Annotated in this window: 45 protein-coding genes and 2 pseudogenes; 15 read left to right on the forward strand and 32 right to left on the reverse strand. The window is 72.1% G+C overall.

Annotated elements, in window-relative coordinates:
• Window positions 1-234 precede the first annotated feature (234 nt).
• Both EDF40_RS00010 and EDF40_RS00015 read left to right on the forward strand, forming a co-directional pair.
• A complete protein-coding gene (locus tag EDF40_RS00010) occupies window positions 235-1,068 on the forward strand; it encodes a sugar phosphate isomerase/epimerase (RefSeq protein ID WP_123341194.1) in 834 nt (277 codons plus the stop codon).
• Window positions 1,065-2,216, forward strand: a complete 1,152-nt coding sequence (locus EDF40_RS00015; RefSeq protein WP_123341259.1) for a Gfo/Idh/MocA family protein — start codon at window positions 1,065-1,067, stop codon at window positions 2,214-2,216. Before EDF40_RS00010 ends, EDF40_RS00015 begins: the two co-directional genes overlap by 4 nt.
• Before the next feature lie 89 nt (window positions 2,217-2,305).
• Here the strand turns inward: EDF40_RS00015 and EDF40_RS19410 are convergent.
• The 4 genes and pseudogenes from EDF40_RS19410 to EDF40_RS00030 form a co-directional block, all read right to left on the reverse strand.
• Window positions 2,306-2,428, reverse strand: a pseudogene (locus EDF40_RS19410) (DivIVA domain-containing protein); the annotation flags it as partial.
• A gap of 48 nt (window positions 2,429-2,476) precedes the next feature.
• Window positions 2,477-2,587 (reverse strand): annotated as a pseudogene (locus EDF40_RS19415) (DivIVA domain-containing protein); the annotation flags it as partial.
• Between the two features lie 48 nt (window positions 2,588-2,635).
• Entirely contained in the window at window positions 2,636-2,980 is a 345-nt protein-coding gene (locus EDF40_RS00025; protein ID WP_123341193.1) for a hypothetical protein, read from the reverse strand.
• A 146-nt stretch (window positions 2,981-3,126) separates the two neighbouring features.
• The gene (locus tag EDF40_RS00030; RefSeq protein WP_123341192.1) at window positions 3,127-3,948 is read right to left on the reverse strand and encodes an alpha/beta hydrolase; all 822 of its coding nucleotides are present in this window, start codon (window positions 3,946-3,948) and stop codon (window positions 3,127-3,129) included.
• Window positions 3,949-4,012: 64 nt separating this feature from the next.
• Between EDF40_RS00030 and EDF40_RS00035 the strand changes: the two genes are divergently transcribed.
• The gene (locus EDF40_RS00035; RefSeq protein ID WP_148053911.1) at window positions 4,013-4,618 is read left to right on the forward strand and encodes an LppP/LprE family lipoprotein; all 606 of its coding nucleotides are present in this window, start codon (window positions 4,013-4,015) and stop codon (window positions 4,616-4,618) included.
• 15 nt (window positions 4,619-4,633) lie between these two features.
• Here EDF40_RS00035 and EDF40_RS00040 read toward each other — a convergent pair whose 3' ends face one another.
• The gene (locus tag EDF40_RS00040; RefSeq protein ID WP_123341190.1) at window positions 4,634-5,299 is read right to left on the reverse strand and encodes a hypothetical protein; all 666 of its coding nucleotides are present in this window, start codon (window positions 5,297-5,299) and stop codon (window positions 4,634-4,636) included.
• Window positions 5,300-5,356: 57 nt separating this feature from the next.
• Between EDF40_RS00040 and EDF40_RS00045 the strand changes: the two genes are divergently transcribed.
• The 3 genes from EDF40_RS00045 to EDF40_RS00055 all read left to right on the forward strand — a co-directional run bounded on the left by EDF40_RS00045 (window position 5,357) and on the right by EDF40_RS00055 (window position 7,323).
• Window positions 5,357-6,388 (forward strand): YeiH family protein, encoded by a 1,032-nt coding sequence (locus tag EDF40_RS00045; protein WP_123341189.1) that lies wholly within the window; start codon window positions 5,357-5,359, stop codon window positions 6,386-6,388.
• A 93-nt stretch (window positions 6,389-6,481) separates the two neighbouring features.
• Window positions 6,482-7,093 (forward strand): hypothetical protein, encoded by a 612-nt coding sequence (locus EDF40_RS00050; protein ID WP_123341188.1) that lies wholly within the window; start codon window positions 6,482-6,484, stop codon window positions 7,091-7,093.
• Entirely contained in the window at window positions 7,093-7,323 is a 231-nt protein-coding gene (locus EDF40_RS00055; protein ID WP_123341187.1) for a helix-turn-helix transcriptional regulator, read from the forward strand. Before EDF40_RS00050 ends, EDF40_RS00055 begins: the two co-directional genes overlap by 1 nt.
• A 15-nt stretch (window positions 7,324-7,338) precedes the next feature.
• Here the strand turns inward: EDF40_RS00055 and EDF40_RS00060 are convergent, their stop codons facing one another.
• The 10 genes from EDF40_RS00060 to EDF40_RS00105 are packed head-to-tail and all read right to left on the reverse strand — an operon-like array spanning window position 7,339 to window position 18,555.
• The gene (locus EDF40_RS00060) at window positions 7,339-8,157 is read right to left on the reverse strand and encodes a GntR family transcriptional regulator (protein ID WP_123341186.1); all 819 of its coding nucleotides are present in this window, start codon (window positions 8,155-8,157) and stop codon (window positions 7,339-7,341) included.
• Window positions 8,154-8,798, reverse strand: coding sequence for a TetR-like C-terminal domain-containing protein (locus tag EDF40_RS00065; RefSeq protein WP_123341185.1), 645 nt, complete (start codon window positions 8,796-8,798; stop codon window positions 8,154-8,156). Before EDF40_RS00065 ends, EDF40_RS00060 begins: the two co-directional genes overlap by 4 nt.
• Window positions 8,795-9,418, reverse strand: a complete 624-nt coding sequence (locus tag EDF40_RS00070) for an isochorismatase family protein (RefSeq protein ID WP_123341184.1) — start codon at window positions 9,416-9,418, stop codon at window positions 8,795-8,797. Before EDF40_RS00070 ends, EDF40_RS00065 begins: the two co-directional genes overlap by 4 nt.
• A gap of 46 nt (window positions 9,419-9,464) precedes the next feature.
• A complete protein-coding gene (locus EDF40_RS00075; RefSeq protein ID WP_185002567.1) occupies window positions 9,465-10,922 on the reverse strand; it encodes an MFS transporter in 1,458 nt (485 codons plus the stop codon).
• A 43-nt stretch (window positions 10,923-10,965) separates the two neighbouring features.
• A complete protein-coding gene (locus tag EDF40_RS00080) occupies window positions 10,966-12,666 on the reverse strand; it encodes an amidase (protein WP_123341182.1) in 1,701 nt (566 codons plus the stop codon).
• Window positions 12,663-13,574 (reverse strand): carbon-nitrogen hydrolase family protein, encoded by a 912-nt coding sequence (locus EDF40_RS00085; protein ID WP_123341181.1) that lies wholly within the window; start codon window positions 13,572-13,574, stop codon window positions 12,663-12,665. The genes EDF40_RS00080 and EDF40_RS00085 overlap by 4 nt, the downstream gene beginning before the upstream one ends.
• Complete coding sequence (gene rutA / locus EDF40_RS00090) at window positions 13,571-14,671, reverse strand: pyrimidine utilization protein A (RefSeq protein ID WP_123341180.1); 1,101 nt, start codon at window positions 14,669-14,671, stop codon at window positions 13,571-13,573. The genes EDF40_RS00085 and rutA overlap by 4 nt, the downstream gene beginning before the upstream one ends.
• Before the next feature lie 55 nt (window positions 14,672-14,726).
• Complete coding sequence (locus tag EDF40_RS00095) at window positions 14,727-15,764, reverse strand: ABC transporter permease (protein WP_123341179.1); 1,038 nt, start codon at window positions 15,762-15,764, stop codon at window positions 14,727-14,729.
• Window positions 15,764-17,377 carry a sugar ABC transporter ATP-binding protein gene (locus tag EDF40_RS00100; protein ID WP_260213585.1) on the reverse strand — a complete coding sequence of 538 codons (1,614 nt, stop codon included), beginning with the start codon at window positions 17,375-17,377 and terminating at the stop codon, window positions 15,764-15,766. The genes EDF40_RS00095 and EDF40_RS00100 overlap by 1 nt, the downstream gene beginning before the upstream one ends.
• Complete coding sequence (locus EDF40_RS00105; protein WP_123341177.1) at window positions 17,374-18,555, reverse strand: sugar ABC transporter substrate-binding protein; 1,182 nt, start codon at window positions 18,553-18,555, stop codon at window positions 17,374-17,376. The genes EDF40_RS00100 and EDF40_RS00105 overlap by 4 nt, the downstream gene beginning before the upstream one ends.
• Window positions 18,556-19,170: 615 nt before the next feature.
• Between EDF40_RS00105 and EDF40_RS00110 the strand changes: the two genes are divergently transcribed.
• Complete coding sequence (locus EDF40_RS00110) at window positions 19,171-19,686, forward strand: NADPH-dependent FMN reductase (protein WP_123341258.1); 516 nt, start codon at window positions 19,171-19,173, stop codon at window positions 19,684-19,686.
• A complete protein-coding gene (locus EDF40_RS00115; protein WP_123341176.1) occupies window positions 19,683-20,186 on the forward strand; it encodes a flavin reductase family protein in 504 nt (167 codons plus the stop codon). The genes EDF40_RS00110 and EDF40_RS00115 overlap by 4 nt, the downstream gene beginning before the upstream one ends.
• Window positions 20,187-20,305: 119 nt before the next feature.
• On the opposite strand, the gene EDF40_RS00120 is transcribed toward EDF40_RS00115, so the two are convergent.
• The 5 genes from EDF40_RS00120 to EDF40_RS00140 form a co-directional block, all read right to left on the reverse strand.
• Complete coding sequence (locus tag EDF40_RS00120; RefSeq protein ID WP_123341175.1) at window positions 20,306-21,382, reverse strand: ABC transporter permease; 1,077 nt, start codon at window positions 21,380-21,382, stop codon at window positions 20,306-20,308.
• Window positions 21,379-22,260, reverse strand: a complete 882-nt coding sequence (locus tag EDF40_RS00125; RefSeq protein ID WP_123341174.1) for an ABC transporter ATP-binding protein — start codon at window positions 22,258-22,260, stop codon at window positions 21,379-21,381. Before EDF40_RS00125 ends, EDF40_RS00120 begins: the two co-directional genes overlap by 4 nt.
• Window positions 22,261-22,700: 440 nt before the next feature.
• The gene (locus tag EDF40_RS00130) at window positions 22,701-23,405 is read right to left on the reverse strand and encodes a response regulator transcription factor (protein ID WP_123341173.1); all 705 of its coding nucleotides are present in this window, start codon (window positions 23,403-23,405) and stop codon (window positions 22,701-22,703) included.
• Window positions 23,387-24,661: a sensor histidine kinase gene (locus EDF40_RS00135; protein ID WP_260213580.1), complete on the reverse strand. Its 1,275-nt coding sequence runs from the start codon at window positions 24,659-24,661 to the stop codon at window positions 23,387-23,389. Before EDF40_RS00135 ends, EDF40_RS00130 begins: the two co-directional genes overlap by 19 nt.
• A 10-nt stretch (window positions 24,662-24,671) precedes the next feature.
• Window positions 24,672-25,346 (reverse strand): peroxiredoxin-like family protein, encoded by a 675-nt coding sequence (locus EDF40_RS00140; RefSeq protein WP_123341172.1) that lies wholly within the window; start codon window positions 25,344-25,346, stop codon window positions 24,672-24,674.
• 147 nt (window positions 25,347-25,493) lie between these two features.
• Between EDF40_RS00140 and EDF40_RS00145 the strand changes: the two genes are divergently transcribed.
• On the forward strand, window positions 25,494-25,832 hold the full coding sequence (locus tag EDF40_RS00145; protein WP_123341171.1) for a YciI family protein: 339 nt from the start codon (window positions 25,494-25,496) through the stop codon (window positions 25,830-25,832).
• On the opposite strand, the gene EDF40_RS00150 is transcribed toward EDF40_RS00145, so the two are convergent.
• The gene (locus tag EDF40_RS00150; protein WP_185002570.1) at window positions 25,738-26,991 is read right to left on the reverse strand and encodes an MFS transporter; all 1,254 of its coding nucleotides are present in this window, start codon (window positions 26,989-26,991) and stop codon (window positions 25,738-25,740) included. The genes EDF40_RS00145 and EDF40_RS00150 overlap by 95 nt on opposite strands.
• 23 nt (window positions 26,992-27,014) lie before the next feature.
• On the opposite strand from EDF40_RS00150, the gene EDF40_RS00155 reads away from it, so the two are divergent.
• Both EDF40_RS00155 and EDF40_RS00160 read left to right on the forward strand, forming a co-directional pair.
• A complete protein-coding gene (locus EDF40_RS00155) occupies window positions 27,015-27,575 on the forward strand; it encodes a TetR/AcrR family transcriptional regulator (protein ID WP_123341169.1) in 561 nt (186 codons plus the stop codon).
• Between the two features lie 118 nt (window positions 27,576-27,693).
• On the forward strand, window positions 27,694-28,587 hold the full coding sequence (locus tag EDF40_RS00160) for an alpha/beta hydrolase family protein (RefSeq protein ID WP_221180500.1): 894 nt from the start codon (window positions 27,694-27,696) through the stop codon (window positions 28,585-28,587).
• 118 nt (window positions 28,588-28,705) lie between these two features.
• On the opposite strand, the gene EDF40_RS00165 is transcribed toward EDF40_RS00160, so the two are convergent.
• Genes EDF40_RS00165 through EDF40_RS00175 form a run of 3 tightly spaced genes read right to left on the reverse strand, consistent with a single transcriptional unit; the run spans window position 28,706 to window position 30,327 of the window.
• Entirely contained in the window at window positions 28,706-29,188 is a 483-nt protein-coding gene (locus EDF40_RS00165) for a RimK/LysX family protein (protein WP_123341168.1), read from the reverse strand.
• Between the two features lie 33 nt (window positions 29,189-29,221).
• Entirely contained in the window at window positions 29,222-29,854 is a 633-nt protein-coding gene (locus tag EDF40_RS00170) for an RES family NAD+ phosphorylase (protein WP_123341167.1), read from the reverse strand.
• The gene (locus EDF40_RS00175; protein ID WP_148053910.1) at window positions 29,851-30,327 is read right to left on the reverse strand and encodes a hypothetical protein; all 477 of its coding nucleotides are present in this window, start codon (window positions 30,325-30,327) and stop codon (window positions 29,851-29,853) included. The genes EDF40_RS00170 and EDF40_RS00175 overlap by 4 nt, the downstream gene beginning before the upstream one ends.
• Before the next feature lie 347 nt (window positions 30,328-30,674).
• On the opposite strand from EDF40_RS00175, the gene rimK reads away from it, so the two are divergent.
• From rimK to EDF40_RS00195, 4 genes are read left to right on the forward strand one after another with little or no spacing between them, the layout of a single operon-like run.
• Window positions 30,675-31,853 (forward strand): 30S ribosomal protein S6--L-glutamate ligase, encoded by a 1,179-nt coding sequence (gene rimK / locus EDF40_RS00180; RefSeq protein WP_111084765.1) that lies wholly within the window; start codon window positions 30,675-30,677, stop codon window positions 31,851-31,853.
• 53 nt (window positions 31,854-31,906) lie between these two features.
• Complete coding sequence (locus EDF40_RS00185) at window positions 31,907-33,013, forward strand: 3-oxoacyl-ACP synthase III (RefSeq protein ID WP_111084764.1); 1,107 nt, start codon at window positions 31,907-31,909, stop codon at window positions 33,011-33,013.
• Window positions 33,010-35,724, forward strand: a complete 2,715-nt coding sequence (locus EDF40_RS00190) for an alpha/beta fold hydrolase (protein WP_260213574.1) — start codon at window positions 33,010-33,012, stop codon at window positions 35,722-35,724. Before EDF40_RS00185 ends, EDF40_RS00190 begins: the two co-directional genes overlap by 4 nt.
• A complete protein-coding gene (locus EDF40_RS00195) occupies window positions 35,721-36,707 on the forward strand; it encodes an NAD(P)-dependent oxidoreductase (protein ID WP_123341165.1) in 987 nt (328 codons plus the stop codon). Before EDF40_RS00190 ends, EDF40_RS00195 begins: the two co-directional genes overlap by 4 nt.
• On the opposite strand, the gene EDF40_RS19420 is transcribed toward EDF40_RS00195, so the two are convergent.
• The 8 genes from EDF40_RS19420 to EDF40_RS19010 form a co-directional block, all read right to left on the reverse strand.
• Window positions 36,683-37,258, reverse strand: coding sequence for a gamma-glutamylcyclotransferase family protein (locus EDF40_RS19420; RefSeq protein ID WP_260213573.1), 576 nt, complete (start codon window positions 37,256-37,258; stop codon window positions 36,683-36,685). The two genes, EDF40_RS00195 and EDF40_RS19420, sit on opposite strands and share 25 nt — an antisense overlap.
• Window positions 37,259-37,340: 82 nt before the next feature.
• Window positions 37,341-38,174, reverse strand: coding sequence for a hypothetical protein (locus tag EDF40_RS00205; RefSeq protein ID WP_148053909.1), 834 nt, complete (start codon window positions 38,172-38,174; stop codon window positions 37,341-37,343).
• On the reverse strand, window positions 38,164-38,703 hold the full coding sequence (locus EDF40_RS00210; RefSeq protein ID WP_123341163.1) for an RNA polymerase sigma factor: 540 nt from the start codon (window positions 38,701-38,703) through the stop codon (window positions 38,164-38,166). Before EDF40_RS00210 ends, EDF40_RS00205 begins: the two co-directional genes overlap by 11 nt.
• A 100-nt stretch (window positions 38,704-38,803) precedes the next feature.
• Window positions 38,804-38,995: a hypothetical protein gene (locus tag EDF40_RS00215; RefSeq protein ID WP_123341162.1), complete on the reverse strand. Its 192-nt coding sequence runs from the start codon at window positions 38,993-38,995 to the stop codon at window positions 38,804-38,806.
• A gap of 38 nt (window positions 38,996-39,033) precedes the next feature.
• The gene (locus tag EDF40_RS00220) at window positions 39,034-39,450 is read right to left on the reverse strand and encodes an MFS transporter permease (protein WP_123341161.1); all 417 of its coding nucleotides are present in this window, start codon (window positions 39,448-39,450) and stop codon (window positions 39,034-39,036) included.
• A complete protein-coding gene (locus EDF40_RS00225) occupies window positions 39,447-40,532 on the reverse strand; it encodes an Asp23/Gls24 family envelope stress response protein (RefSeq protein ID WP_123341160.1) in 1,086 nt (361 codons plus the stop codon). Before EDF40_RS00225 ends, EDF40_RS00220 begins: the two co-directional genes overlap by 4 nt.
• Before the next feature lie 76 nt (window positions 40,533-40,608).
• Window positions 40,609-40,782, reverse strand: coding sequence for a CsbD family protein (locus tag EDF40_RS00230; protein WP_123341159.1), 174 nt, complete (start codon window positions 40,780-40,782; stop codon window positions 40,609-40,611).
• Window positions 40,783-40,880: 98 nt separating this feature from the next.
• Window positions 40,881-41,206: hypothetical protein (locus EDF40_RS19010; protein WP_395863302.1), on the reverse strand; the 326-nt coding region annotated here is incomplete at its 5' end.

Below are 41,206 nucleotides of genomic sequence, written 5' to 3' on the forward strand. Positions count from 1 at the left end.
GGGGGGGCGGGGGGGGGGGGGGGGGCTGGGGGCGGGCGTGTTCGGTTGTGTTCATCGCCCACCCCCGTTCAGGCGCTGGTGTCCCCCCCCTCCTCCCCCCCCCCCCCCCCCCCCCCCCCCGCGGGGCCGCGCCCCCCCCCCCCCCCCCCCCGGCGGCGGCGCCCCCCCCCCCCCCCCCCCCCCCCCCCCCCGCCTCCAGGCAGTCACCTGTACCACCCCCGGAAAGGACCCGACATGGCTCCCGCCATCTCCCTGCAGCTCTACACGGTGAACGCCGCGCTGGAGCCCGACCTCGACGGCGGCGTCCGCCGCCTGGCCGAGATCGGCTTCGACACCGTCGAGGCGTTCGCGTTCGTGGACCGAGCACCGCAGCTCAAGTCCGCGTTCGACGCCCACGGCATCACCGCGAAGACCGGCCACGCGTTCCTGGTCGAGGAGACCATCCCGCTGCCCGACGGCACCGTGATGACCGCTCCGTCGCACGCCGACACCTTCGCCGCGGCGAAGGAACTCGGCCTCGAGATCGTCATCGACCCGTTCGTCGGACCCGACGCGTGGACGACCCGCGAGGGCGTCGAGCGCGTCGCCGCACGACTGAACGCCGCCGCCGTCGAGGCCGCCGAGCACGGTCTGCGCGTCGGCTACCACAACCACGACCACGAGCTCCGGCCGCAGATCGACGGACAGCCCGCGCTGCAGGTGCTCGCGTCGCTGCTCGACCCGGCCGTGGTGCTCGAGCTCGACCTGTACTGGGCATCGGCCGCGGGCATCGACGTCGTCGCGTTCATCGAGGAGCTCGGCGACCGCATCGTCGCCGTGCACGTCAAGGACGGTCCGATGCGCGACGACATCTCCACCGCGACGATCCCCACCGACCAGACCCCGGCCGGCCAGGGCGACGTCCGGCTCGCCGAGGCGCTCCGTGCGGCGACGGCGCTCGAGTACGCCGTGATCGAGTTCGACGGGTTCGACGGGGACGTCTTCGACGGTGTGCAGCAGTCGTACGAGTGGCTCGCGGCGCACCTCGCGCCGGCCGGTTCGTCGTCCGCATCGGAGGTGTCCGCATGACCCGCACCGGACGCGTCGGCATCGGCTTCATCGGCGCCGGCATGATCAGCGAGCAGTACCTGGCCAACCTCACGACGTTCCCCGACGTCGAGGTCGTCCGGATCGGCGACATCGACACCGAGCGCGCCGCGGCGTCGGCTTCGAAGTGGGGTGTCGCGACCTCGGGCGACGGCGCATCCGTGCTCGCCGATCCCGACGTCGAGATCGTCATCAACCTGACGCTCCCCGCCACGCACGTCGCCGTCTCGATGGACGCCCTGCGTGCCGGCAAGCACGTGTGGAGCGAGAAGCCGATCGGCGTGGACCGTGCCTCGGCCGCGTCGCTCGTCGAACTCGCCGACTCCCTCGGCCTGAAGCTCGGCATCGCGCCCGACACCGTGCTCGGTCCGGGCTGGCAGACCGCCAAGCGTGCGATCGAGGCCGGTGCGATCGGCACCCCGCTCACCGCGGTCACGAGCATGCAGTGGCAGGGGCCGGACGTGTTCCACCCGAACGCGTCGTTCCTCTACGCCACGGGCGCGGGCCCGCTGTTCGACATCGGCCCGTACTACTTCACGGCGCTGGTGCACCTGCTCGGACCGATCGACTCGGTCGTCGCGACGGGTTCTCAGTCGCGGTCGACGCGGCAGTTGGTCGTCGGACCGAACGCGGGCGACTCGTTCCCCGTCGAGGTGCCGACCCACGTCTCCGTCCTGACCTCGTTCGAGCAGGGTGGCAACGCACAGTCGCTGCTGTCGTTCGACACCCCGCTGTTCCGGCACGGCGTGTTCGAGGTCAACGGGACCGAGGGCACGATCGTCCTGCCCGACCCGAACACGTTCGGTGGCGGGCACCCGATCCGGATCGCGCGACCGTTGACCGCGGACGCGACGTTCCCCTTCTCGCAGGAGTGGGACGTGCTGCTCGACGAGGAGCCCACCGTCGGCCGTGGGCTCGGCGTGCTCGACATGGCGCGGGCCATCCGTGGCGGCGGCTCGCACATCGCGACCGGCGAGGTCGGCTACCACGTGCTCGACACCATGGTCGCGGTCGAGGAGTCGATCGCCGCCCGCTCGTTCATCGAGGTCGAGTCGACCGTCGCACCGATCGCGTCGCTGCCCGAGGACTTCGACCCGCTCGCGGCGACGCTGGAGGGCGCGCAGGTCTGAGGTCACGATCGACCCGGAACGACATCCCCGTTGTCGCACGACGACGGGGATGTCGTTCTGCGTCGGTGTCGGTCTCAGCGCACCGCGTGCTGGCGGAGCGCGACGACGACCTCGTCGAGGAAGTCGTCGACCTGGTCCTGGTCGTAGCCCTCGCGGAACTTCGTGGGCTGGAATCGGGCAGCGGTCACCTGCTCCGGTGTGAGCGGATCCACCGGCCGCCCCTGCTCGTACCCGGCGAAGGTGCTCTGGATCCGGTCGAGGAACGCATCGACCTCACCCTGGTCGTAGCCCTCCCGCCACTTGGTCGGTCGGAACCGCTTGTCGGACACGTCCTTCGCGAGCATCTGCTCCCCCTTCTGCATGCCCGTCATGCTCTCACGGGCGTGCGAACGGGCCGGGACAGCGGCGGTACCGGCAGTTCAGCGCAGTGGGAGCCGGCGGCCGAACACGGCGTCGAGGAACCGCGCGAAGCGGGACTCCGTCGGCGGCGCGGTCTGGACCGCGCGCGTCGGCGACCGGAACGCCAGGTCGTGCAGCATGTTCCGCTTCGAGCCGTCCCAGTTCGCGAACAGGTAGGTGCCGCCGATGAACGACATGCTCCTGACCGGCGTGCGCTTCCAGGAGTCGGCAGCCACGTAGTAGCCGGTGTGTCCGGAGCGGATGTGCTGGATCACGGTGTCGACGTCGATGACGCTGGTGGTCGTCACGACGGCGGTGATGCCCGTGCGGTCACGGGCGACGTACTCGATGAGGTGTTCGGTCACGGTAGGACTCTTCGTCACAGAGGCGGGACGCCACGACGGTGAACGTGGCGAAGGGTGTTCGGAACCGCCGTTGCTTCCGACAGCAGAATACGTCCGGTTCGTCGTGGCGTCACCGGAATGTCCGACGGTCGCACACGCTCGAACGGTCAGACGGGCCGACGGACCACCCACGAAGCGATCAGGTCGACGGCAGCCGTGAAGTCGGTGCTGCCCGGTCGGTTGAGGAACGCGTGCCGGCTGTCGGGCAGGACGTGCCGTTCGAGATCGACCCCCGCGGCACCGAGCCGCCGTGCGAACCGGTCGCCGGATGCGCGCATCGTGTCCCGCTCGGCGTCGAGCACCAGGGTGCGCGGGAACGTGCTGAGGTCCTCCGGTGCCGGGAACGCTCCGGCGCCGAGCGGCCCGGCGTAGGTGCGGTTCGCGGCGTCGAGCAACAGTGGAGCGTGCGTGATCCGCCGGTGCCCGCGCACGAGACGCTGCACCGCTGGGTCGCGGGGGATCCGCGCGTCGAAGAACCCGTACGCGAGCACGGTGCCGGCCAGCGCGGGTCCGTGAGGGACCGCGGTGGCGGCGAGGCAGGCTCCAGCGCTCGCGCCACCCAGCACCAGACCGGCCGGACATTCCTCTGCGAGCGAGCGGAGCACGGCCACGACTTCGTCCCGAGCGTGCGGTGCGCGTCGGCGTGCTCGTGGACCCGTCCGCCCGATCCAGGGCAGACCCGGCAGCGGGCCGAGGCGGTAGTCGACGGTGACCACCGGGATGCCGCGGGCGCTGAGCACCCGGGCCACGGCGTCCGACTCGGGCAGGTCCAGGTCGCCCCGGAAGAACCCGCCGCCGTGCAGCCAGACCAGGGTCGGAGCGGCTGCGGGGTCCTGCGGTCCGTAGCGCCGGATGAGGACCGGTCCGTGCGGACCCACGACGTGGTCGTCCGCGACGTCCGCCGATGCCCCGATGCCCTCTCCCCGCATGCCAGCAGACTACGGGCCGGTAACGATGCGAGCGCCGACACCGCGGTCGGTGCACCGTGGAGTGGTGCGCACCTCGAAGACTGCTCTGTTCCTGACCGGCGCGGCCGTGGTCGCCCTGCTGACCGGCTGCTCCGGCGGCGGGGACGGCGGCGACGCGACCCCGACCGTCACCGAGACCGTGACCGCAGCGCCGACGGACACGGCAGCGACCCCGACGCCGACGAGCACGCCGAGCCAGACACCGACGCCCACCCCGACCTGTGGTCCCGCGGCCGGCTCCGAGGCAGCCGCCGCCGGGATCGCCGCGCTGCCGTCGCCCGCCGGCCTCGAGGGCACCAAGTGGGACGCCGCGAACGCCGACTACACCGGCTACGACGCCTGCGCCTCCCTGTCCTGGTCTGTCGTCTCGCCCGAGCTCGCCACGGCCGGCTCCCCGTACGCGATCCTGCTCTTCCACCAGGGCCGGTACCTCGGCACCGCGACCTCCGAGCAGTACGCGTTCGAGCCGACGGTCGAGCGGCTGGCCGACGCCTCGATCAAGGTCACCTACACGTACGCGAAGGCCAACGAGGCGAACGCTGACGCCTCCGGTCGCACCACCGCGACGTACATCTGGAACGACGGCACCGAGCGCGTCGACATGACCGGCGAGGTACCGCCCGTCGGCTGATCCGGCGTCGGCGGCTCAGCGGCGCTCGCGCGCTCCGTGGTGCGGATCGAACTCCCGCCGCAGCGACCGGAGCACCTGCATCAGGATGTGGATCTTCGTCACGCTCGCGCCGAACGGCCGCCCGATGACTGCGCGCGGCAGCAGCACGAACCGGCCCACCGCCTCGGTGACGATCCAGATCCCGGTGTCGGTGCGTTGTCCGCGGACGTCCGTCGAGGCCAGCTCGATCGTCCTGACGTCGTCCCACACCAGGTCGAACACGGGATCGTCGCGCTCGGGTGACCACGCGTGGAGACCCGCCGCGTCGACCGTCCACAGCTCCGGCCTCGGGTCCGGGAAGTCGTCGGCGGCGTACGGGCCCGTGCGGAGGACGGGCAGGTGGAAGCGTGTCGTGGTCCCGTTCCGGCGGATCCGGTCCAGCACCACGCGGTCGCGCCGCCCGCGCAACCAGGACAGCACCGCGGCCACGGGCCCGAACCCGAGCAGCAGCACCGAGAACAACGGCACGGCGAACGGGCGTCGGGCGTCCGAGTGCAGGATGCCGTCGAGGTGGGTCGCCGAGAAGTACACCCCGATCCCGCCGGCCACCGTGACGATCGCGAGGCCGACGAGGAACGGCCACCGCTTCGGTGTCTCCCCGTCGCGCAGCCGCTGCACCCACCGCTCGCCCGAGTACTCCACCACACCATCCTGCCCGGCTGGACCGCACGACGGCCGCGAGCACGAGATGCTGTTCCCATGCAGTTCGCCCGCACCGCCGCACCCGGAGTCGCCGTCGCCGTCGCGATCGGCCTCGTCGCGACCCTGATCGGATCGGTCGTCCCGGTCGTGGGCGGACCCGTCCCCGCCGTCCTGATCGGCGCGGTGCTCGGTTGGCTCGTCCGTCGGCGCACCGGTGGCACCCTCGCCGTGCTCGCTCCCGGCGTGAAGTTCTCGTCGAGCCGTGTGCTGCAGTTCGCGGTGGTGCTGCTCGGCGCGCAGCTGTCGATCGGTGAGGTCCTGCGCATCGGCGGCGAGACCCTGCCGGTCATGGTGACGACCCTCGTGGTGTGCCTCGGTGCCGCCTGGGGGATCGGCCGGCTGCTGCGGGTGTCGAGCGCCCTCCGCACCCTGATCGGCGTGGGGACCGGCATCTGCGGTGCGTCCGCGATCGCGGCCGTCACGCCCGTCATCGGTGCGGTCAGCGCGGACGTCGCCTACGCGATGTCGACGATCTTCCTGTGCAACATCGCCGCGGTGTTCGCCTTCCCCCTGCTCGGCCACGCCCTCGGTCTCAGCCAGCACGCCTTCGGCGTCTTCGCGGGGACGGCGGTGAACGACACGTCGTCCGTCGTCGCCACCGCGACGGTCTACGGTCGCCAGGCGACCGACACGGCGGTCGTCGTGAAGCTGGTGCGGACCCTGATGATCATCCCGATCGTCATCGGGCTGGCCGGACTGGAGGCCCGACGCGCCTCCCGCGAGCAGCTCGCGCCCGACGCGGGGTCGCGCAGCGGCTTCCGTGTGTTCCGGTTGGTCCCGTGGTTCCTGATCGGGTTCCTCGTGGTGGTGCTGCTCCGGACCGTCGGGGTACTGCCGGCTGACGCTGCCCCGGGGTTCTCGACCGCGGCGTCGTTCCTCATCACGGTGGCGCTCGCGGCGATCGGCTGCTCGACGGACTTCGCGGCGCTGCGACGTGCCGGGTTCCGTCCGATGCTGCTCGGCATCGCGCTCTGGGTGTTGGTGGCGGGCACGAGCCTCGGGGCGCAGGCGGTGTTCGGCCTGCTGTAGGTCGGAGCCGGGCGGGGTCTTGCACAAGTCCGACCCATCGTTTATCGTTGTATCGAAATTCGATGGTATCGATGATCGACAGGGGAAGACGCCATGACCGCACCCGTGTACGAACCACCCCGCGGGCGGAACTCCTACCTCGCCTACGTCGCCTGCTGCGTGATCGGCATCGCGCTCGTCGTCTGGCGGTACGTCGACCTGCTCGTCCGCTCGGTCAGCTCCGGGACGGTGTCGGTGCCCGTCCGGATGACCGCGACGAGCGACGTCCCACAGCCGCCCGGCGGGGCGACCGTCACCGCCGACCACCTCGTGCTCCGGGCCCCGATCGCGGACGTGCCGGCGGGGGCGATCGGGTACATCCGGGTCGGTGACGCGCTCGAGGTCCTGCTCGTCAGCGCCCTCATCGCCCTGGTGGCGGCGGTCGCGTGGAAGATCTCGCGCGGCGGGCTGTTCGACCGGTCGACGACCCGCATCCTCGACTGGCTCGCCGCCGCGGTGCTGGTGGCGGGGTTCGTGCCCCAGTTCGTCCGCCGGATGGGGTGGAACTGGGTGGTGTCGGGGCTCGGCTGGGACGGGCGCCTGCCGACGCCCGACGTCGACCACCAGTTCGTGCCCGTGTACCTCGGTCTGCTCGTCGTCATCTGCTTCCGGTTCGCCCTGACCGCCTCGCAGCGGATGGTACGCGACCAGTCCGGGCTGGTCTGATGCCCCCGGAACAGGAGGACGGCCACGCGGTCGTCTGCCACCTCGACGAGCTGCTCGCCGCTCGGGGCATGACGCTGACCGAGCTCGCGGACCGGGTCGGGGTGACCGTGGTGAACCTGTCGGTGCTGAAGAACAACCGGGCGCGCGCGATCCGGTTCTCCACCCTCACCCGGCTCTGCCAGGAGCTCGGGTGCCAGCCGGGCGACGTCTTCTCGGTGCGGACCGACTGAGCCCGGACGCACGGGTCAGATGATCCGCGAGTCGATCACCGCCCGGTCGCCGCGGTACCGCGAGAAGCCGTACTCGACGGGCGTCCCGTCCGCCAGGCACATCAGCCGCTCGATGTGGAAGATCGCCTGCCCGGGGTCGATGTCGAGCAGGTCGGCCGTCCACTGGTCGGCGTTCACGGTGCTCAGCAGCAAGCGTCGAGCCTCCGGACGCGCACCGGCCTTCCGGACCAGCACGTCCGGCACGTACTCGGTGAGCGGCTCGGCGACCAGGTCGGGGAAGCGCTCGTGCGGCACCCAACTCGTCCGGACCCGGCTCGGTTCGCCGTCGAACGAGATGAGGCTCTCGACGAAGAACGCGCTGCTGCCGGTCATCTGCAGGTTGCGTCGGACGGTCTCCGGCGCGGTCACCTGCTGCACGCACAGGTGCACGATGCTGAGCCGGGGTGACTCGAACACGCTGCCGCCAGCCGTCTCGCCGTAGATCGTGACCTCGTCGGACGTGCGGGCCAGGCTCACCGAGGCGACGGGCCGGACACCGAACGTGCCGGATCGCGGTGCACGGGTGAGCAGCCGCTGTTCCTTGAGCAACGTCAGCGCAGCCCGCAGGACGTTCCGCGTCGTGCCGTACAGGTCGAGCAGCTCCCACTCGTAGGGCAGCGGCCCGGTGAACCGGCCCGCGACGATGTCGGCCCGGATCAGGTCGGACACCTGGCGCGCCGCGTCGGAGCGTCGGTTGAACCCGATCCAGTGCCCCGGCGCCGACGGGGTCGTCCCGACGCCCATGTCGGTCCAGGCCGCGGTCGGGGCGAACTCCTCCGGCGCGATCCCGGTCACGAGGCCACCCCCACCGTCGAGACGTCGCCGGTCCAGCCGGCCCAGCGCAGGAACTCCCGCGCCAGGCGCACCGGGTAGTCGGGCGCCTGGATGTCGAGTGAGACGAACACGCGTCGGTAGAACGTCGGTCCGCCGAGCAGGTCGACGGCGATGCCGAGGTCGACGTCCGGACGCAGGTCGCCGGCGTCCATCGCCCGCTGCAGCATCGCGTTCACCCGCAGCCGCCGGTCCAGGTGCCACTCGGTGACGGCCTCGGCGACGCGCGGCTCGTGCGACGCGGTCTCCACGATGAGCGGGAGTGCGCGGCCGACCGGCGTCGCGACGAGGGCGTGCACCCACCCCCGGGTGAGCCCGAGGACCCCCTCGGCGATCGGGGCGTCCTGGATCGTGGGGATGTGCTCCTCCATCAACCGGATGACGGTCTCGGTGAGCAGGACCTCCTTGCTCGACCACCGCCGGTAGATCGTCGCGGCGCCGACCCCGGCCGCATCGGCGACGGCCCGGATCGTGAACGCGCGCGGGTCGCCCTCGGCCAGGATCTCGACGCACGCCGTGTAGACGGACTCGCCGACGGCGGCACTCCGAGGCCGACCGCGGACCGATGCCGCGGTGCTCGTCACGGTGCTCGTCGCGGGGCTCATGCCACGTTCCAGTGCTCGAGGACCCGGCCCATGCTCCAGACCTCGCCGATCTTGGCGGCGATGTCGAACAGGTTCGCCTCGTGCACGCTCGGCAACCGGTCGCCCACCGCCTCGCGCACGACGATCGGCACGAACCCGTGCTGCATGGCGTCCGTGGCGGTCGCGCGGATGCACCCGCTCGTCGACAGCCCCGCGATGAACAGGGTGTCCACACCGCGGGCGACGAGGTCGGCAGCCAGCGAGGTGCCGAAGAACGCACTCGGGTACTGCTTGGGCACCAGGGTGTCCCCGTCCTGGGGCTCGAGCCCGTCGACGAACGCCCCCGTGGACGCCCCCGGCAGGTACGCGGCGAGCGCCGGCACCTTGCGGAAGAACACCCCGGCGTTCGACCCGTCGGCGGACAGCGCCATGGTGGTGATCGCCACGTGCACCCCGGCGGCGCGGGCAGCGATCGTGAGCTCCCGCATCCGCTCGACGGGTTCCTCGACCCCGGCGTAGAGCCCGCAGTCGGGGTCGACGTAGGCGCGGACCGGGTCGACGACGACGAGCGCAGCGCGTCGTCCTGGCTGCAGCGCGCCGGTGAACCCGGCCGCCGCGTAGTCCTGGTGGTCGTCGGTCATGGGGTCCTGCTTCCGTCGTGGGTGGTCGTTGCCAGGGCGGGGACGGTCACGTGGACGCCCCCGGCTCGGGGACCGGACCCGACCTGTCGGGCCGGAGTGGTGCCTCCCGGTCGGGTGGTCCGAACGGACCGAACGCGACGATGAGCGCACCGAGGGCCGCGCAGCCGGCGAAGGTGAGCGCTGCGGCGCGGACGCCGTCGACGAACACCTGGACGTCGCCGGCCGGCAGGCCGAGCAGGCTGCCGTCGTAGGCGGCTGCCGCCTGGGAGGCGGACAGGCCGCCCGTCGCGATCGCGAGTCCGAGGGCCGTCGAGAACAGGAAGCCAGCGTTCTGCAGGGCGGAGCGGATGGCGTTGGCGATGCCACGTCGGTGTTCCGGGACCCGGGTCATCAGTGCGGACGTGCTCGGCGTCATGAACACGCCCGTCCCGACCCCGACCGCGCCGAGGCCGGTGGCGGTGACGACGTAGGCGCTGCCGTCGGCGAGCGAGACCGCGAGCACCGCGGCGCCGAGGGCGATGAGGAGCATCCCGATGGTCGACAGGGTCCTGGCGGCCACGCGACGGGCGAGGAACCCCGCGGTCACGGCGGCGACGGTCGTGCCGATCGGGGTCGGGAGCACCCAGAGGGCGGCCTCGACGGCGTCCTTGCCGTCGACGGCCTGGAACGACAGGGACGCCAGCAGCACCAGTGCGTAGCTGGACAGGGCGCAGAGCCCAGCGGCGGAGAACAGGGTGATGGTGGCGCGGTCGCGGAAGATCGCCGGGTCGACCAGGGGGTGCGCGACCCGGCGCTGGGTCCACACGAACACGCCGCCGAGGACGACCGCGCCCGAGGCCATCGCCACGACGGGCACGGCCGACCAGCCGACCGAGCCGCCCATCGAGACGGCACCGACGAGCAGGCCGACGGCCGCGACCGAAAGGATCGACCCCGGCACGTCGAGGCGCTCGCCGGAACGGGGGCGGGTGCTGTGCGGGATCAACCGGAGCGACCAGACGAGTCCGGCGAGCGAGATCGGCACACCGGCGAGGAAGATCCAGCGCCACCCGAAGGACTCGGCGACCAGCCCGCCCACGACCGGGCCGATGACCTGCCCCACCGCGGCGACGGTGGCGTTCAGGCCGAGGCCGAGCGACAGGATCGACTCCGGGAAGACGTCGGTGAGCAGTGCGGTCGTGTTCGTGACGATGGCCGCCGCACCCACGCCCTGCACGAGTCGGGCGCCGAGCAGGACGGCGGCGTCCGGTGCGAACCCGCACGCGAGCGAGGCGAGCAGGAAGACGAGGATGCCGGCGATGTACAGGCGCCGCCGACCGACGAGGTCGGCGATCCGTCCGAAGACCAGGATCAGGGTGGTGGTGGTGAGCATGTAACTCAGGAGCACCCAGCTGGACTGCACTGCGCTGGCGTCGAGGTCGCGGCTGACGTCGGGGAGCGCGACGAGCAGGGCGCTCGAGGAGATGAAGACGAGGATGACGCTCAGGCTCGAGGCGCAGAGCACCTGCCAGGCGCGTCGTCGGGCGGCGCCCTCGTCGATGGTGCGGCTACTGATCGGTCGGCCCTCGCACGGCGGACGACGGCGGCACCAGGCGGTGGTGCGTCGTGACCCGTTGGAAGGCGGCGGCCGCGGACAGCACCAGGCGGTCGTCCCACGGCCGCGCGACGAGCTGCACGCCGACGGGCAGACCGTCGGTCGCGGTACCCGCCGGCATCATCAGCGCCGGGAACCCCACGTAGTCGAACAGGCGGGTGTTCCGGGGGATGACGTCGTGCAGGTTGAACCGCTCGCCGTCGACGGACATGGTCAGGTCGTCGAGTCGCGGGGCGGTGGCCCCGATGCCGGGGGTGAGCACCACGTCCACGCCGGCCTCGTCCATCCGGGCGACCATCGCGGCCTGCACGAGCGGGCGGCGGCGGAGCGCCCGGAGGTAGTCCGCCGCGGTCGGCAGGAACGACACGTCGAAGCGCGCTCGGGTCCCGGCGTCGAACAGGTCGGCCGTGGCGGTGTTGGCCTCCTGGTTCGCGGCGAGCTCGCCGTAGAAGACGGTCCAGCACTCCGCGTCGATCGATTCGAGGTCGTCGAACTCGATCGGCACGAGGGTCGCCCCGAGGTCGCGGAACTGCTCGGTCGCGGCGGCGTGGGCGTCGAGCACCGCGGTGTCGATGCGTTCGGTGAACCAGCCGCGCGGCACCCCGATGCGGAGCCCCTCGACCCGTTCCGGTGCTGCTTCGATGAGCGGGACGGCGGTGAACGTCGTCGGGTCCTCGCCGTCGGACCCGGCGATGACCGCCAGGACGAGCGCGAGGTCCTCGGCGGAGCGGGCCATCGGTCCGACGTGGTCGAGGGTCCACGACAGGCTCGCGACCCCGGTGCGCGGCACGAGGCCGTAGGTCGGCTTGATCCCGGTGGTGCCGCAGAGCGCGGACGGCACGCGGATCGACCCGCCGGTGTCCGATCCGAGCGCCAACGGGACGATCCGGGCGGCGAGCGCCGAACCCGACCCCGTGGACGAGCCACCGGTCCACCGCTCGGGGTCCCAGGGGTTCCGCACGGCACCGTAGCGGGCGTTGTGCGGCCCACCGCAGGCGAACTCCGTCGTGGCCGCCGTGAACACGGGGATCGCGCCGGCTGCACGGAGTCGGGCCACGACGGTCGCGTCGGCCGGGGCCACACGGTCGCCGGTCTGGAGCGAGCCGCTCGTGACGATCGTCCCCGCGACGTCGATGATGTCCTTCACGGCGAACGGGATGCCCTCGAGCGGCCGGGCCTCGTCGTCCGCCCAGCGGCGGGTGGACTCGGCGGCGGCTGCCTCGGCTCCGTCGACCAGGCGCAGGACCGCGTCCGACCAGACGTCGTCGCTCGTCCAGTGCGGGGCGAGTGCGGTCAGGACGGCGGACGGGGTGGTGGTGCCGGAACGGTAGGCGTCCAGGAGCTCGACGACCGTGGCTGCGGCGGGGTCGGCGGCGGGCCGGGACGCCGACGGCGCGTCTGCGGGCCGGGACGCCGACGGCGCGTCTGCGGGCCGGGCCGGGGCCGTGTCGGCGCCCGTGCCCGGTGTCGCCGCCACGGCCGGGGCCGCCTCGATCGCTGCGCCCAGGAGCCGACCGAACAGCTGCGCACTGTGTGCCGGTTCCGCGCGCAGCGCCGACGGGGCTGCCGGCAACGGGTTCGCGCGGCTGGCGGCCAGCGCCCGGTCGAGCTGCGGGGCGATGGTGCCGCGGACCACGGCGGCGACGTCCGTCACGCGGGGACCGCCGCCGGTGCGTGGGCGTCGGCGAGGTACCGGAACACCCCGGGCTGGCGGTCGCGTCCGAGCGGGAAGTCGTGGCGTGCCGCGGCGACCTCGCCGACGTCGATGGTGGCCCGGATGATCGGCCCCGCCTGGTGGGCCGGTGCCGAGACGACCAGGTCGCCCCGTGGTGAGACGACCGACGACCGGCCGAAGTAGCTCACGGTCTTGCCGTCGACGGTCTCCTCGCCACCGCGGTTCGGGGCGACGATCCACGTCTGCGTCTCGAGCGCGCGGACCTGCAGTTCCTGGGTGAACAGGGTCTCGCGGAAGCCCATCGACGACACGAGCACGAGCATCACCTCGGCACCGGCGGCCCGCGATGCGAGCCAGTACTCCGGGAAGCTCCGGTCGTAGCAGATGAGCATCCCGAAGCGGGTGCCGAGCGCGTCGAACACGACCGGTCCGGAGCCGGCGGCGAAGTAGTGCTTCTCGTCGACGTCGGAGATCGCGTTGGTCGGGATCGAGGTCTTGCGGTACGACGCCACCTGCTCGCCGTGCACGTCGGTGCCGTGCACGAGCGTGCCGTCGGCGTCGATGAGCACGGCGCTGTTGTACTGCGCGTCGCCGGCGTCCTCGTACAGGCCGAAGGCGACGGCGGTGCCCAGACGCTTCGCCGCGGCGGCGAACCGGGCGGTCGCGGGGCCGGGGACGGGCTGCGCCCAGGCCTTGCGGCTGTCGTTGACCACGCCGCAGAAGTAGGGCGTGGTGCAGAGCTCGGGGAACACGACGAGGTCGGCGCCCTCGGCCGCCCGTTCGAACAGGGCGATGAGTTCGTCGAGCGCGGCGTCGCCGTCGGCCGGGGTCTGTCCGGCCTGCACGACCGCGACCTGGATGACCGGTCGGCTCGCTGCGGCGCTCATGCGGTGACCGCGCTCGGGGCAACGGACTCCACGCCCTCGCGGGTGCGCATGAGCGGCTGGATGCGGGTGCCGAAGTCGTCCATGCCCTGCAGGAAGTCGTCGAACACGACCATGATGCCCTTCGTGCCCTCGACGACGGCGGCCTCGTCGAGCATGGCCGCGACCTGCTCGTACGAGCCGACGAGCGTGCCCATGTTCATGTTCACGGCGCCTTCGGGCAGCGAGATCCGCTTGGCGGTGTTGCCCTCCTCGCCCTCGGTGTCGGTGAGCGCCTGGCCCGTCATCCACGAGATCGCCTCGACGTCGACACCGTCGTTGTAGAGCGCCCACTTGGCCTGGGCGGCCTCCTCGGTCTCGTCGGCGATGATCATGAACAGCACGTACGAGCCCACGTCGCGACCGGTCTTCGCCCGCGCCTCGATGAGGGCCTTGTTCTGGTCGGCGTAGGCGGTCGGGGTGTTCACGCCGACGCCCATCGAGAAGTTGTAGTCGGAGTACTGGGCGGCGAACGCCATGCCCTGCGACGACTGCCCGGCCGAGACGATCGGGATGTGTCCGGTCGGCTTCGGCAGCATCTTGCAGTCGTTCATCGTGAAGTAGTCGCCCTTGAAGTCGGACTCGCCGTGCTCCCACAGCTCCTTCATGACCTGCATGTACTCGGTCTGGTAGGCGTAGCGGCGCTTGAAGTGCACGTCGTCGCCGGGCCACAGGCCCATCTGGTCGTACTCGGCCTTCTGCCACCCCGCGACGAGGTTCAGACCGAAGCGACCGTGCGAGATCGAGTCGACCGTCGCGGCCATGCGCGCCGCGATCGCCGGGGGGATCGTCAGGACCGCAGTCGTGGCGAACAGGCGGATCCGCTCGGTGCGGGCGGCGAGACCGGCCATCAGCGTGAACGACTCGAGGTTCTCGTCCCAGAACCCGCTCGGGCCGCCGTACCCGTGCAGCTTGATCATCGACAGCGCGAAGTCGAAGCCGTACGACTCGGCCTTCTGCACGATCTCGAGGTTCAGGTCGAAGGACGGCTTGTACTGGGGCGACGTGGTGGAGATGAGCCAGCCGTTGCTGCCGATCGGGATGAAGACTCCGATGTCCATGGGGGACTCGCTTTCTGTGGTGGGTGTCGAGCAGGGAGGGGGAGGACGAGGTGGGTCAGGAACGCTTCGCGGCGGCCTTGGCGGCGGTCGCGACGGAGTGCCGCCGGATGGTCTGCGACACGGCGACGGCGACGATCAGGGCGCCGCCGTAGAACAGCTGCTGCACGAAGTTGTCGGCGCCGAGCATCTGCAGGCCGACGACCCCGGAGAACAGGAAGTACACGGCGATGAAGGTGCCGATCGCGTTGAAGCGTCCGGGGATGATGGCGGTCGCGCCGAGGTAGCAGGCGGCGAACGCCGGGAGCAGGAACGACTGTCCGCTCGACGGGTCCGCGCCGCCGAGCGTGCCGGCGTAGACGACCCCGGCGACCGCGGCGGTGAGGCCGGCGCCGACGAACGCACCGACCCGGAGCCGTCGGACGTTCAGCCCGGACAGCTCGGCGACGGTGCGGCCGGTGCCGACGAACAGCAGCCGTCGGCCGACCGGGGTGGCGCTCAGCACGACCAGGACGACGACGGTGGCGATCAGACCGTAGACGAACGCGAGCGGCAGGCCGGCGAGCCCGCGCCACCCGACCGTGGCCTGCACGAGGGCGGGGTCGATGCCCGTCACCGACGACGAGGCGCTCATCCACTGGATGATCCCGATCATGAACGTCGAGGTGCCCAGCGTGACGATGAACGAGTCGATGCGGAACCCGACGGTGAGCAGGCCGTTGACGAGCCCCACCACGACGCCGATGACGAGACCGGCGGCGATCGCGGGCACGAGCGGGACGTCCATCTTCGCGTTGAGCACGGCGATGGTCATGGCGGAGAGCGACATCGTCGAGGCGCCGGACAGGTCGAACTCGCCCGCGGTCAGCGGGAAGAGGAACCCGAGCGCCAGGATGAGCAGCACCGACTGGGACCCGAGGATGTTCTGCAGGTTGCCGAGGGTTGGGTACGTGTCGGGCAGCGCGATGCTGAAGGCGATGACGATGACGAGCCAGGCACCGAGCAGGGCGTAGCGCTCGGTGTGCCCCCACGAGAAGCGCGGGCGGGTCGGACGGACGATCGAGGTCTCGAGGACGGGGTCGGCGGTGGTGGACATCAGGCGTTCTCCTTGACGAGGGAGGGAACAGCAGCAGGGGACGGAGCAGCGGGGGACGGAGCAGCGGGTTGGGCCGCGTCGACGAGGCTCGCCACGACGGCGGCCGCGATGACGTCGCGGTCGACGCGTTCGTCGGTCAGCACGTCGTGCACGCGGCCGTGGGCGAGGACGACGACGCGGTCGCACAGCTGCGCGAGCTGGTCGTAGTCGGTGGAGGCGCAGACGATGGCGACGCCCTGCTCCGCACTCCGGCGGAGCATCGAGAAGATCGCCGCGCGGGCGCCGACGTCGATGCCCTGGGTCGGTTCCTGCAGCAGCACGAGCCGGGGGTCGTCCTGCATCCACTTCGCCAGGACTGCCTTCTGCTGGTTGCCGCCGGACAGCGTGCCGAACAGGGCGGACGGGTCGGCGGGTCGGACGTCGTAGTCGCGGACCAGTCCCGCGACGTGCGACCGTTCCCGCGCGGGGGAGAGGCCGAGCAGTCCTCGGAGCTTCCCGAGGACGGGCAGGGTGACGTTCTGCTCGACGGACAGGGTGAGCGCCCCGCCCTCGCGCTTGCGGTCGGCGGGGACGTACACGACACGGCGGGCGATGGAGGAACCGGGCGAGACCCGGGTCAGGTCGGTCGGGGCGGCCTGCACCCCGTCGTCCCGCACGGTGAGCGAACCGGTCGCGGGTCGTGCGCCGTACAGGCCGGGCAGCACGTCCTCGACCCCGGAGCCGGCGAGGCCCGTGATGCCGACGACCTCGCCGTCGGCGACGTCGAACGACAGGCCGTCGACGACACCGACCCGGAGGTCGCGGACCGCCACCACGGCGTCCCCGGTGGTCGCCGGGCGCGGGGCCCTGGCTGCGGCGCCGTCGAGCCCGCGTCCGACGATGAGCGCGACGAGTTCGTCGGCCGTCGTCGTGGCGGTGTCACGGTGCGCCTGGACCCGGCCGGCCCGCAGGACGGTGACCCGATCGGCGTGCTCGAGGACCTCCGACATGTCGTGCGACACCAGCAGTGCCGAGGTGCGGCCGTCCGCGACGAGGTCCTTGACGACCCGGAACAGCAGGTCGGCGTCCTCCTTCGGCAGGAACACCGTCGGTTCGTCGAGCACGATGAGCGCTCGGTCGTCACCGAGTTCGGCGACGGCTCGCAGGATCGCGACGAGCGCCTTCTGGGTGTCGGAGAGCTCGTCGATCCGTGCGCGGGGGTCGATGTCGACCCCGTACCGCGCGAACAGCTCGGCGGCGGCGCGGTGCTCGGCGCCCCAGCGGACGAAGGGGCCCCGGCCGGCCACGACGGTCGCGAGCCGCAGGTTCTCGGTCACGCCCAGGGATGGGACGAGCGCGAGGTCCTGGTGGACGAAGCTGATCCCGACGCGGCGGAAGTACCCGGGCGGCACCGGCAGTGGCAGTCGGGCGCCACGGACCTCGATCGTCGCTCCCGGCTCCGGCGCGTAGGTACCGGACAGGATCTTGATGAGGGTCGACTTGCCGGAGCCGTTCTCGCCGAGGAGCGCGTGGACCTGGCCCGGCAGGACCTCGAGGTCGACGTCGTCGAGTGCGGTCAGTCCGCCGAAGCGCTTCGTGAGTCCGCTGATCCGCAGCACCGGCACGGCGGTCACTCGGCCGCGCCCCAGATGGCCTCGTAGCCGGTCTTGTACGCGTCGCCGTAGCCCTTGCTCGGCGCCGGCGGGGTGCCCGTCTCGTCGACGTTGTCCTTCGTGAAGACCTTGAGCGGGGTCTTCTCGTCACCGTCCTCGATGATCGGGGTGTCGGTCAGGACACGGCCGGCCTGGTCGAGCGTGGCGTACGCGAGCCACTCCATGTTCTCGCCGATGTCCATCGTGAGGACGCTGCCGTCCTGCAGGATCTTCAGCACGGCGGGGGTGCCGTTGTACGACGAGGTGAACACCTGGCCGGTCTTGCCCGCCGCGGTCACGCCGGCCTCGACGTAGAGGGTCATCGAGTCGTAGACCGGCAGCACGTAGTCGAGGTTCGGGTTGGACTGCACGGCGGACTGCACCGTCGACGAGATCTTCGTCGCCCAGTCGGCGACCGGCACGTTCGTCACCTTGACGCTGCAGCCGTCGCACTGCGCCTCGAACTCGTCCTGCATCGCCTTGACGATGCCGTCGGACGGCGGGACCTCGGACGAGGTGATGATCAGGACGTCGCCCTGGCCCTTCGTCTCCTTGATGGCCCAGTCGGCGTTGAGCTTCGCGGCCTCGTGGAACGGGGCGGTCACCTGCGCGGCGACGAGGTCCTGCAGCTGGTCCGGCAGCGCCTCGCCGGTCTGGTACGTGTGGCTGATCAGCACGGGGATCCCCGCGGCCTTCGCACGCTTCAGCGCCGGGACGATGAGTTCACCGTTGACGCCCTGCGCCAGCACGATGATGTCTGCGCCGCGGCTGATCGCCTGGTCGATGCCGGCGGAGTGCTCGGTGGGCGTGCCCTGGTTCGTGTACTCGATCCACTTCGCGCCGTACTGCTCGGCGACCTTCTCGCCGGCCTCGTCGACCGCGGTGATGAACGGGACGGCGGACGAGTTCGGGATGTTGAAGATCGTCTTGCCGGCGATCCCCGACATGTCGAAGGGCTCGCCCTCGAAGGTGAACTCGGGGTCGACGCTGGCGGCCTTGATCTGGCTCGTGGCGTGCTCGACCCCGGCGGTGTCGTCGCCGGAGCTCGTCGACGCGGTCGAGGTGGCCGAGCAGGCGGACAGGAACAGCACGCCGGAGAGTGCGGCGGCGAGGAGCGCGGGGCGGGGGAGACGCGTTCGGGACGGTGCGGGGGACGACATCGGTCGGGGACCTCCTGGACGGGTGGAGCAGGGAAGGTGCGGGGAAGCTGCAGCGGGTACGACGAACACCCCGCGGCGCGGGGTGGCGTGTGCTGGGAGCCGGGAGACGTTCACCGGCGGCGGGGCGTCGGGGTGACGCCGGCCGCTGCAGTGGGGCTGATGCGAATGTAACGGCAGCGGGGAGCCAGCAGGCGGTCGCCCGGTAACGGTCCTGTTAGGCGTTTGTTTCGCTGGTGTTAGGCCACCCGCGGCGATGGTGCGCGCGGGGCGTCCGCCGCGTGGTTCCGCGGGGAGCGACTGCGCCACCGAGGCCCGTGCACGTGCGGATCCGGGCGGTGACGGGGCGGCGGCGGCGGGGCGAAACACGCCGGACGCGTCCGGGGCGACTTCCGGTAACGGCGCTCTCACAATTCGGCGCGACGGCCGCGCACGGCGGCTGGCGGAATGCCCAGGTGCCCTGGCCGCACAGCCGCGCTGACCGGGACATTCCGGCGTGGCCGGTCCGGGGGCCGCTGGCGTAACCCAGCCGATACGGATCCGGCACGGCGGCGAAACGAACGAGCGGTGGACTGCACCAACGACCGCAGCACCAGCCACCACGACAGGAGCACCCCGATGATCACCACCGTCGTCGCCGGCAACCCCAAGCCGGCCTCACGGACGCTCGACGCCGCGACGGTCGTGCTCGAACGCCTCACCGGTCGCGCCCCCGACCACGTCGTCGACGTCATCGACCTCGGCGCCGGCCTGCTCGGCTGGGGCGACACGGCGGTGTCCGACGCCGTCCGGACCGTCGCCGGCTCCGACCTCGTGGTCGTCGCGTCGCCGACGTTCAAGGCGACCTACACCGGCGTGCTCAAGCTGTTCCTCGACCAGTTCGGCACCGCAGACGGGCTCGCCGGCGTCGTCGCGGTACCGCTCATGCTCGGTGCCGGTCCGGCGCACGCGCTCGCCCCGGAGGTCTTCCTCAAACCGGTGCTGGTCGAACTCGGCGCGACCGTCCCCGCCCCCGCCCTGTACCTGAACGACAAGCAGTACTCGGACCCCGCATCGACCGACGTCTGGCTCGCCCGCTGGCGGGACGTCGTCCTCGGTGCGACCGCCAGCCACCAGGAAGGAACCGCGTCATGATCAGCCCCTACTCCACCGAGGCCCCGGACCTCTCCGCACTCAAGCAGGCGTTCTCGGGCTTCCCCTGCGGTGTCGCCGCACTGTCCGCCGTCGTGGACGGCGAACCGACCGTGCTCGTCGCGTCGTCCTTCACCGTCGGGGTCTCGCAGGACCCGCCGCTGGTGATGTTCGCCGTGCAGCACACCTCGACCACGTGGCCGGTGCTCCGCGACGCCGGCACGATCGGCGTCTCGATCCTCGGCGAGGGGCACGCGCAGGTCACGCGGCAGCTCGCCTCACGCGACAAGTCGGTCCGGTTCGTCGGGGTCGACACGACGGTCGCCGACACGGGAGCGGTCTTCCTGCAGGGGGCGCCGATCTGGCTGGAGTGCACGGTCGAGCACACCTACCCGGCCGGCGACCACGACATCGTCGTGCTCCGCGTGCTCGGACTCATGTCCGACTTCGCGCACAGCCCGCTGGTCTGGCACCGGTCCGCCTTCGCGACGCTGAGCGCCTGACCGGCGCTGCGTGCCGGACCGGCGCTGCGTGCCGGACCGGCACCGGGCAACGGACAGGAGGCCCGTCCCACGTGAGCGGTCTGCTCACGTGATCCGGGCCTCCCGTCCACACCGCGGCGTCAGCCGCGCAGCGCCTCCGTCAGCTTCACGCGACTGCCCGTCCGCAGCAGCGCGTTCTCGTAGACGCGGGCGCCCACCAGGACGACCACGACCACCGCGGCGACCACGATCAGGAGCGACAGGATCGGCTCCCACCACTCGGCCGTGCCGAGGAAGATCCGCATCGGCATGCCGATCGGTGCACTGAACGGCACGTACGACATGATGCCGAGCACCGTCGGGTTGTTGTACGCGACGATGATCAGGATGTACGGGATCATCACGAGCATCATCACCGGCGTGGTGACGCTGCCGACGTCCTCCTGCCGCGACACCAGCACGGCCGCCGCGGCGAAGAGCGACGCGATGAGCACGAAGCCGACGGCGAAGAACCCGACGAACCACAGGATGCTCGGGCCGAGCATCGAGAACATGTTGTCCTGCCCGGTCACCGCCAGGGTGACGACCGCGGCGATGGCCACGGCGACGATCTGCGCGAACGCCATCACGCTGTTCCCGAGGACCTTGCCGGCGAGCAGCGCCCTGGCCGAGATCGCGGACATCAGGATCTCCACGACCCTGGTCGACTTCTCCTCGACCACGCTCTGCGCGATGGACTGGCCGAAGGTCACGGCCGAGGCGAAGTACACGACGCCGAACGCGATGGCGATGAGGTAGACGAGTCCGCCGGGCAGCGCGTCCGGGTCGAGCAGTTCGATCCGCGGTGTGACGCTCAGCGCGGAGACGACGTCGGTCGGGGCTTCGTCGAGGCCGACGACCTTGTAGCCGAGCGGGTCGTCGGACGGCACGATCGCCGCATCGACGTCGCCGTTCCGCACGAGCCGTTCCGCGTCGGCGACGGAACCGGACTTCGTGACGTCGAGCCCGCTCGTGGTGGGCAGTGAGACGCCGTCGACCACGGCGACCGGCGTGGTGTCGTCGGCGGTGGCCTTGCCGACGATCCCGCCGACCACGATGGACGCGACGACCATGCCGATCAGGATGAGGGCGGAGACCACGAAGGCCTTGCTGCGGATGCGTGCCTGGATCTCGCGTGCGGAGACGAGCCGTACGGCCTGCACGAAGGAGTCGTTCATCGGATGACCTCCCGGAAGACCTCGCTGAGCCGCGGGACCCGCGGGGCGAACGAGCCGACGGTGCCCTGCTGGACGGCCCGCTGCAGGACGTGTTGGGCGGTGGACGGGTCGGCCTCGAAGACGGCGTAGCCGCCGTCGAACTCGCGGACCGTCACACCGGGCTCGTCGCGGAGCCAGGCGACGTCGCCGTCGACCAGCAGCTCCCAGGCGGCAGGCCCGGCCTGCTTGCGGAGTTCATCCTGCGGGCCGGCGGCGCGGATGGTGCCGCCCGCGATCACGACGACGTCGTCGCAGAGCCGTTCGACGACGTCGAGCTGGTGGCTCGAGAACAGCACCGGGACCCCGCGCGCTGCGGTCTCGCGCAGGACACCGAGCACCGTGTCGACCGCCATCGGGTCGAGGCCCGAGAACGGCTCGTCGAGCACCAGCACCTCGGGGTCGTGGGCGAGGGCCGCGGCGATCTGCACCCGCTGCTGGTTGCCGAGCGACAGCTTCTCGACGGCGTCGTCGGCGTGGCCGGTCAGCTCGAGTCGTTCGAGCAGCTCGGTGGTCCGCGTGGTCGCCGCGCGCTTGTCGACGCCGTGCAGCCGGGCCATGTAGGTGATCTGCTCGGCCACCGGCATCTTCGGGTACAGGCCGCGTTCCTCGGGCATGTAGCCGAAACGGCGGCGGTCGGCGGGCCGGACCGCGGTGCCGTCGATCGAGACGGATCCCGCGTCGGCCTGCAGCACGCCGAGCATGATGCGCATGGTGGTCGTCTTGCCGGCGCCGTTGCCGCCGACGAACCCGGTGAGGCGGCCGTTGCCGACCGTGAACCCCACGTCGTCGAGCACCCGGCGGTCGCCGAAGTGCTTCGTCACCCCTTCGATGGTGAGCATGTCGTACCCCTCTCGCGACGGCCTGCGCCGCCTGCGTCGACGCTATTGGCCGGGAGGCCCGGGGCGCCTCCGCCATCCGGCGGGACTTGGGTGGGTGGTCGGCTCCACCGCGCGGGGGAGCGGGTGGGCGGGCGGGCGGGCGGCGGGCACGGTGCTGGGTTGTTCGGCCGGTGGGCGGGCACGGTGCTGGGTTGTTCGGCCGGCGGGTGGGCGGGCACGGTGCTGGGTTGTTCGGCGGGTGGGCGGGCACGGTGCTGGGTTGTTCGGCCGGTGGGGCTCTGGTTGCTCGGTGCGTCGTCGTGGCGGGGCACGGTGCGGTCAAGGCTGCACGGGGTGAGCGAGGGCGCACGGTGCGGGCGTGGTGCGGGCGTGGTGTGAGCACGGTGCGAGCACGGCACGGTGCGGACTTGTCCTGCCGGTGCCGGATCGGTCGGCCTCGGTCAGCCGGCGACACCGTGCTCGAACGCCCAGACGACGGCCTGGATACGGTCGCGCAGCGCGAGCTTCTGCAGCACGTTCGACACGTGGGTCTTCACGGTGGCGTCACCGACGTACAGCTCGGCGGCGATCTCGGCGTTGCTGAACCCCCGGGCGAGCAGCCGGAGCACCTCCGTCTCGCGCTCGGTGAGCCCGGCGGCTGCCAGCGCGCCGTCCGCGGTCCGCGCGCTCGCCACCGGTGCGGCCGTCGCTCGGCTGATCACCCGGCGCGTGACGTCGGGCGCGAGCAGGGCGTCCCCCGCGGCGACGGTCCGGACGGCGTCGATCAGCCGTTCGGGGGAGGCGTTCTTCAGCAGGAAGCCGCTGGCACCCGCCTCGAGCGCCTGGAACAGCGCGTCGTCGCTGTCGAACGTCGTCAGGACGAGCACCGCCGGCGGGTCCGGCAACGCTGCGATCCGCCGTGCTGCCTCGAGCCCGTCGACGCCGGGCATCTGCACGTCGAGGCAGACCACGTCGGGGCGCAGGGCCCGGACGGCCTCGACCGCACGGGCGCCGTCGGGGGCTTCGCCGATCACCCGGAACCCCGGCTCGGACTCCAGGATCACGCGGAACCCGGCCCGCACCAGCTCCTGGTCGTCTGCGAGCACGATCGTCAGGTCAGTCGTGCCGTTCAGGTCGTTCGTGCCGTTCAGGTCGTCGGCAGCCATGCCCGCACCAGGTAGCCTCCCCGGGCGCGTGGCCCGATCTCGATCCGTCCGTCCACGGCGGCGACCCGCTCCCGCATGCCGATGTGCCCGAGGCCGCTGCCCGACGGGCTCCGCGCAGCACGGTCGCCGTGCCCGTCGTCGGTGACCTCGACCTCGACGCCGTCGTCGAGGTACCGGAGCCGGACGTCCGCGCGGGCGGTGGGGCCGGCGTGCTTCAGGACGTTCGTCACGGCCTCCTGCACGATCCGGTACGCGACGGCGGCGACCGTCGGCGGCACGGGACGCTCGTCGCCCACGACCACGAAATCGGTCGGGTGACCGGCGACCCGGGCGGACTCGGCGAGCTCGACGATGCGTGCGATGCCCACGGTGCTCGGAGCATCCCCGACACCGCGGTCACCCGTGCCGGGTTCGTCCGCCGACCGCAGGGTGCCGAGCATCCGTCGGAGCTCCTCGACAGCCGTGCGCGCGCTCTCCTCCACCACGCCGAGCGATGCCGTCGCCTGCGCGGGATCACGGTCGATGACCCGTCGGGCAGCGCCGGCCTGCACGCCCATCAGGGACACGTGGTGCGCGACGACGTCGTGCAGCTCGCGGGCGATCCGGACCCGCTCGATCGTCACGGCCTGGGCAGCGCTGCGCTCCCGTTCGGCCGCGAGCTCCGCGGTGCGCTCGTCGAGCTGGTGCCGGGCGACGGCCGAAGCCCACGCCCGGTTGCCCGCGTACCAGGCGGCGCCGAAGTAGATGACGTTGATCACGATGTTCAGCAGCGAGTACGCGATGTACGGCGGGATGAGGGCGCCCTCGTCGTTGGGCAGTGCGTTCGGTACCGCCCAGCCGAACGAGATCGCGAGGAACAGCCACGCGAACATCCCGCCGATGACGACCCACCGGACCACCTCGGCCCGCACCCGGTCGGCGCACCACGCACCGACCGAGTACAGCGAGATGAACAGGGTGAAGTTGACCAGGAACACCTCGGGCACGTGCAGCAGCTGCGTGGCCGCGAACGCCAGCGCGGACACCACGGCAGCGGACATCGGGAACCGGCGACGGAACGCGATCGGGACCGCGTTCGCGACGATCATCAGCGCGGAGACCCACCAGGCAGCCTGGTCGTCGCCGTAGGTCCCGGCCGACCCGTACAGGACCGTGGTGACGGCCAGGCCCGCGGCGAGCACGAGCGCGAGCACGGCGTCCTGCCGGTGCTCGCGGCGCCCCACGGGCAGCCGCGACCACTCCGTCGTCGTCCCCATGCAGAGAACGCTAGCGGGTGCCGCCCTCGTCCAGGCCGTCAAGGGCCTCGAGGACCGTCGCGACCTCGGTGCGCGTCGTGTAGTCGACGTGCACGTCCACGAACCGGACCACACCGTGTTCGTCGATGACGAAGACCGAGGGGAACGGGATCGCGGCGGTTCTGTCGGCGTTGCTGTCGGCGACGTCGAACCCGAGCTCCGTGTGGGCTGCTCGTGCCTCGGTGCTCGGCGCCGTGACGACGCCGAACCGACCGGCGAGCACGTTCTCCGGGTCGGACAGGACCGGGAACGCCAGCTCGCCGTTCGCGATCGCCTGCTCGGTGCCCTCGGGGGTCTGCGGCGAGACGGCGACGAGGCGTGCCCCGCGTCCCTGCAGCGCGGGGAGCAACTCCTGCTGGTAGGTGCGGAGCGTGAGGTTGCAGTACGGGCACCAGGCGCCGCGGTAGAACACGATCACGGTCGGCCTGTCACCACGCGCGGCGCCCAGTGACGTGGCGGCGCCCGTCGCGTCCAGCAGCGGAGCGTCCGGGACATCGTCGCCGACGGTGAGGACACCGTCGGGGACGCCGTCGGCACGCAGGTCGGCCTGTTCCCGATCGAACACGGCGCTGAGCTCGGGGCCGATCTGCGCGGTGAAGCCGTCGTTGAACTCGTCGACTCGACGAGCGATGGTGTCGTGTGGCATCGGGTACTCCGTGGTCGTGGGCGGTCGGGTCGTCGTCGGAGGGAGCGTAGGCACGTCCCGGGGTTCGCGGTCGCGTCGCTCGTCACGGAGCGTCACGGAACCGGGCGGTCGGGGAGTAGCCTCCGGCCAACGAGCAGGGGAGTCACCATGCAGTTCCTCGTCAACGTCATCGACGACGGGCAGGCCGTCGCCGCCGGTCGGGCGGAGTCCGCCAGTCAGGCCGAGGCCACTGCGGTCGATGCCCTGAACGAACGCCTGGGCGACGCCGTCGTGTTCGCCGCCGGGGTGTCCGCCCCCGCCGACGGCACCGTCGTCGACGCCCGTGGCGGCGGTTCGGACACCACGCCCGGACTGGTGGTCGACAGCTCCGAGTTCGTCGCGGGCTTCTGGGTCATGGAGCTGCCGGATGCCGAGACGGCGCTCCGTGTTGCGCACGAGGCGTCGCAGGCGTGCAACCGGAAGATCGAGCTGCGTCCGCTGCTGTGACGCGGGTACCGCTCTCCGGCCCGCTCCGCTTCCCGACCACGGCGGGCACGGCGCTCGCCGCCGTGACGACCGCCCCGATCACGAACGTCACCGCGTAGCCCGCCGTGCCGACGAGTGCGCCCGATGCCGCCGCTCCCACGGCCTGGCCGAGCACGAGCGCGACGAAGAGCATCGACGTCCCCGCCGACGACTGCGCAGCGTCGAGTTCGGTCGTCCAGGCGATCAACGCGCCGGTCGCGGCCGTGTAGCCCCAACCGAACACCGCACACGCCAGCATCGCCAGCGCCGTGGACTGCGGCGCGGTACCGAGTGCGACGACCGCCACCGCCACGGCGCCCGCGGTCAGCGCCCAGAGCGTCCGTGCGCGGAGCCCGCTCGTCCACCGTGCCGTCACGGCGACCGCAGCACCGCCGACCCCGAGCGCGATCCACGCCGACACCGACACCACGACGGGCGCGCCGGCATCGACCAGCGCGGAGCGGCCGTACGTCCACACGACCGCCGACCCGGCGCCGAAGAGCAACGCGAGCGCGATGACCCGTCGGTGCGCTGCGAACCACGCCGTCCCCGGTGCGGCTGGCCGGTCGCCACCGGACCCGCTCCCACGGGACACCGCCGACAGCAAGACGCCGACGACGAGTGCGAAGACCCCGGACCACGCCCAGGCCGTCCGCCAGTCCGGCAGGAGCACGAGTGCGAGCGCCCCGGCGGCGACCAGCCCCGGACCGGTCCCCGAGTTGACGACCGCCTGCGCCGTTCCCTGCGCGGAACCGGGCACCGCGCGTGACACGAGCTGCACGAGGGCCGGGGAGGCGAGCCCGGCCCCGGTGGAGGCGACCACGGCGGCGATCCCGAAGGACCACGGCCCCGGCGCCGCTGCCATCGTGAGCGCACCGACCCCGGCGACCGCGGCGGCTGCGGCGACGAGCACCCGGGGAACGCGTGCGGCGACCAGGAACCCGACCACCGCGCCGACGCAGTACATCGCCGAGGCCCCCGAGGAGACCCAACCGGCGGCGTCCGGGCGCAGGCCGAGGTCGCGTTGGACGTCGGGCAGGAAGAGGCCGAACGCCAGGCGTACCAGCCCGTACGTCGCGGCGATCAGGGCCAGCCCGCTGCCGAGGAGGACCCACTGTCGTAACGAAAACGATCGTTTCACTTTTGAGAGCCTAGGGTGCTTGCATGGCGATGCGTCCAGGAACCGAGCAGCGGCTGCTCGACGCGGCCGAGGAGCTCTTCTTCACGCGCGGCATCGCCGCCACCCCGATCGACGCCGTGCTCGACCGCGCCGGGATCTCGAGCGCCACGCTCTACCGCGGCTACGCGAGCAAGGAAGCCCTGGTCGCCGCGGCCCTCGACCGCCGGCACGACGACTGGCTCGCCACGTGGGACCGCGCGGTCGAGGCTGCTCCCGACGATCGTGGGCGCCTGCTCGCGGTGTTCGACGCGCTCGACGACTACCGGTCGACCGCCGCCGGCTCGCGCTGGTGCGCGTTCCTCGGGACCGCTGCCGAGTACGCGGACGCCCCCGCCGAGGTGCACGAGGTGCTCGACCGCGAGACCGGTGCGCTCCGGACCCGGCTGACCGAACGTGCCGCACCCGTCGTCGGTGAGCGCGCCGGCGCCCTGGCCGACCAGCTGCTGCTCGTCGTCTCCGGGTACCTCGCGATGCGTCTGCGCGATCCGTCGGTCGGCACGGCGACGGCGCGCACGGTCGCCGCCGCGCTCGTCGCAGCAGCCTGACCGCTTGTCAGCGCCCCGGGTTCTCCGACGCCACGCTGGGTATCTTGCCCGGTGTGCAGCGACTCTCCTCGACCCTCGTGATGAAGCGCGTGACCTCTGACGGAACGGTGCCCCTCGGATGACCCGTTCGCGCGCGTCGACGATCACCCGTCGGGCGCTGCTGATCGGGGGAGTCGGCATCGTCGCCGCGGGTGCAGCGGCCGAGGCGGTGAACCTCGACCTGCTGCCGGGTCGGTCGACGATGTACCGCGTGCTCGGGCTCAACGGTGCCGACGGCACGATCCCCGACGTCGACCCGGTCCCCTCGGTCTCCGGCACCTTCGTGTCGGCTTCCAGGAAGGGGCGCACGGTCGGCTGGACCATCGCCGCCCCGGCGTCGGACAACCCGCTGCCGGTGGCCGTCGCGTTGCACGGCTACGGCGACGACCACTCGGCGTTCTTCGGGCGGGCGCTCGGCTGGGACCGGTTCCTCGCGGCGCACATCAAGGGCGGCGGCGCTCCGTTCGCGATCGCCTCGATCGACGGCGGCAACCGCTACTGGCACCACCGTTCCGACGGGGACGACCCCGCGGCGATGGTCGTCGACGAGTTCCTGCCCCGGATCGCGCGGCGCGGGTTCGACACCGACCGGCTCGCGCTGACCGGGTACTCGATGGGCGGGTTCGGCGCACTCCGGCTCGGCGGGGTGCTCGGTGCGTCCCGCGTCCGCGCCGTGTCGGCCATCAGTCCGGCGCTCTGGACGTCAGCAGCGGACACCGCCCGAGGAGCCTTCGACGACGCGGCCGACTTCCGTGCGAACACGGTCCTCGGTCGGCAGCGCGCGCTCGACGGGATCGCGGTCCGTGTCGACTGCGGCAACGGTGACGGGTTCGCTCGGGCGGCCCACGCCTACGTCGACGGTTTCGCGACGCCACCCGCCGGGGGCTTCGAGCCCGGCGCCCACACGCACGGCTACTGGCGCCGCCTGGCACCGCAGCAACTCGCCTTCCTCGGCCGCCACCTCGGCCGCTGACCCAGCCCGCGCCCTGGGCGGTCGCCGAGGCGGACGGGAGGCCCGTGGCGGCCCCGCACCGCGCCTCCAGGCCGCCGACCGGTCGCGCCCACGGCCCGTGCCGTGTGGCGAGCAGCGCTCAGCCGCGCCCGCGGTTGCGGCGCCGGATCTCCTTCGGCGCCCGACCAGCCATGAAGGACCTCGCAGGATCGACGAGGAAGCCCTGCCGCAGGGCCTCGCGCCCGACGAGCATCCGGAACCCCATCTGGTCGCGGTTGCTCAGGGTGACCTCGGACACGACGGCGCGCCCGGCCAGGGTGATCGTGGTGAGCACGACGATCCGCTCCTGAGTGTGCCCCGTCGAGCTGCGGATGATGCGCCGATCGTGCACGTCGCACTCGATCGTGACGGCGTCGGCATCGGTGTCCTGCCACGGGTGCACCGAGAACCGGACCCGGTTGCCGGGGAGTTCTTCGAGGTCGAACGCGTGCAGTGCCGAGCTGCGCGCACCGGTGTCGAGCTTGACCTTGATCCACGGCAGCCCGAGGTCCGGCAGGCCGGCCCACTCGCGCCAGCCGGCGACGACGAGCCCACCGTCGGGGGACTTCGGAGCACGGGCCATGTGCCCATCCTGTCCCATGCGCGACCGTGCCGGTCAGGCGGGCGGGTTCGGCACCATCCGGACGGCGCTCTTCCGCGGCGGCCCGGGCAGCACCGTGACGCCGGCTGCCTCGGCCGCACGTGCTCCGTCGATGACCGCGGTCGCGCCGCCGAGCGACGGTGCCGGCCCCGCGGTTCCGAACAGTGCCCACGCCTCGCCCCCCGGGTCGAATCGCGAGTCGTAGCGGAGCGCATCGACCCGGTCCTTGAACAGCTCGGCCCATGCCTGGGTGACGGCGTAGTCGCCCATGGTCGTGAGTTCGCTCGTCACCCCGAAGCGTGCGGCGCCGGCGCCACTGACGTGGGCGGAGCTCGCATCGGACGGCGGCGTGATCGTCGAGACGCGGAGGACGGCAGCGTCGGCAGCGCTCACTTCGTTGCGGCGGACCTTCGGGCCGAAGAACTCTCGGACAGCGGTCGAAGCTGCGGCTGCGAAGCAGCACGTGCCGTTCGGGTCCCGGAGGTTGAAGCGACCGTGGGGGTGGCTGGCGAAGTACCAGGGCGCGAACTCGGCGAGGTGCGCGCGGAACGCCTCGGCGGGGAGTCTGCCCCCGTCGGGGAAGCCGGTCAGGTCGAGACCGGCCGGTGGTGCGGCCTGGACGACGTCGGTGCGTGCGGCGGTGGTCATCCGAGTCGGAACGCTCCGGCGAGCGCGGCGAGACGGACCGCTTCGTCCGCGCGGTCCGTCCGGAGCGCCTGGGCCGGCGTGAGCCCGTCGAGTTCGTCCGCCGGCGCGTTCAACCACACGGCATCGCCCCAGGGGTCGACCCGCTCGGGGTCCAGGCCAGCCAGGACGTCGCGCAACCGTGGCAGCAGGATGCCCCGTGCATCGAACTGGAACGACGGGTAGAGCCGGAAGCCATCGGCTGACATCACGCAGAGCACGTCGCCGACCTTGGCTTGCGCGTCGAGGGTCTGGCGGCTCATCCGGAACCAGTTCCGCAGGCCGGCGGTGTCGTAGAACGGTCCGACGCGGTCGTCGAGTACATCGGCGCCGGGGATGCTGGCGAGCATCCGCTCGGCGACGGCGTCCATCGATCCGTTCACGCGCTCGACCTCGGCGAGGTCGATCAGGTCGACGTGCCGCAGGAGTGCGGCCACGAGGCGATCCCGGAGGTCGTCGGCCGGACCGGTGGAGGTGGCGGTCGGCGCCGTGACCGGCTCGGTCGAGGACGGTCTCCGCGATCGGACACGCCACTCGGACGACGCGGCTCGCCGCGACGTCGATCGTCCGGACCCTGCGAGCCGAGGGGTCCGGTTGCTCCGGGTCGCCCGGAGACCGTGCTGGTTCTTCGTCATTGCGTACCGTCCGATCAGTCAATCCAACGTACCGCACATGCGTCAAGAAAGTACAACGCGCTCGCTCTCCGAGGCGGTCGGCGGCATCGCGGCGCGGGCGTGCTTGGATGGACCGTCGCCGTCGATCCCACCCCGCGGAGAACCCCTCGATGAAACTCGCCATCCTGTCCCGCGCCCCGCAGGCGTACTCGACCCAGCGCCTCCGTGCTGCGGCGCTCGACCGCGGCCACGACGTCAAGGTGCTGAACACGCTGCGCTTCGCGATCGACCTGTCCGGCGAGGACCCGGACCTGCTGTACCGCGGCAGGCTCCTGTCCGACTACGACGCGGTGCTGCCCCGGATCGGCAACTCGATCACCTACTACGGCACCGCGGTGGTGCGGCAGTTCGAGCAGATGGACGTGTACACGCCGAACACCGCGACCGGCATCACGAACTCCCGCGACAAGCTCCGGGCGAACCAGATCCTGTCCCGCCACCACATCGGCATGCCCGCGACGACGTTCGTGAACAGCCGGGCCGACGTCCGCGGCGCGATCGAACGGGTCGGCGGGGCCCCGGTCGTGATCAAGCTGCTCGAGGGCACGCAGGGGATCGGCGTGATCCTGGCACCGGAGGAGAAGGTCGCCGAGTCGATCGTCGAGACCCTGCACTCGACGAAGCAGAACGTCCTGATCCAGTCGTTCATCTCGGAGAGCCGTGGCCGTGACATCCGCGCCCTCGTCGTCGGCGACCGGGTGGTGGCCGCGATGCGCAGGACGGCGTCGGGGGACGAGTTCCGGTCCAACGTGCACCGTGGCGGCACCGTCGAGAAGGTCACGCTGTCGCCCGAGTACGAGGCGGTCGCTGTTCGGTCGGCGCAGATCATGGGGCTCAAGGTCGCCGGTGTCGACATGCTCGAGGGCAACGACGGTCCGCTCGTGATGGAGGTCAACTCGTCACCGGGGCTCGAGGGGATCGAGCGTGCGACGGGCCTGGACGTCGCCGGCGCGATCATCGACTTCATCGGCAACCAGGTGGCCTTCCCCGAGATCGACGTGCGCCAGCGGCTCAGTGTCTCGACGGGCTACGGCGTCGCCGAGCTGCTCGTGCACACCAACGCCGACCTGGTCGGGAAGACGATCAAGGAGTCCGGGCTGTGGGACCGGGACATCACGGTGCTGACCCTGCACCGGGGCGCGACCGTCATCCCGAACCCGCGCAGTGGCGTCGAGCTGCAGGCCAGTGACCGGCTGCTCTGCTTCGGCAAGCTCGAGGAGATGCGCTCGATGGTGCCCGACCGTCGACGCCGTCGCAGCAAGATCCGGAAGCTCCCGAAGGACGCCTGACACCGCGCGTCCAGCCGAGCCGGACTGCACACACAGGTGAAATGAGGAAGTATGTGTCGGTGACGATCATGACGGAACGGCCGGTCGACCGGGCAGCGAGCAGTGACCGGGCGCCGAGCAGTGAACCCGAGCAGCCCGGCAACGCCACGGCGAAGCACCACAACGTCTCGCTGCTGTCCGTGGCGACGACGACCGCCGAACGCGTGACGACCTCTGCGGACATCGAAGCGCGGCTGCGTGGCGTGCTCCGCCGCCTCCGTCTGCCGATGGGACTGCTCGAGCGGGTCGCCGGTGTGATCGAGCGCCGCAACTGGGGCGAGGGCCAGACCTTCCAGGACGCCGCCATCGACGCCGGCCGTCGTGCCATGGCCGAGGCCGGGGTGCGCCCGGACGAGATCGGCCTGCTGATCAACACCTCGGTGACCCGTCCGCACCTCGAGCCGTCGGTCGCCGTGCGCCTGCACCACGGGCTCGGTCTGCCGTCGTCCGCGATCAACTTCGACATCGCGAACGCCTGCCTGGGGTTCGTCAACGCCATGAGCGTCGCCGCGGGCATGATCGACTCCGGTCAGATCAAGTACGCGCTCGTCGTCGACGGTGAGGACGCCGACCAGGTGCAGCTCAACACCATCGACCGCCTGAACCAGGGCGGTCGGAACCGCAAGGACTTCATGAGCGAGTTCGCGAGCCTGACCCTCGGGTCCGGTGCCGCGGCCGCCGTGCTGGGCCCGGCGGACCTGCACCCCGAGGGACACCGGATCGTCGGCGGCGTCACCCGCGCGGCGACCCAGTGGTACGACCTGTGCGTCGGCAGCGTGGACGGCATGTTCACGGACGCCAAGATGCTGCTCAAGGGCGGCATGGAGCTCGTCGTCGCGGCCTGGACCGAGGCCCGCGCCCACTTCGACTGGGCCGACATGGACCGCTACGTCCTGCACCAGGTCTCCGACGTGCACACCAACGCGTTCGTCGAGGCCATCGGCATCCCGCGCGACAAGGTCCCCACCACCTACCAGCGCTTCGGCAACGTCGGCCCGGCGTCGATCCCGATCACCCTGGCCGACGAGGTCGAGTCCGGCGGCATCCGCCGCGGTGACCGCGTGTTCCTGGGTGGCGTCGGTTCCGGCATCAACACGGCGATGATGGAACTCCACTGGTGAGGTCCCGGCTGCCCCGCGTCGCCGCGAGCACGGCTCCGGCGACGCAGCCGCCCTCCCTGCCCGGACTCGACCCGGCCTGGTCGCGCCTGGTCACGGTGCCGGAATGGTCCGAGAACCGTTCGGGAGGCACGGATCGCGCCGCGCGCACCTGGCACCTCCTCGACACGGCCGGGTCCCTGGCGGCGCTCGGCGTGGAACCGGTCGGCACCATCCTGTGCGTGCACGGCAACCCGACGTGGTCGTACCTGTGGCGGTCGGTGCTCCGCACCTCGCTCGAGGTCGCCCAGGCCGGTGGCCCGGCCTGGCGCGTGGTCGCCGTCGACCAGCTCGACATGGGCTTCTCGGAGCGCACCGGGGTGGAACGGGGGCTGCCGCAGCGCGTCGCGGACCTCGGCGCCCTGACCGACGAACTCGGGCTGACCGGCCCGGTCGTCACCCTCGGCCACGACTGGGGCGGAGTCGTGTCGCTCGGCTGGGCGGTCGACCACCCCGACGTCCTGGCTGCCGTGGTGACGTGCAACACCGCCGTGCACCAGCCCGACGACGCCCCGATCCCGGCGCCGCTGCGGCTCGCCCTGGGCCCGGGGCTGCTCGGCCGTGCGACCGTCGTGACGCCGGCGTTCCTCGAGACGACGCTCGGCATCGCGCACCCGAAGCTCGACCGTGCCGTGGCCGACGGCTACCGTGCCCCCTACCGCGGTGCCGCGCGTCGTGGTGGCATCGGCGGGTTCGTGGCGGACATCCCCGTCGACGCCCGGCACCGGAGTGCGCCCGAGCTCGACCGGATCGCCGCCGGGGTCGCTGCGCTCGACGTCCCGGCGCTGCTGCTCTGGGGTCCCCGCGACCCGGTGTTCCTGGAGCGCTACCTCGACGACCTGTCCGAGCGGCTGCCGCAGGCCGACGTGCACCGGTTCGAGGGTGCCGGCCACCTGCTGCCCGACGACGCCGACGTGGCGGGGGCGGTGTTCGACTGGATCGGCGACCGCCTGCCGGACGGACACGTGCCTGCTCCAGCCGAGAAGGGCCTCCCGGTCGACGCCGACCAGTCGACCGACGTGAGCCGCCCGCTCGGCGCCGCGCTCGAGGACCTGCGCGACAGCGACGAACCCGCCCTGGTCGAGATGGCCGCGGCCGGCGGCCCCCGGACGATCACGTGGCGTCTGCTCGCCCGTCGGGTGGACGAGATCGCCGCCGGGCTGGACGACCTCGGTGTCCGGAGCGGTGACCGGGTCTCGCTCCTCGTCACCCCGGGAGCCGACCTGACGGCCGTCCTGTACGCCTGCGTGCGGATCGGCGCGGTCGTCGTGGTGGCGGATGCCGGACTGGGGCTGCGCGGCCTGACCCGTGCGGTCCGCGGAGCCCGGCCGGACTGGATCATCGGCGCGCTGCCCGGCCTCGGAGCCGCTCGTGCACTCGGCTGGCCGGGTCGGCGCATCGCGACCGTCCCGCTGCCCGCACCCGCACGGCGTGCGCTGCGCGTCGAGCACTCGCTCGTCGACGTCGCCCGGCGGGGAGCCCGTCGGCTCGCGCACGGTTCCGTGCTGCCCACGGTGCCGGCGTCCGACGCTCCCGCCGCGATCCTGTTCACGTCCGGTTCGACCGGACCGGCGAAGGGCGTCGTCTACACGCACGGACAGCTCGGTGCCGTCCGCGACGTCCTGGCGGCCCAGTACGACATCGGTGTCGGCACCGGCCTCGTCGCGGGCTTCGCACCCTTCGCGCTGCTCGGACCGGCCCTCGGGGCCCGGTCGGTGGCGCCGGACATGGACGTCACCGCGCCCCGCACCCTGACGGCGCGCGCCGTCGCGGCCTCGGTGGCCGCCGCGGACGCGACCGTGGTCTTCCTGTCGCCGGCGGCGTTGGCGAACGTCGTGGCGACGGCGTCGGAGTTGACCGACTCCGACCGCGCGGCGCTCGCGCGCGTCCGGTTGTTCCTGTCGGCGGGCGCCCCGGTGTCGGCCGCGTTGCTGACCGCGGCGACCGAGCTGATGCCGAACGCGAGTGCGCACACCCCCTACGGCATGACCGAGGGGCTGCTGATGACCGACGTCGACCTGGACGGCGTCCGTTCGGCAGCGGCCTCGGACGACGAGGGCATCTGCGTCGGACTCCCGGCGGCGAACGTGCGGGTGCGGATCGCGCCGCTCGACACCGCGGGTGCTGCGTCCGGTGCGCTGACCGACGCGGCGGGCGTCACCGGCGAGATCGTCGTCGTGGCACCGCACGTGCGCGACCACTACGACCGGCTCTGGCGGACGAACCGCGTCGCGCGGCTCGGCGTCGAGGACCCGCGTGGGCACCGCACCGGTGACGTCGGACACCTGGACGCCTCCGGGCGCCTCTGGGTCGAGGGGCGGATGCAGCACGTGCTCACCACCCCCGACGGTGTCGTCACTCCAGTCGGACCGGAGCAGCGCATCGAGGGCGTTCCCGGGGTCGGCCGTGCCGGCTTGGCGGGGATCGGCCCGCGCGGGACGCAGCAGGTCGTGGCCGTCGTCGAGACCACCGGCGGGCGACGTGCCCGACGGCCCGCCCTGGCTCCGCCGGCGTTGGCCGCATCGGTCCGGGCCGCGGCCGGGGTCCCGCTCGCAGCGGTGCTGACCGTTCCCGTGCTGCCGACCGACATCCGGCACAACTCGAAGGTCGACCGCGCCCGGCTGTCCCGCTGGGCGACCGCGGTGCTGTCGGGTGGACGGATGGTCCGCCCGTGAGGGTCCTGGTCACCGGGGCGAGCGGGTTCCTCGGACAGGCGACGGCCGCAGCCGTGCGGGACGCCGGACACGAGGTCCGCACGTTCCAGCGACGGCCGTCCGGGGTCGCCGGCGTGCAGGACGTCGCCGGATCGATGACCGACGCCGCAGCCGTGGCACGCGCGGTCGACGGTGTCGACGCCGTCGTGCACCTCGCCGCGAAGGTCTCCCTGGCCGGTGATCCGGCCGACTTCGTCCGCGTGAACGTCGAGGGCACTCGAACGCTCGTCGACGCCGCACGTCGTGCCGGTGCCCGGCGCTTCGTGTTCGTGTCGTCGCCGTCGGTCGCGCACACCGGATCGTCGCTCGTCGGGGCCGGAGCGGGCGTCGCCGAACCGCAGCACGCGCGCGGCGACTACGCCCGCACGAAGGCCGCGGCCGAACTGCTCGCGCTCGACGCCGACGCTCCGGGGTTCGCCGTCGTCGCCGTCCGGCCGCACCTGGTGTGGGGCCCGGGGGACACGCAGTTGATCGGCCGCATCGTCGAGCGGGCACGGGCCGGGCGACTGCCGTTGCTCGACTCCGGTGCCGCCCTGATCGACACCCTGTACGTGGACAACGCCGCGTCGGCCATGGTCGCGGCGCTCGAGCACGCTGCCGACGACGGGGTGCACGGCAACGCCTACGTCGTCACGAACGGCGAGCCCCGGCCGGTCGCGGACCTGCTCGCCGGGATCTGCGCGGCCTCGGGGGTCGCGGTACCGCGGTGGCACGTGCCGGCAGCGGTCGCACGGGCCGCGGGGTCGCTGGTCGAGGCCGTGTGGCGGGTGCGTCCGGGGCAGGACGAGCCGCCGATGACGCGGTTCCTCGCCGAGCAGCTCTCCACGGCGCACTGGTTCGACCAGCGCCGCACCCGTGCCGACCTGCAGTGGGCCCCGTCGGTGTCGATCGACGAGGGCCTCGCGCGCTTGGCAGCGGCTCAGACCTCGTCGGCCGCCACGTAGACCCAGGCCGACCGACCCGAGGTGAGCTCGACCCGGATGCGCTGGTAGTCCGACACCTCGTAGGCGTCGACGGCACGCAGGTGCCACTCGTGGCCCAGGGTCAGGGCCACGCCGTCGACGACGTCGCCCGCTGCGCCCCGGCGGAGGATCGGGTGGCGGTCCGAGCCACTCGCCCGGATGACCTCGGGGTCGGTGATCGTCACCCAGTCGAGTCGCCAGCCGGGCAGCGTGTCCGGGGTGGTGGGGACGTGTTCGCCGAACAGCGACTCCTGCACGAGCGGCTGCCGCAGCGTGCCGTACGAGAACACCCGGTGCGTGGTGCCGGGCCACGCTGCGGAGCGTCGGATCGGCTTCGGACCGATCGTCGGGGTCGACGTCCACACGAGTGCTCCGGTGACTCCGGTGAGGCCGAGGTGGAGCAGCCCGGCGACGACGAGGAGGATCCCCCAACCGGCGCCGACGGCGATCGCGATGATGCCGACGACGAGACAGACGAGCGCGAACGCGCCGAGACCGATGACCCAGCGCTGGCCGGGGGAGAGACGCTTCACGTCGCGAGGGTAGCGGACGGGAGGCCCGGATCACGTGCGCCGATCGGCGCAGGTGATCCGGGCCTCCTGTCCGGACGCGGCGTCAGCCGCAGAACTCCGGCGGTGGCGACTGGTCGACGGTGCTGACCCAGACCGAGTTCGCCCGCTCGCCCGAGCCCACGGGTGGGAACCGGAAGCTCACGAACACCCCGTTGACGGTGGTCGTCCAGCCGCCGTAGGGCGAGTCCGACGGCTGGGCGGCGTCGTTGCCCGGCTCCGTGTAGTGCAGGTCCGGGTACGCCGCTCGCAACTCGGTGAGGGTGCTGCCGGTCCCGAGTCCCGCAGCCGTCGTCGGTCCCGCCACCTCGTCGGAGTTCCTCCCGACCATGACGCTCGCGATCGTGCCGTCGTCGCCCTTCACGACGGTCAGTGCCGGGTTGTTGCGGTCGTCGGGGTACCAGAACACGACGTTCGGGTTGAGGCAGCCGTCGCTCGCCGTGTACACGCCGTCCAGGTCGTCCGTCTCGGCGGTGTACTCCCCGCCGAGCGCGATCGGCCCCACCTCGCTGCCGGAGATCGTCCACGTGTCCGGGTCCGACAGCGAGTAGGGCGCCCGTGTGGAGGTGGGCGTCGCCGATGGTGTCGACGTCGGCGTCGGCTGTCCGACGACCGGGGCGCCCGACGGCGTCTCGGTCGGCGTCGGTTCCGTGGACGGTGACGCGGTCGGAGTGGGCTCCGCGGTGATCGACGTCGGGATGAGGCCGAGTGCGACCCCACCGCCGGCGGCTCCGAGCAGGAGCACCCCGACGACGCCGATCGCGATGCCGACACGACGGCCGTGGCGCTTCGGGCGAGGGGTGGCCCGCTCGAGGACGTTCTGCTTCATCGAGACGAGCATGCGCTGCAGGTCGTCTCCCTCGGGAGGTTCAGTGTTCATCGTGCGTCACCGCCTTCCTGAGTCGTCGGCGGGACCGCGAGACCCGCTGGGTGACCGCTCCGACACTGAGTCCGAGCAGCTGTGCGGCCTCGGCGTAGGAGTACCCCTGCAGCAGGCACAGCTCGCAGATGCGGCGATCGGTCTCCGGCAGCGCGGCGATCTCGCTTCGGACCCACCGGAGTTGTTCGGAAGCATCGGTGGTGTCGGCGGGGGCGGCGAGGTCGAAGGGCAGTTCGTCGCCGGCGTGCTTCGCGTTGCGGCGACCGAGGTTCTTCGCGTGGTTGCGGCACACGACCAACAGCCACGGCAGGAGCGTGCCGGTGGGGAGCTGGAGGCCGTCGGCGCGTTGCCAGAGCGTCAGGAACGTGTCCTGGACCAGTTCCTCGACGTCCTGCTTGCTGCCCGCGATCGCCCACGCGTACCGGGTGAGCGTGGGCGCGAACCGGTCGAACGCGGTCGCGAGTGCTGCTCTGTCCCCCGAGGCGAGGCGCCGTGCGAGGCCGGCGTCGTCATCTGCGGTGTTGTCCACGGTGCTCCCTTCACTACGACAATGTCGTGAAGAGGCCGAACATGACACGGATCACGACACGATTCGTCCGTGTCGTGATCCGATGGTGATGCGGGAGGTGTCAGCCGTGCCGCTTCGCGGCCTTGGCGATCTTCTTGCCCAGCTTCTTGCGGGCCTTGCGGGCGTGCGGGTCGTTCCAGGCCTTGCGGACGGTCTCGCCCTTGGACGTCTTGATCACCGGACGGTTGGCGCGGGAGCCGAACCAGAACCCGACGAGGACGATCAGGGCGATGACGATGATGCGGTTGCGCATGGTGGGACTCCTTGGTCGATGGTGCGGGTGCCGGCGGATCAGCCGGTGAAGCGTTGCCAGAGCTCGGTGATGATGGGCCACACGTCGCCGGCGCGGTCGGCGGACCCGACGGCCACCAGCACCACGGGGACGATCGTGACGGCGATGCTCACCAGGACGGCGAGCACGACCGAGATCGCCGCCGTCGTGGTGTGCCGACGGGTGAGCGCCGTCGCGAGGAGCGCCAGCACGACGACCAGCCCGAGGACCGCGACGACCGTGACCCGCACGAACGGGAACGGCACGAGACCCGCGGTCGTGGCGGTGATGCCGCCGAGGAACCCGACCAGGGGCAGGAACGCCCCGAGCAGGACCCCGGCGACCAGGACCACACCGACCGCTCCGGCGATCCAGACGCCGCGCGGCCGGGGTCGTCGGGTGCGGGGCCGACGACCGCCGGACCAGGCGGTGGTCACGGTCGGTCCGTGGTCGGGGCGGCCGGCTGGTCGCCGTCGCGGGCTGCTGCCCGCGCTGCCTCGCTCGCGTCGGCTGCGGCGTCGGCGGCGTCCTGCGCGGCGTCCTCGGCGGAGTCGGCGGCACGCACGGCGGCGTCGGCAGCGGTCTCGGAGGACACGACGGGGGTCGCAGTGTCCTCGTCAGCTGCGACGGCCGTACGTGCACGGCCGGCGGCGTCGCGCGCGGTGTCAGCGGCGTCCCGTGCGCCCTCGGACGCACGGTCGAGCGCATCGGACGCGGCTTCGTGCACACGGCCGGCGGTGGCGGTCGTCGCGTCCACGGCCTGTTCTGCGGCGTCCGCAGTGACGTCGGCCGCACGCTTGGTGGCGTCGGCGGTCGCGTCGGCAGCCTGCTTGGTCGCCTCGGCGGTGGCCGAGGCAGCACGCTTGGCGGTGTCGACCGTTGCGTCGGCCGCACGCTTGGTGGCGTCGGCGGTGACCTCGGCGGCCTGCTTCGTGACGTCGGCCGTGGCGTCCGCAGCACGCTTCGTCGCCTCTGCCGTCGCCTCGGCCGCCTGCTTCGTGGCGTCGACGGTCGCCGTCGCCACACGCTTCGTGGTCTCGCTCGTCGCCGTCGCGGCGTCCTGCACGGCATCGCCGACAGCAGTGGCCGCTCGCTCGACGGGCGAGGGCTCGTCGTCGAACGGTCCGTGCACGTCGAGCACGCGGACGTCCACGGTCGTCGGCACGGATGCGACCTGGCCGGCTGCTGCAGCGACCTGTCGTTTCACCTCGTCGGCGACCTCGCGGACGTTCCGCGGGTAGGTCACGATCACGGAGACCTGCACCGCGAAGGTGCCGTCCTCGTCGTCGACCTGCACACCGGCGGTCCCGGCCGAGCGGCCGAGCCGCTTCCGCAGTTCGTCGGCGGCTCGGGACACGGTCCCGCCGAGGTGGTGCACGCCGGGCACGCCGAGCGCCGTCTCCGCCGCGGTTCGCGCGATGAGCATCGCGGGGGTCGCGTCGTCGGGCAGCGGCTCCGTCAGTTCTGCGGGCAGGGCCACCTCGGTGACCTGCGTGTGCGCATGGGGGTCGTGCTGCATGGTTCCTCCTCGTTCGGGTCCGCGGAACGCATCGGGGCACTCGACGTCGCGAGTGCCCCGACACGCATCGAGCGTCCTAGTTCTTGAAGACGTCCTTGACGTCCTCGCCGGTCTTCTTGACGCTCGCGGAGGCCTGGTCCTTCTGGCCCTCGGCGACCTTGGAGTCGTCGTTCGTGGCGTTCCCCACTGCCTCCTTCGCCTTGCCGGCGAGGTCCTGGGCAGCGTTCTTGATCTTGTCGTCGAGTCCCATGGCGGGTCCTTTCATCGGTCGGGCGTTCGCCCGGTGGTGGGTGTTGCGTGGGTCTTCGGTGGGCCGGGAGGCCCGGGGTCGCGTCCGGCTGACGGGTGTCAGTGGACGCGGGTCGACTTCGCGAGCGCCGAACGGGTCCCACCGGTCAGGTGGACAAGGACGGGCACCTCGCGGCCGAGCGTGCGGTCGAGGACCGCGACGGCGCGGTCGACGGCGTCGAGCACGGAGACGGCGTCCCCGCCGCGGCGGACCGCGACGCGGATGCGAGCGGCACGCTGCTTGCGCACCAGGTAGGTGTCGACGCGGGAGCCGACGACGTCGCGGACACTGGCGAGCTCGTGCTCGACGACGTCGCGGACGAGTGCGACGTTCACCGTGACGGCGTCCTCGCCCGAGCGCTCGCGGACGGCGACGGACGTGCCGC

The sequence above is a fragment of the Curtobacterium sp. PhB170 genome (genome assembly GCF_003752345.1).
Lineage (GTDB): Bacteria > Actinomycetota > Actinomycetes > Actinomycetales > Microbacteriaceae > Curtobacterium.

Bases quoted from the DNA above. Each gene is read 5' to 3' on its own strand.
- EDF40_RS00010 (WP_123341194.1), top strand. From the start codon at position 235: ATGGCTCCCGCCATCTCCCTGCAGCTCTACACGGTGAACGCCGCGCTG.
- EDF40_RS00015 (WP_123341259.1), top strand. From the start codon at position 1,065: ATGACCCGCACCGGACGCGTCGGCATCGGCTTCATCGGCGCCGGCATG.
- EDF40_RS00030 (WP_123341192.1), bottom strand. From the start codon at position 3,948: ATGCGGGGAGAGGGCATCGGGGCATCGGCGGACGTCGCGGACGACCAC.
- EDF40_RS00045 (WP_123341189.1), top strand. From the start codon at position 5,357: ATGCAGTTCGCCCGCACCGCCGCACCCGGAGTCGCCGTCGCCGTCGCG.
- EDF40_RS00050 (WP_123341188.1), top strand. From the start codon at position 6,482: ATGACCGCACCCGTGTACGAACCACCCCGCGGGCGGAACTCCTACCTC.
- EDF40_RS00055 (WP_123341187.1), top strand. From the start codon at position 7,093: ATGCCCCCGGAACAGGAGGACGGCCACGCGGTCGTCTGCCACCTCGAC.
- EDF40_RS00065 (WP_123341185.1), bottom strand. From the start codon at position 8,798: ATGAGCCCCGCGACGAGCACCGTGACGAGCACCGCGGCATCGGTCCGC.
- EDF40_RS00070 (WP_123341184.1), bottom strand. From the start codon at position 9,418: ATGACCGACGACCACCAGGACTACGCGGCGGCCGGGTTCACCGGCGCG.
- EDF40_RS00085 (WP_123341181.1), bottom strand. From the start codon at position 13,574: ATGAGCGCCGCAGCGAGCCGACCGGTCATCCAGGTCGCGGTCGTGCAG.
- rutA (WP_123341180.1), bottom strand. From the start codon at position 14,671: ATGGACATCGGAGTCTTCATCCCGATCGGCAGCAACGGCTGGCTCATC.
- EDF40_RS00095 (WP_123341179.1), bottom strand. From the start codon at position 15,764: ATGTCCACCACCGCCGACCCCGTCCTCGAGACCTCGATCGTCCGTCCG.
- EDF40_RS00105 (WP_123341177.1), bottom strand. From the start codon at position 18,555: ATGTCGTCCCCCGCACCGTCCCGAACGCGTCTCCCCCGCCCCGCGCTC.
- EDF40_RS00110 (WP_123341258.1), top strand. From the start codon at position 19,171: ATGATCACCACCGTCGTCGCCGGCAACCCCAAGCCGGCCTCACGGACG.
- EDF40_RS00115 (WP_123341176.1), top strand. From the start codon at position 19,683: ATGATCAGCCCCTACTCCACCGAGGCCCCGGACCTCTCCGCACTCAAG.
- EDF40_RS00120 (WP_123341175.1), bottom strand. From the start codon at position 21,382: ATGAACGACTCCTTCGTGCAGGCCGTACGGCTCGTCTCCGCACGCGAG.
- EDF40_RS00125 (WP_123341174.1), bottom strand. From the start codon at position 22,260: ATGCTCACCATCGAAGGGGTGACGAAGCACTTCGGCGACCGCCGGGTG.
- EDF40_RS00130 (WP_123341173.1), bottom strand. From the start codon at position 23,405: ATGGCTGCCGACGACCTGAACGGCACGAACGACCTGAACGGCACGACT.
- EDF40_RS00135 (WP_260213580.1), bottom strand. From the start codon at position 24,661: ATGGGGACGACGACGGAGTGGTCGCGGCTGCCCGTGGGGCGCCGCGAG.
- EDF40_RS00140 (WP_123341172.1), bottom strand. From the start codon at position 25,346: ATGCCACACGACACCATCGCTCGTCGAGTCGACGAGTTCAACGACGGC.
- EDF40_RS00145 (WP_123341171.1), top strand. From the start codon at position 25,494: ATGCAGTTCCTCGTCAACGTCATCGACGACGGGCAGGCCGTCGCCGCC.
- EDF40_RS00155 (WP_123341169.1), top strand. From the start codon at position 27,015: ATGGCGATGCGTCCAGGAACCGAGCAGCGGCTGCTCGACGCGGCCGAG.
- EDF40_RS00160 (WP_221180500.1), top strand. From the start codon at position 27,694: ATGACCCGTTCGCGCGCGTCGACGATCACCCGTCGGGCGCTGCTGATC.
- EDF40_RS00165 (WP_123341168.1), bottom strand. From the start codon at position 29,188: ATGGCCCGTGCTCCGAAGTCCCCCGACGGTGGGCTCGTCGTCGCCGGC.
- EDF40_RS00170 (WP_123341167.1), bottom strand. From the start codon at position 29,854: ATGACCACCGCCGCACGCACCGACGTCGTCCAGGCCGCACCACCGGCC.
- rimK (WP_111084765.1), top strand. From the start codon at position 30,675: ATGAAACTCGCCATCCTGTCCCGCGCCCCGCAGGCGTACTCGACCCAG.
- EDF40_RS00205 (WP_148053909.1), bottom strand. From the start codon at position 38,174: ATGAACACTGAACCTCCCGAGGGAGACGACCTGCAGCGCATGCTCGTC.
- EDF40_RS00215 (WP_123341162.1), bottom strand. From the start codon at position 38,995: ATGCGCAACCGCATCATCGTCATCGCCCTGATCGTCCTCGTCGGGTTC.
- EDF40_RS00225 (WP_123341160.1), bottom strand. From the start codon at position 40,532: ATGCAGCACGACCCCCATGCGCACACGCAGGTCACCGAGGTGGCCCTG.
- EDF40_RS00230 (WP_123341159.1), bottom strand. From the start codon at position 40,782: ATGGGACTCGACGACAAGATCAAGAACGCTGCCCAGGACCTCGCCGGC.